The organism is Streptomyces sp. NPDC102451, from assembly GCF_044765485.1.
Taxonomy (GTDB): domain Bacteria; phylum Actinomycetota; class Actinomycetes; order Streptomycetales; family Streptomycetaceae; genus Streptomyces.
The window spans coordinates 288358-341728 of record NZ_JBIWKD010000002.1 but is presented as its reverse complement, the minus strand read 5'-3'; the positions used below and the strand labels follow the sequence as shown (position 1 = coordinate 341728).

Sequence of the window (53371 nt, the reverse complement as noted above, 5' to 3'; positions counted from 1 at the left end):
GTTCTATTTTTAATCGTTGTTGGTGGTTTTTATGTCCTCCCCCCCCCCCCCCCCCCCCCCCCCCCCCCCCCCCCCCCCCCCTCAAGGACGTGACATGTCGGAAAGCGAACCCGAGACGGCACTGGGGCCGTTCTCCTCCCCGGACGCGCGGGCGACCCCGTGGGCGTCCGCACGTGAGGTCATCGGCGAGGCAGAGGTGTTCTGGATCTCCACGGTGCGGCCTGACGGGAGACCCCACGTGACGCCGTTGCTGGCGGCCTGGAGCCTGGGCGGAATGTGCTTCACCACGGGCGATCAGGAGCGCAAGGCGCTGAATCTCGACCGGAATCCCCGCTGCGCCCTGACGACCGGCACGCATTCCCTGACCGGTATGGACGTCGTCATCGAGGGCGTCGCGTCCTCGGTGGACGGGCGCGCCGAGCGTGCAGAGGCCGTCGCGGATTTCGAGCGGAAGTACGGCGCGCATCTGACCAGCCCGGAAGGGACGTGGTTCGGGCTGGGCGAGGCAGTCGTCGCCGGTGACGTCCGCCTGTATCGCGTCGCGCCGACCGTCGGCTTCGCTTTCGGCAAGTTGCCGAGATCCAGCCAGACCCGCTACACGTGGCCGAGCCGGTGACCGGGATGCCCACGCTCCAGCTGAGGGTCCAAGGCGTCCTCGACGAACTGGTCGGCACCGGAGCCGAGACGGGCTTGCAGGTCGCCGTCCACCACCAGGGTGTTCGGGTCGTCGACGCCGTCGCCGGTGTCGCCGACGGTGCGACGGGGCGGAAGGTGGGCCCGGACACCCTCTTCTTCAGTTTCTCCGCCGGCAAGGTCATGACCTCTCTGATCGCTCACCTGCTCGTCAGGAACGGGGTTGTCGGGTACGACAGGCCGGTGACCGACATCTGGCCGGAGTTCGGTGCCCACGGCAAGGCGACGGCAACGCTCCGGCACGTACTGACCCACTCGGTGGGCGTGCCGGCGATGCCGCGCCGCATCGGTCCTGCCGATCTGCCCGACTGGTCACGGGTCTGCACCGCGATCGCCGACGCGGAGCCGCTGTGGCCGCCCGGGACCAGGACGGGGTACCACGCGTACACCTTCGGTTTCCTCGTCGGCGAGATCGCGCGCCGGGCCACAGGCAGACCGATGCGGCAGCTCCTGCACGAGTGGATCGCCGTACCCCTGGGCATCCAGGGTGACCTCTTCTACGGTGTGCCCCGGGCCGACCTGCCCCGGCCGGCACGGCTGGAGGACGCCGCACCGCCCCCGGCATCGGGACCACCCGATGCCGATGCCGTACTCGCGCCCTGGGAGCGGCAACCATCCGCGGCGATGGGCAACAGCCCTGAGATCCTCCAGGCGGACATCCCGTCGGTCGGCACCTTCACCGCACGCGGCATCACCGCCATGAACGCCGCGGTCCTCGACGGCCGGCTCCTCGGCCCAGACGGGCTCGACGAGGTGACGGCGGTGGCCTTCGAGGGCACCGACCAGGTCTTCGGCAACCAGGCACGGCTGGCCCTGGGCTACCCGCTGGGCCGCCTCGGTGCGCCGCCGGACGAGGCACCCACCACGTTCGGCTGGGTCGGCGGTGGCGGCAGCTACGTCTACGCCGACACGGCCACCGGCACGGCCTTCGCCTTGACCAAGACCCGCCTCACCCCCCACTTCGACACGGCACAACGACTCGCCGCCCTGACCGCGGCCGAGTACGGCCCCCGCCCTTGAGTGCGAAGACGTCCTAGAGATGGAGGTCCAGCCGGCCGAGCAGGGTGTACGCCCGTTGTTCGGCCGCGGCGAGTTCGGAGGGGTCGATCTCGGCCGGCCATACCTCACCGGCCGCGTTGTCGTCCGCCTCGCGCAGTTCGACGACCGCCTCCGCCAGCCGCAGCCGGACGACCGCGCGCGGTGTCGCCTCCGGACGGACCAGGGACCGTTCGGCGTCCTCGGCGGCCGCGAGGCAGGCCTCCAGGGCTCGCTCCACCCGCATCGCGGCCTGGTCGTGGAGCACCAGGAGCGCGCAGAGCAGCCCGACCGCGATCCCCATGACGCTGCCCAGCGCGCGGTCGAGGATCAGCTCCCCGGCCGGCGCGGGGGCCGCCAGGTCGCTGAGCAGCAGCGCCATCGGCGTCAGGAACACCACGCCCAAGGCGTAGTTGCGGACGACGATGTACTCCAGCAGGAATTCCAGGGCCACGATCACCACGGCGAGCGCCACCGGGCCCGGCTCCGCGGCCAGCACCCCGAGTGCCAGCAGGAGGCCGACGACCGTGCCCAGGGTGCGCTGGACCGCCCGCTGGGCCGTGGTGCGGACGTTGACCGAGTGCAGCACGGCGGCGGCCGAGATCGCGGCCCAGTAGCTGTGCTCCAGGCCCAGGAGCACGGCCAGGCCGCCCGCGACCCCGGTGCCCAGGGCCATCCGCAGGGCGGGGACGGCGAGGACGGCCCTGTGGTGGGGGCCGTGCGGGCGCCCCAGCAGCAGCTCGGTGGCGCGCAGCACGGCGGACGGGGCGCGCGTCCGGCCCGGACCGGCCGGGAGCCGGGAACCGTCGAGGCCTGCCTCCCCGGAGGGCGGCGTACCGGGTGCCGGGGGGACGCCGTGCCGCCGTCCGGTGAGCAGCCGGGCCTGCCCGCGCAGGTACAGTGCCGCGCTCCTCTGTTCCCCGGGAGCCCACCGCTCCGCGCCGACCAGCAGGGCCCAGGAGAGGTCGGCCGGCGGCAGCAGCACCGTGTCGTGCCGGCGACCGGCCCGCCGGGCGGGCGGTGGCTGCCCGAGGCTCCGGTAGGCGTCCAGCACGGCGACCGTGGCCCGGTGCCGCGTCCGCCCGGGCACCTCGGCGCCGGCGGCGCGGGCCTCGAGGAGCGCGGCGACCTCGCGCAGGGCGGTGGCGACGGCGAGGCGTTGCGGCCGGTCCGGATGGATCAGCAGACCGAGCATCCCGAGGAGCCAGGCGGGCGCCGCCCCGGCTGCCGCCATCGCGGTGTACGGGAGGATGTCGGCGGGCGCAGGAGAGGCATGGGCCGCCACCGCGAACGAGAACAGCACCATGATCGCGCCCAGGCCGCTCAGCCGGGTGGCATCGCAGACGAACTTGGCCGCCCCCGCGACCAGCGCCGTCGCCGCGACCACGACGGCGGCGCCGGCCGCGCTCTCCTCCGGGCGCGCCCACGCCGCGAGCGCCGAGCCGCAGGCCACGCACGCCGTCATGGCCAGGGCCACCAGCGCGAGGACCCGGGCGCGGCGGGCGTAGGGCAGGTTCCTGCCGAACGTGGTCGTGAAGGAGCCCAGCATGGCGTACACCGCGAGGTCCGGCCGCCCCGCCAGCACGACGGGCACGGCGACCAGTCCCATCGCCAGGGCGGCCCGCAGCGCGAACACTAGGGCTCCGTCCACGTCATGCAGGACCAGCGCACCGCGGGGATGGAGCACTCGCCGCACGTCCGCGGCCGAACGCCGCCGGCCGCGACGGACGGCGGCGGGGGCGAGGCGACGCAGGAAGGGCATAACAAGGTATATACCTTGCCATTCCGCCGGACCGACGGCCGGCCCCGCCCGCCCCGTTCCCGAGAGCAGGGCGGGGGGGCCGTACGACGATCCGTGCGCGTCGGAGCCACCAGGACGCGGCCCGTCCCCCGGGCTAGGGTCGTGACGCATGAGCACCTGGTTGCCTCTGGACGCCGTTCCCCGGCTGTGCGCTGCCGTGGTCCTCGGAGCCGTGATCGGCCTGGCCGTGGGGCTGGGCACCGTCCCGGCGCTGGGCGGCCTGACCGGGATCACCGCGACCGAGCTGCTCTTCGTCCTGGGCGGATGGGCCGTGCTGTGGCCGATGGACGCCACCGCCACCCGCCGGAACGCGGGGCGTGAGGACTTCCGGCCCGTCACGGAGGAACTCGTCGTCGTGGCGGTCGCGTCGTGCGGCCTGCTGGCCATCGTGCTGCTGCTCCTGCTCGGCCCGGCCGACACCGGGCACGCCGGCGCGGCCATCGCGCTCTGCGGGGTGTTCACGGCGTGGGCCGCGCTGCACCTGATGTACGCCACCCGCTACGCCTACGTCTACTACGCGGCATCGGGCGGGATCGACTTCAACTCGGACCGGCCGCCCGCGTACCGCGACTTCTTCTACTTCAGTTACAACCTCGGCATGACCTACCAGGTGTCCGACACCGACGTCTCCAGTTCGACGATCCGCGCGATCGTGCTGAGGCACTCCCTGCTGTCGTACGTCTTCGGCACCGGCATCCTCGCCACGGCCATCAACCTCGTCATGGGGATCGTCACCGGCTGACGCCGGAGCGCGGGCCGGTACCTCCAGGTCCGCGAGTTGCGCGCTGCTCCGCACCGCGTTTCGGTTGAGGGGAGCCCTCACCGGTGACCCGTCCGAGGGACCGCCGCCGCCCCAGGAGCTGCCATGTCGATGTCGTCGTTCGATTTCGGCTCGTCCGACCCCTTCAGCGAGTTGTTGAACCGGTTCTTCGGCATGTCGCCGGCATCGTCGCCTCCGGCGGTGCAGCGCGTGCCGATCGGGCGGCTGCTGACCGAGTCCTCGCAGGAACTGCTCAACCTGGCGGGACGGCGGGCGATGGAGGACGGGACGTCCGACCTCGACACGGACCACCTCCTGTGGGCGGCGACGAAGGTCGAGCCGGCACGGGGGCTGCTGGAGCGGGCGAGGATGGATCCGGACGCCCTGGCCTCCCGGATCGCCGAGGTCCTCCCCCGCGAGTCGGGCGAGCCGTCCTCGGAACCGGGGCTCACGCCGGCCGCCAAGCGCACCCTCGCCACCGCCTACGAGCGCTCCAGGACGGCCGGCGCGTCGTACATCGGGCCCGAGCACATCCTCGGCGCGCTCCTGGAAGGCGTCGACACGGGTGCCGCCCGGTTGCTGCGTGCCGAGGGTGAGGACGGGAAGAAGCTGGCCGGCCTCACGGAGCAGGCGGGCCGCGCGGACGGGCCCGCTCCCGGGGAGAAGAAGCCCGAGACGACGCTGGACGAGTTCGGACGGGACCTCACCGAGGAGGCGAAGGCCGGGAAGCTCGATCCGGTGGTCGGGCGTGCGGAGGAGATCGAGGAGACGGTCGAGATCCTCTCCCGGCGGTCCAAGAACAACCCCGTGCTCATCGGCGAACCGGGAGTCGGCAAGACCGCGATCGTCGAGGGGCTGGCGCAGCGGATCGTGGCCGGTGAGGTCCCGGGCACCCTGAAGGACAAGCGGGTGGTGGCCCTCGACCTGTCCGGCATGGTGGCGGGGGCGCAGTACCGGGGTCAGTTCGAGGAGCGGCTGAAGAAGGTCATCGAAGACGTCCAGGAGGCCCGCGGGGACATCATCCTGTTCATCGACGAGCTGCACACGGTCGTCGGCGCGGGTGCCACGGGTGAGGGCTCGATGGACGCGGGCAACATGCTCAAGCCGGCCCTGGCCCGTGGGGAACTGCACGTCGTGGGCGCGACCACGATCGACGAGTACCGCAAGTACGTCGAGAAGGACGCCGCGCTCGAACGCCGCTTCCAGCCGGTGATGGTCCCTGAGCCCTCGGTGGAGGAGACGGTGCTGATCCTGGAGGGGCTGCGCGACGCGTACGAGGCCCACCACCAGGTCCGCTTCGCCGACGGCGCGCTGGCGGCCGCCGCGGAACTGTCCGACCGCTATGTCAGTGACCGCTTCCTGCCCGACAAGGCCATCGACGTGATGGACCAGGCCGGGGCGCGGGTGCGGCTGCGCAGTACGGCGCGTTCGACCCTGGCGGTCGCGGCGGAGGACCGTATCGCCAAGCTGGGGCGCGAACGGGACCAGGCGGTGGACGCGGAGGACTTCGAGAAGGCCGCGGAGCTGAAGCGGGAGATCGCGGCGGCGGAGGGTGAACTCGCGGGCATCGAGGAACGGCGCGAGGGCGTCGTCTCGGTCACCGCCACCGACATCGCGGACGTGATCTCCCGCCGTACGGGCATCCCGGTGTCCCAGCTGACGGCCAGCGAGAAGGAGAAGCTGCTCAGGCTCGAGGAGGAGATGCACTCCCGGATCGTGGGCCAGGACGAGGCGGTCACCGCCGTCTCCCAGGCGGTGCGGCGCAACCGGGCCGGGATGGGGGACCCGAACCGCCCCGTGGGTTCCTTCCTCTTCCTCGGTCCCACCGGCGTGGGCAAGACGGAGCTGGCCAAGACCCTCGCCGAGCTGCTGTTCGGCGAGGAGGACCGCATGATCCGCTTCGACATGAGCGAGTTCCAGGAGAAGCACACGGTCGCCCGCCTGGTCGGGGCGCCTCCGGGATACGTCGGATACGACGAGGCCGGCCAGCTCACCGAGAAGGTCCGGCGGCAGCCCTACAGCGTGGTCCTGTTCGACGAGGTGGAGAAGGCCCACCCGGACGTCTTCAACACGCTGCTCCAGATCCTCGACGACGGGCGCCTCACCGACGGCCAGGGCCGCACCGTCGACTTCAGGCACTGCGTCGTCATCATGACGTCCAACATCGGGGCCCGTCGCATCCTCGACCACCACGGCGACGCGTCCGATCTCAAGGACGAGTTGATGGACGAGCTGCGGAGCCGGTTCCTGCCGGAGTTCCTCAACCGCATCGACGAGATCATCATCTTCCACAGCCTCACCGAGGACGACCTGTCGGAGATCGTGGGGCACCTGCTGGCCCGCAGCGAGCGGCGTGTCCACGCCCAGGGCATGAGGCTGGAGGTCACCGAGGCCGCCAAGAAGCTGCTGATCGCCCACGGGCACCAGCCGGAGTTCGGCGCCCGCCCCCTGCGGCGGACCATCCAGACGGAACTCGACAACCGCATCGCCGACCTCCTGCTCGGCGGTGAGGCCGAATCCGGCGACACCATCGTCGCCGAGGTGCAGGGCGATTCCCTCCACTGCACCGTCCGAAAGGGTGAAGCGGACCAGGGAGCGCCCGCCGGGGAGCAGGAAGCGGACCGGGCCCCGGCCACGGACGACGGCGGACAGCCTTGACCCGAGGCGGACGCCGCAAGCGCAGGTGAGCCGATCCGAGGAGGAGACGGGCATGACGCACCACAAGTCCAACGAAGCGGTCGGGGGCGAAACGGAAGCCGGACGGGGCCGGGGGATGCCCCGGCGGCCCGACCAGGATGCACTGGACCGACGGACCACACACGACCGGGAGGAAGCGGGGCTGCCCACGGCGACGCCCGAGGATCCGGACGCCGTCTACCGGGCGGTGCGCGACCAGGTCGACCACGAGGTGAACACCGGCTCCATGCCCACGGGCACCACCCCCCGCAGGGACCGCGGATTCCCGCCCACCCGCTACTGAGCCGGAAGCGCCGCCGGCAGGCCGTCGTGTGGCGGCCTGCCGGACCCGCGGTGAGACTGAGGGCACCGGCCCCCTGAAGGCGAGTGGTGCATGAACACCGTTGAGGAAACGATCGAGGTCGCGGTGCCGGTGCGTACCGCGTACAACCAGTGGACCCAGTTCGAGGGTTTCCCCCGGTTCAGCCGTGTGGTGAAACGCATCGTGCAGGTCACGCCCACCGTGATGGCGTGGGTCGTGGGTACCGGGCCGGTACGCAAGGAGTTCGAGACCGAGATCGTGGAACAGGTCCCCGATTCCCATGTGGCCTGGCGCAGCCTTGACCGCAGCCCGTTGCACGAGGGCGAGGTCGAGTTCCGGGCCCTCGCCCAGGACCGTACGGCGATCACCGTGCGCATGCGGATCCGACGTCGCGGTGCGGCCGGCGCGCTCACGGCGGTCCCCGGGGTGGCCGGCCGTGTCGTACGGCTGGAACTGGCGTGCTTCAAGGAGTTCATCGAGGGGCTCGGGGAAGCCGGCGGGGGCTGGCGGGGGACCATCCGCAAGGGACACGTACGGCCCGGGGAGCCGGAACTGTCGAAGAGCCAGGTGCCCACGTGGCCCGTGGGCTGAGCCTCGGGCGGGATCCAGGAGACGAGAGGCAACTCGATGAAGCCGCCCAGTGACGATCCGCAGGACGACCTGACGGTCACCCCGCCCAAGAAGTGGGCCGCCGGCGTTCCCGCGGTGGTGCACGCGCTGGAGTACTCCTTGCAGCAGACGTCCCCGCGGAAGACCGCGGTGGACCTGCTGACCATGAACCAGGTCGACGGGACGGACTGCCCGGGCTGCGCCTGGGCCGACCCCGCTCCCGGCCACCGGAACCGCAACGAGTACTGCGAGAACGGCGCCAAGCACATCAACGACGAGGCCACGGGACGGCGGATCACCGCCGACTTCTTCCGTGAACACCCGGTCTCCGACCTGGCCGGGCGCTCCGACATGTGGCTGAACCAGCAGGGCCGGCTCACCCGGCCGATGGTCAAGCGCCCGGACTCCGACCACTACGAGCCGATCAGCTGGCACGACGCCCTGAACCTGCTCGCCGAGGAGCTGAGAGCCCTCGGCACACCGGACGAGGCGGTCTTCTACACCTCGGGCAGGGTCAGCAATGAGGCCGCGTTCGTGCTGCAGCTCTTCGCGAGGGCTTTCGGGACCAACAATCTGCCCGACTGCAGCAACATGTGCCACGAGTCGAGCGGATACGCCCTGCACGAGACGCTCGGCACGGGCAAGGGAACGGTCAGTCTCAACGACCTCCACCACGCCGACCTGATCTTCGTCGTCGGACAGAACCCCGGGACCAACCACCCACGGCAGTTGTCCGCGCTGGAGGAGGCGAAGTCGAACGGCGCCCGCATCATCGCGGTGAACACCCTGCCGGAAGCGGGGCTGCTGAGGTTCAAGAACCCCCAGAAGGCGCGCGGGCTGATCGGCCGGGGCGTGGAGATCGCCGACCGGTTCCTGCACATCCGCGCCGGCGGTGACCTGGCCCTCTTCCAGGGCCTGAACCGGCTGCTGCTGGAGGCCGAGGACGACCGTCCGGGGCAGGTGCTGGACCACGACTTCATCGGCACCAACACGAGCGGCTTCGAGGAGTTCGCCGAACACGCGCGGGAGATCTCCTGGGCCGACGTGATCACCGCCACCGGTCTGACCCGCGAGGAGATCGAGGCGGTCGGTGCCGACGTACTGCGCAGTGAACGCGTCATCGTCTGCTGGGCCATGGGCGTGACACAGCACAAGCACGGCGTCCCCACCATCCGGGAGATCGTCAACTTCCTCATGCTGCGCGGCAACCTGGGGCGCGCCGGAGCCGGTGCCTGCCCGGTGCGCGGTCACAGCAACGTCCAGGGCGACCGCACGATGGGTGTCTGGGAACAGATGCCGGACGCCTTCCTGGACGCCCTGCAGCAGGAGTTCGGCTTCGACCCGCCACGTGCCCACGGGCTGGACTCGGTGAACGCGATCCGGGCGATGGGAGAGGGCCGGATCAAGGTCTTCCTGGGGGTCGCGGGCAACTTCGTACGGGCCGCCCCGGACAGCACGGTCACCGAGGAGGCCATGCGCACCTGCCGGCTGACCGCCCACATCTCCACCAAGCTCAACCGGTCCCACACCGTCTGCGGGAGGACCGCGCTGATCCTGCCGACCCTGGGCAGGACCGAACGGGACGTCCAGGCCGGTGGGGAGCAGTTCGTCACGGTGGAGAACTCGATGAGCGAGGTGCACACCTCCCGGGGGCGGCTGAAGCCCGCGTCCAGGCTTCTGCTCAGCGAAGTGGCCATCCTGTGCCGGCTCGCCCGACGCACCCTCGACGGCCGGGTCGACCTCCCGTGGCAGGAGTTCGAGACGGACTACGGGGCGATCCGCGACCGGATCTCCCGGATCGTGCCCGGACTGCACGACCTGAACCGGCGGGTGGCACGGCCCGGAGGGATCCGGCTGCCGAACCCGGTCAACGAGGGCGTCTTCCCCAACGCCGTCGGCAAGGCCCTGTTCACCCGTAACACCTGGCAGATGCCGCATGTGCCGGAAGGTCACCTGCTGCTGCAGACCCTGCGCTCCCACGACCAGTGGAACACCGTCCCCTACACGGCCAACGACCGCTACCGGGGGATCCACGGAAGCCGGCGTGTGGTCCTCGTCAACCCGGCGGACCTCGCCGAACTCGGCCTGAGCGCGGGTCAGCACGTCGACCTGGTCGGTGTCTGGCACGACGAGGCGGAGCGCCGCGCCGAGGGCTTCGAGGTGGTGGAGTACCCGACCGCGCGCGGTTCCGCCGCCGCGTACTACCCGGAGACCCAGGTCCTTGTTCCGCTGGACAGCGTGGCCGACATCAGCAACCAGCCCACCTCGAAGGCGGTCCTCGTCCGGCTCGAGCGGACGACGTAGGTCTCGCGGGTCCCGGTCCGGCGGAGAGAGAACAGCCACACAGCGGAGGGCAGGGCATTCATGCCGGGACCGACACGACAGCCGCGCCTTCCCCGGCGCCAGGGCGACCGGGGGGCGACGGACCGGATGGTGCGGACGCTGCTCCGGCGTCGCAAGAAGGCCCTGGCCGCCGAGGACGTGACGGTCACCGATCCGCCGAAGGTGCGCCGCGCCGTGACGGCGGCGGCGCTCGGAAACACCATGGAGTGGTTCGACTTCGGCGTCTACGCCTATCTCGCGGGCACCCTCGGCAAGGTCTTCTTCCCGTCGAGTTCACCGGGCGCACAGGTGGTGTCGACCTTCGCGACCTTCGCCGCCGCCTTCCTCGTACGGCCGCTGGGCGGGCTGGTGTTCGGCCCGCTCGGCGACCGTGTGGGGCGCCAGAAGGTGCTGGCGGTCACCATGATCATGATGGCGGCGAGCACCTTCGCGGTCGGTTTCCTGCCCTCGTACGCCACGCTCGGTTTCGCCGCTCCGTTGCTGCTGCTGGTGTGCCGTCTGGTCCAGGGCTTCTCCACCGGCGGCGAGTACGCGGGCGCCACGACGTACATCGCGGAGTACGCGCCGGACAAGCGGCGCGGCTTCCTGGGCAGTTGGCTGGACTTCGGCACCTTCGTGGGCTACTCGCTCGGCTCCGGCCTGGTGACCGTGCTGACCATGGTGCTCGGTACGGACGGCCTGACGGACTGGGGATGGCGCATCCCGTTCTTCGTCGCGGGACCGCTCGGCCTGATCGGTCTGTACATGCGCCTGAAGCTGGAGGAGACACCCGCCTTCCAGCGCGAGGAGGAGGCACAGGCCGAAGCCGCGTCCGAGGGGGACCCGGTCGAACAGGCCCGGCAGTCCGGCAAGGGCCGTCTCAAGGAGATCTTCACCAGGCACTGGGAGGCGGTGCTGATCTGCATGGGCCTGGTGCTGCTCTACAACGTCACCAACTACATGGTGACTTCCTACCTGCCGACCTACATGTCCAGCACACTCGGCGAGCCGGAGGCGACGTCCCAGCTCCTGGTCCTCGGCACGATGCTGCTCGTGGTGCTGACCATCACGACCGTCGGGAGATCCTCCGACCGCTGGGGCCGCCGCCCGGTGTTCATGGCCGGGAGCGTGGCACTCGTCGTGTTCGCGATCCCCGCCTTCCTGCTCATCCGGGAGGGCGGCATCCTGCTGCCGGCGATCGGCTGCGGAGTGCTCGGGCTGCTGCTGGTCTGCTTCGCGGGCACCTCCGCCTCGACACTGCCGGCACTGTTCCCCACACGTCTGCGCTACGGCGCCCTGTCGATCGCCTTCAACATCTCCGTGTCGCTGTTCGGCGGGACCACCCCCCTGTTCACCTCGGCGCTCGTGGAGGCGACCGGCAACGACATGGTCCCGGCGTACTACCTGATGGTCGCGGGCGTCATCGGACTCGTCGCGACCTTCTTCCTGCACGAGACCGCGGGCAAACCACTGCGCGGCTCCGGGCCCATGGTGGAGACCCCGGAACAGGCGCGCGTCCTCGTCGCGCGCAGCAGGACGCGGGCGGGCCGGCAGGCGCGTGACGTGTGGATCCGGATGCGGCACCCATGGGGCCGGAACGGCGACAACGGCGACAAGCACTGAGGACCACCGGGTCCCGCGCCTCCCCGGCCGTCCGCGGAGGGGGTGCCACCCCGTGCGGCGCGACCGCGTCTTGGCAGGTCAGACCGACAAAAGCAGCGCAAAACGGATAACCCCAAGATTGGGGCTCCCCAACCAGCACATCGTGGGCTTAACTTATGTGTCATGACCTCCCCCCGCTCCACCTACGGCAGCGGCTACTACGCCGCGCCGTCGTTCCCCGACACCCCGATCTACGACTCCCTGGTCGCCGAGCGGGGGACCCCTCAGATCGCGCCGATCCGGGTCCCCGCCGCCTACGACACCGGGAACAGCTATCTGCCGGCGCTGCCGTCGGCGCTCCCGGCGCTGCCCGCGGCCCCGTCGCAGCACACCGGGTCCTACGGCTACCCGCAGCAGACCCCGCAGCCGCAGTACCAGAACGCCGGGATGCAGCAGGCGCCGATGATGCAGCCCGCACAGCTGCAGCACGCGCCGGCTCCGTACATCCCGCAGCAGCCGTCCGCGCCGCGTGGTTACCAGCAGCCGCAACAGCAGCAGCGGCCCGGCACGGGTTACGAGGCGATGCGTCCGGCGTCGCCCCGGCCCGCGCCGGCTCCCGCCCAGTCGCCGTACGAGGATCCGTACAACCGTCCGTACCAGGGCCGGGGGTACTGAACCAGCGCCGGGGGGTTCTGACGAATCCTGCCGCCCACTGTCAGTGACGGCTGGCAGGATGACGGCATGGTTTCTCCTGTGCTAGGTGCCGCGTACATCCACCCGGTCAAGTCGCTGGCCGCCAGTGCGGCCGACACGGTGGCCGTCGAGCCATGGGGACTCGACGGCGACCGCCGATGGATGCTGATCGACAGCGAGAGCAGAGTCGTCACCCAACGTCAGCAGCCTCGCATGGCCCTGCTGTCCGCCGAGCTGCTGCCCGGTGGCGGATTGGCCCTGTCGGCACCCGGGAGCCCGACGCTGGTGGTGGAGGTGCCCGATCCCGCCGACACGGTCGTCGCCGAGCTCCACAGGAGCAAGGTGACGGTGGTGGTGGCCGCGGAGGCGGCACACGACTGGTTCGGCGCGCGCCTCGGTGCGGAGGTCCGGCTCGTCCATCTCGACGAGCCGTCGCACCGCAGGCCCGTCGATCCGGCGTACGGCCGGCCGGGCGAGACCGTGTCGCTCGCCGACGCCCTCCCGCTGCTCCTCACCACGCGTGCCTCTCTGGACGCGCTCAACTCGCTGGTGGCCCAGGGGGACCATCCGGAAGAGGGGCCGCTGCCGATGAACCGGTTCCGGCCGAATGTGGTCGTGGAGGGTACGGAGCCCTGGGCCGAGGACGACTGGAAGCGGATCGCGATCGGGGAGGTCGCGTTCCGTGTCGTCAAGCCGTGCGGACGGTGTGTCATCACGACCACCGACCAGCTGACCGGGGAGCGGGGCAAGGAGCCGTTGCGCACGCTCGCGCTCCACCGCCGCGACGGGAAACTCCTGCTCTTCGGGCAGCACATGATCCCGGAGGGCACCGGTGTGATCCGGGCCGGGGACCCGGTGCGCATCCTCGGCTGACGGGCGGACCTCGCGGCGGCCCCGTCGCCGAGGAGCGGAACTCGGGCAGCCCCGGGGGGCGTTGGCGGCGTGAAATTGCTCTCTCTTCGCCGCCGGAGGACGTATTCGGCGCCCTTCCGGGTTATCACGGAAAGGGAAGGGGGTGCATGACTGTGCGAGCGGTTCTGGGAATCCGGCGGTGGCGGCACAATCCCGTGTGCCGGGCCACCGACCGTCATGAGGCATGGCTGGCGCTGGTCGCCCTGCTGCTGGTGCTGGTGGCGGCACCGGTGATCGGCTGGAGAGCCGGCTCGCTCACGGACGACGCGCTCCGGCGGACGGTGCGGGCCCAGCACGAGCAACGCCACGCCACCGAGGCCGTCGTGGTCCGCGCGTCGGGCACCACCCGCTTCGCCCAGGACCCCGAGGCGGCCGTCACCGAGGGCTCCATGCGGACGTCGGTGGTGGCCGACTGGCTCGCCCCGGACGGTACGGCACGCACGGGCACCGTGTCGACGGTGTCCTCCACGACCACTCCCGGCGCCCGGATCCAGATCTGGACGGACGGCCGGGGCCACCCCACGATGCGCCCCATGGACATGTCCACGGCTCGTACCCACGCGGCGCTCGCAGGTGTCGGTGCGGCGCTGGTCGCGGGCGGTCTGACGGAAATCGCCCGCAGGATCGTCGTATGGCGCATGATGCAACGGCGGTACGCCCGGCTCGACCGTGCCTGGGCCGAAGTCGGTCCCGACTGGGGCAGAACGGGTACGGGCAGCTGATCCCGCGGACGCAGGTTCGCCCCGTATCCGGCTGACCAGTGGCCTTCGGCGGCCGACCCGTCAACTCGCGCCCGCCACGCGCGCTACGGTGGACCGGCCCGCCCGACTCCTCGGCAGGCGGGCCGTAGGGCTGCCGGCGGACCGGCGGCGCCCGCGGACAGGCACGAGGCAGCGCACACGGCACGAGGTGGGGGCACAGCAGCACCATGGCACAGGGCACGGTCCAGGTGACGCACACCGGCACATCGCGATGGCGGCGCCGTACGGGCGAATACGCATCCCTCACCGCCGCCCTGGAGGCCGCAGCGGACGGTGACGTCCTGACCGTCGCCCCCGGCACCTACCGGGAGAATCTCGTCGTCGACCGCGCGGTGACGCTGCGCGGCCCCGAGGGGTCCGCCGGTTCCGTGCGGATCGCTCCGGCCGACGGGGTCCCCCTGACCGTCCGCGCCTCCGCCGTCGTCCAGGACCTCCATGTGGAGGGCCAGGACTCGGCCGCCCCGGCGCTGCTCGTCGAGGAGGGCTCCCCCGAGCTGTCGGACCTGCGCATCGTGACCAGGTCGGCCGCCGGCATGGAGGTGCGGGGCGCGGCCAGGCCCACGGTGCGCCGCTGCACGGTCGACAACCCGGCCGGCGTGGGCATCGCCGTACTCGACGGCGCCGGCGGCGTGTTCGAGGAGTGCGAGGTCGTCTCGGCGGGCCAGTCCGGTGTCTCGGTGCGTGACGGCGCGCACCCGCGGCTCGAGCGCTGCCGTGTGCACCACTCCTCGGGAGCGGGCCTGAGCGTGACCGGCGAGGGCAGCGGCCTGGAGGCCGTGGGCTGCGAGGTGTACGAGATCAAGGGCAGCGGGGTGCAGATCACCTCCCGCGGCAGCGCGCACCTCACGGACTGCACCGTGCACCGCACGTCCGCCGACGGGGTCACCCTGGACACCGACGCGGTCCTCACGCTGGCGGACTGCGACATCCACGACATCCCGGAGAACGCGGTCGACCTGCGGTCCCGTTCGGTGCTGACGCTGACCCGTTCCACCGTCCGCAGGTTCGGCCGCAACGGCCTCTCGGTGTGGGACCCGGGCACGCGGGTCGACGCCAACCAGTGCGAGATCCACGACAGTACGGGCGACTACCCGGCGGTCTGGGTCAGCGACGGGGCCACGGTGATACTCGACTCGTGCCGCCTCCACGACGTGCCCGACGCCCTGTTCGTCCTCGACCGGGGCTCACGCGCCGACGTCGTGGACAGCGATCTGACCCAGATCCGCAACACGGCGGTCTCGGTGAGCGACGGGGCCACCGCGCAGCTCGACGACTGCCGGATCCGCGAGGCGTCCACGGGCGCGTGGTTCCGTGACCACGGCAGCGGCGGCACGCTGAACAACTGCACCATCGACGCGGCGCAGACCGGTGTCATCGTGACCAAGGGCGCCGATCCGACCATCGAGCGGTGCACGGTCACCTCGCCCGCGGAGGCCGGTTTCTACGTCTCCGCGGAGGGCCGGGGCACCTTCGACAGCTGCCGGGTCACCGGGAGCGACGGGTACGGCTTCCATGTGATGGACGGCTGCCGCTCCACGCTGACCCGGTGCCGGACCGAGCGGTGCGCGCGCGGCGGCTACGAGTTCGCCGACGGCTCCGGCGGCGACGGGCAGGCGGGCGGCCCGGTGGCGCGGGACTGCACCAGCGACGAGAGCGGTCTGCGCGGCGGGGCCACTCCCCCGGCCCCCGCGGTCCTGACGGCGACACAGGCCACGCCCGGGCTGCTCGGCGCGATGCCCGGGCAGCGGACCGCCGAGCCCACTCCCGTCCCCACGGCTCCCGCCGAGCCCGCGCGGGACTCCGGCGCCGTGCTGGGCGAGCTCGACGCGCTGGTGGGCCTCGACAGCGTCAAGCGCGAGGTGCGGGCGCTGACCGACATGATCGAGGTGGGCAGGCGCCGCCGGCTGGCCGGTCTGAAGGCGGCGTCGGTACGCCGGCACCTGGTCTTCACGGGCTCCCCCGGCACGGGCAAGACGACGGTGGCCCGGCTGTACGGGGAGATCCTGGCCTCGCTCGGGGTCCTGGAGCACGGCCATCTCGTGGAGGTGTCCCGTGTCGATCTGGTCGGCGAGCACATCGGGTCCACGGCCATCCGTACCCAGGAGGCGTTCGACCGGGCGCGCGGCGGTGTCCTGTTCGTGGACGAGGCGTACGCCCTCTCGCCCGAGGACTCCGGCCGTGACTTCGGCCGGGAGGCCATCGACACGCTGGTGAAACTGATGGAGGACCACCGCGACGCCGTGGTGGTGATCGTGGCCGGGTACACGCACGAGATGGAGCGATTCCTCACCGTCAACCCCGGTGTGGCGTCCCGTTTCTCCCGGACCATCACCTTCAGCGACTACGAACCCGAGGAGCTGCTGCGGATCGTCGGGCAGCAGACCGAGGAGCACGAGTACAGCCTGGCGGAGGGGACGGGTGAAGCGCTGCTCAAGTACTTCACCGCGCTTCCCAAGGGTCCCGCCTTCGGCAACGGCCGGACGGCCCGCCAGACCTTCGAGTCGATGGTGGAGCGGCACGCGGGCCGGGTCGCCCAGCTCCCCGAGCCGAGCACGGACGACCTGACCATGCTCTATCCCGAGGACCTTCCGGCGCTGCCCTGAGCGGCGCTGCCCCGGTCCTGCGCACCCGAGCCCGTCTGCTGGGGGACGACGGGTCCGAGCCGTTCCAGGAGCGCGGCGCGCTCGACGGCGAAGACCGGGTCGGCCTGGTAGTCGGAGTGCCCCAGGATCGGTTCCGGCAGCGGGTGTGCGGTGGTGCGTCCGTAGACCAGCGGGTCCTTCAGCGGGCCCCGGTCCACTTCCGGGCCCTGCCCCTCGTCGATCCGGACCGGGCCGCCGATGGGGTCCGTCGCACGCCAGAGGTTGCGCCAGCAGTGCACCGAGCGCTGCAGCCCTTCGAGGGGGACCCGGCCGAAGTAGGCCGGGAACCAGCGCCCGTACAGCCGCTCGATCGGGGAACCGTACGTGAGCAGCGCGACCCTGCGGCGGGCCGTGTCGGGGAGCTGCCACACCGCCGCCGCGGCGAGCACACTGCCCTGGGAGTGGCCGGAGATGACGAGCCTGCCGCGGGTGCTCCCGGTCCAGGCGCACATCCGGGACGAGAGGTCCGGGACGGCCCGCTCCGCGTAGCAGGGCGGTGCGAAGGGGTGGGCGGCGCGCGGCCAGAACGTGCCCACGTCCCAGAGGATGCCGATGGTGCGCCGGGCGGAGACGTCGCGGTAGGCCCGGCGGCCCAGGGTGACGAGGAGTATCACGCCGAAACCGGTCATCCAGGAGCCGGTCGACTGGGCGGTCTCGGCGGCCGATTCGACGAACGGGCCCGTGCCGTCCATCGCGAGGCCCGGCACCTCGCCGGTGAGCCAGGAACCGGTCACCGCTGCGGCGCCGAGGAGCAGGGTGGCGGCGGAGAGCAGTCCGAGGATGCCGGGCGCGGAGTCGGTGAGCGCGGCGGTGGCCCGGGTGCGTGCGATGCGCCGGGTGCGTCCAGGCTCGGGGTGCTTCTCCTCGTACTCCGCCTCGGTCGCGGGGCCGAGCCGGCGGGCATGACGCGCGGTGCGCACCGCCAGCCAGACGAGCGGCGGGAGCAGGAGGAGCAGCAGGACCGGGATGACGGAGGCCTGCCAGCTGAGGAGGACGGGCGGTCCCTCTATGTCGGCGCCCGCACCCATGCCGGGGGTGCCGGGGCCGTCGAGCCAGTCGGCCACGCGCTGGGCGACCCCGCCGGTCATCACCCCGCCGAGGGCGCAGGCGAGCATGGCCACCGCCGGGCCGCCGAGGCCGTGGAGGGTGGTGCGCGGCTCGGGGGCGCGCCGGTAGAGGCTCAGGGCCACCACGGCGAGTACGACGACGAGCAGGCCCTGGCCCAGGGCGAGGGCGCGGAAGACGGCCTCGCCGGGGAGGGCACCCGAGGACACCCAGTCGGGGCGCGACCAGCCGGCGTACACCACCGCGCCGAGCAGGAGGACGAGTGCGGCGCCGGGCAGGAAGGTGATGAGGGCCCGGTCGAGCCGGCTGTCGAGGCGACGCTCGCTGCGTCCGCGGTGGCAGACCACCCGGACGACGACGAGGCCGCAGAGAACGAGGAGGGTCTCGAACAGGACGCCGGTCACCGCGGGTACGGGGCTGTCGGCGGCCCGGTCGTGCCGGGCCGCAGCCCCGCCGACCGCAGCGGCGACGGTGAGGAATCCGGCCGCGGTGTGCGCCGCGCGCAGCCGTGCCACCAGCCTGCGTCCGTACCAGAAGCCGGGCCTGCCGAGAGCGGGGCGGACCAGGGGCGCTCCGGAATTCGCGTCGGAACCGGGGTCCGCGCCCGCGTCCTCGTCATCCTCCTCGTCCGTCTCTGTGCTGTCCGGCTGGTCCCAGGTCAGCGGGCGCTGTGACTCGTAGGCGCTCCAAGTGCGGTTGGAGAGGTACCAGAGCAGGCCCACCAGGGCGGCGGGCACGAGCGCCGCGACGGCGAGGCGGCGTCCGGGCTGGGCGAACCACCCGTCCTGCTGGGTGGAGAGGAAGCCGAGCCAGGAGCGCTGCCCGGAGCACTCGGGCGTCCCCGCGCACTGCCAGGCCACCAGGTCGAGGGCGACCTCGCAGGCCGCGGCGGTCAGGAGCACGGTCAGGCTGAGCGCGGCGAGCCGCACCAGCACCCCGTAGAGCCGGACCGTCCGGGGACGCCCCTGCGCGGAGGGCCGCATCCAGTGGGCGAGGTTGACCACCATGAAGGGGAGCAGCAGCAGCCACAGGGCACGGGAGCCGTTGCCCGAGGTGAGGTTGGACCAGCAGTAGGCCTCGGCGATGGGTCCGTCCCGGTGGCGCTCGGGGTGCTGTTCGGCTCCCACGTCCTCGGTGCGCCGGTGGACGGCGGCCGTGACGTCACCGGTGATCCTGGTCGTACGGGGGTCGCCGAGCATCTCCTGCGGGGTGGTTCCGCCGACACCGTGGACGAGCAGTTCCAGTGCGGCACCACTGTTGTGCGCGGCGGCCTCGGCCTGGGGTGCAGGGGGCAATGTCGGTGACTCGCTCTCTGGTCCGTCCGGCTCGCGGCCGGTGGGGAGGGGCGGCGGGATCTGAGCTGATGCGCAGTCACCACCATCGCCGACGGGAGGTGTCCGGCGCACCGGCTCTCACCGAATCTCCCCAGTGGGACGGCCTGTGGGGGTGCGTGGGAGGATGAGGGCGTCCCGCAGGACCGCTGCCGGACCGTGCGGACAGAGGGAAGGGCCGGGGCCCGGCGTTGAGCGAGAACCAGAACCTGCTCGCGGAGCAGCGGCGTGCGCTCATTCTCGACGATGTGCGCAAGCGCGGCGGGGTCAGGGTCAACGAGCTGACCCGCAAGCTGAGCGTCTCCGACATGACCATCCGCCGGGACCTGGACGCCCTGGCGCGCCAGGGCGTGATCGAGAAGGTCCACGGCGGAGCCGTCCCGGTCGTCGAGGCGAGCACGCACGAGCCCGGCTTCGAGGCCAAGTCGACGCTGGAGCTCAGCGCCAAGGAGGACATCGCCCGCACGGCGGCCACGATGGCGGTGCCCGGCAGCGCGATCGCGCTCTCCGGCGGCACCACCACGTTCGCACTGGCGCGGCACCTCCTGGACGTACCGGGGCTGACGGTGGTGACGAACTCGGTGCGGGTCGCCGATGTGTTCCACGGGGCGCAGCGCCCGACCGCGACGGGCGGTGCTCGGGCCGGTGCGGCCACGGTGGTGCTGACCGGTGGGGTCCGTACGCCGTCGGACTCGCTCGTCGGGCCGGTCGCGGACCGTGCGATCGGGTCGCTCCACTTCGACGTGCTGTTCCTCGGGGTGCACGGGATCTCGGTCGAGGCCGGTCTCTCCACGCCCAATCTCGCGGAGGCCGAGACGAACCGCCGCTTCGTACGGGCGGCCAGGCGCGTCGTGGTCGTCGCGGACCACACCAAGTGGGGCACGGTGGGTCTGAGTTCGTTCGCGGCGCTCGACGAGGTCGATGCCTTCGTCACGGACGCCGGTCTGCCGGACGCGGCGAGGCAGCAGATCGAGGAGCACCTGCCGGGCCTGGTGGTGGCGGGCGGGTCGTCGGACGAGTAGTCCGCCTCCAGTGGGGCGCGCGCCTTCCGGCTCCGGGGCTTCCGGGCGACGGACGTCCTAGGATCGGACCGTGGCCGTATTCCGCATCGAGCGTTTCACTCCCCTCCCAGCCGCCGAGGCGTGGCGGCGGGTGACCGACTGGGAGCGGCACGGCGGGACCGTTCCGTTCACCTCGGTCACCGTCCCCGCGGGCCTGCCCACCCGGACCGGCACGGTCTTCGTGGCCCGTACCGGTGTGGGGCCGCTGGGCTTCGACGATCCGATGGAAGTGGTGCGGTGGATCCCGCCCGCCGCCGGCCGGGCCGGGCTGTGCCGGCTGGAGAAGCGGGGTGCCGTGGTGCGCGGCCGGGCCTCGATCGACGTCTGCCCGACCGGCTCCGGTTCGCATGTGGTCTGGGTCGAGGAACTGCGTGTGAGGCTGCTGCCACGCTGGGCCGATCCGCTGCTGGCGACCGCCGGGCGTAAGGTCTTCGCCCGCGAGCTGGGCACCCTGCTCGACGACTGAGTGCCGCGCGGAACGCGCCCCGCGGTCGCCCAGGAGGGGCGGCGAGGGGGCTGGTGAGGTATCCCGGAATCATGGACTTCCGGCAGTGGGCAGATGGAATCCAGGACGGCTCCCGGTGGAGCCGGGCACTCCTCGTGGCGCCTTTGGTCCTGATCGCCGTCGTGACGGTCGTCGACATCAATGTTCCGCCCGGCGTCCACCTCGGTCCGTTCCTCGTGGCGGCACCGGCGCTCACCGCGTCGTTCGCAGGTCCGCGGCCTACCGCGTTCGTCGGCGCCGTCGCGGTGCTGGCCCAGGCGGTCGTGGCGGTGACACGCTCCAGCATCACCGACCTCAATCACATGTTCCAGATCGCCGCGCTCTTCCTGATCTCGGCCATCGTCACGTTCTTCGCCCATCTGCGGGTGCGCAGAGCGGCTGAGATGGTGCGGCTGCGGACCGTGGCCGAAGCGGCCCAGCGCAGCGTTCTCCGGCCCCTGCCCGGGCGCAGCGGACCACTGCGCCTCGCCTCGGTCTACATGGCGGCCGAGGCGGGGGCCCAGCTCGGCGGTGACCTGTACGCGACCGCCCGCACGGCCTGGGGAACCCGCGTGATCATCGGTGATGTCCGGGGCAAGGGTCTCGATGCCATCAGCGGTGCGGCGGGTGTGCTGGGTGCCTTCCGCGCGCTGGCCCGCCAGGAGGAGCATCTGCCCGATCTGGTGACCCGCCTCGAGAGCAGTGTGGCCGCCCACCGGATCGACTCCCTGAACGAGACGGCGGACCGGGCCGAGGGCCAGTACATCGCGGAGGTCTTCGTCACCGCTTCCGTACTCGACATCCCGGATACGGAACCGGAGCTCCGGCTGGTCAGCTGCGGGCATCCACCGCCCCTGCTGCTGCGGGCGGGACGTGTGCACGCCCTCGACGCGACGGAACCGGCTCCGCCCCTCGGGGTCGGCCCGCTGACGGACGCCGGACCCGCCGAGGACGTGTTCAGCTTCCGTGCCGGTGACGTGCTGCTGCTGTACACCGACGGCGTCACCGAGGCGCGGGACGGCTCCGGCCGCTTCTACCCGCTGGCCGAGCGGGTGGGCTCGTGGACCGGAGCGGGGCCAGGACCGCTCCTCGACCGCCTGGGCGCCGATCTGCTGCGCCACGCGGGCGGCCACCTGGGCGACGACGCGGCCATGGTCGCGGTCGAACGCCTTCCCGATCCCGGATGAGAGAGGGCGGACGACCGCCCGGCTCAGGAGGACCAGGTGCCGGTGGCCAGGAAGTGGTCGATCGTCTCCGTGTACGGGCGGATGTCCAGGCCCTGCCCGCTCAGCCAGTCGTCGGAGTAGTACTTGTCGAGGTAGCGGTCGCCGGGGTCGCAGAACAGCGTGACGACGCTTCCGGTGCTTCCCCTCTCCACCATCTCGGCCACGAGCTTGAGGGCGCTCCACAGCCCGGTACCGGTCGATCCGCCCGCCTTGCGGCCGATGGCGCGCTCCAGCACCCGGACCGCCGCGACGCTGGCCGCGTCGGGCACCTTCATCATCCGGTCGATGGCGCCGGGCACGAAGCTCGGCTCCATCCGGGGTCTGCCGATGCCTTCGATGCGTGAGCCGCAGTCGCTGGTCGCCAGTTGGTCGTGCCTGGTCCATCCGTCGAAGAAACAGGAGTTCTCCGGGTCCGGTACGCAGATCCGTGTGTCGTGCTGCATGTACCGGACGTAGCGCCCGATGGTCGCGGAGGTGCCGCCGGTGCCGGCCGTGGCGACGATCCAGGCGGGTTCGGGATACCGCTCCAGCCTCAGCTGCTGGTAGATGGACTCGGCGATGTTGTTGTTGCCCCGCCAGTCGGTGGCCCGTTCCGCGTAGGTGAACTGGTCCATGTAGTGACCGCCGGTCTCGGCCGCGAGGGCCGCCGACTCCTCGTAGATGCGGCGGGCGTCGTCGACGAAGTGGCACTGTCCGCCGTGGAATTCGATCAGGCGGCACTTCTCGGGGCTGGTGGTCCGGGGCATCACCGCGACGAACGGCACACCGATCAGCTTCGCGAAGTACGCCTCCGAGACGGCCGTCGAGCCGCTGGAGGCCTCGATGACCGGCTTGCCGCGGCGGATCCAGCCGTTGCAGAGTCCGTACAGGAAGAGCGAACGGGCCAGCCGGTGCTTGAGGCTGCCGGTGGGGTGCGTCGACTCGTCCTTGAGGTAGAGGTCGATGCCCCAGTGTTCCGGCAGCGGGAAGCGCAGGAGATGGGTGTCGGCCGAACGGTTCGCGTCCGCCTGGACCTTGCGCACCGCTTCCTTGAGCCAGGCGCGGTAGTCCGGGTCGCTCCGGTCGACGTCGACGGTCTCCACCACGCCACCGCCCGGTGTGTGCTCACTGGTGTCCATCAGCGGTCTCCTTCGGGTGACGGCGGTTCTCCGTGGGACCTACGATATTCCCCCCACCTGCACAAACGTTTACTTTGGCAACCCATAGGCCTCCCTTGGCCCAGCAGGTCCCACCGCCGCCTCGGGCCACGCCCCCGGTCCGGGCGAGCGGCCGGAATCGGTGGTGATGAGGCCTGGTGTCAGGGCCCCCTTCACGGGCAGACTTGCAGAAGCCGGTACAAGGGGGGCGAAGTCGCCATGGCCGAGACAGAGTTCAGTGCTGCGGATTTCGGCGCGCCGGGGTTCGGCGCGGCCGAGTTCAGGGCCAGCGACGTCAGGATCCGGCGGTGGGCACGGTCGCTGACGAGGGCCGGCCAGGTCATCGTCCAGGACGGCCGCATCGCGCTGCTGACGAGCACCGGGCGGGAGATCGCCAGCGCCCCGGTGACGGCGGTGAGCGCCGGGAAGCCGTGGTTCCTGGCCGCCGACTCGGCCGTCGCCCGTATCAACGGGGTGCGGTACCGGCTGACCATGGGCCAGCGCAACCGCAGACCCGGCGGGGCCGCGCCCGTCCGCAGGTTCCTGGAGGCGCTACGGAGTGCCGCGGGGCGGCGGGTCTGACGCTACGGCCCGGTACGGACACCGCGAGTTGCGGAGCCCAACCCCCTGAGTCACGCTGGTCACACGTCACTGATGGTGTACCGGCGGTGACAGCGAAAGCCGCCCCCGCCGGGAGCCACGCAGGGGCGGACCATGCATGACCAGAAACAGCAGTCAGCCATCTGCTGGATCCGTTCCTTCGTCTTCTTCCGGACCTATTTCGGGGAGTCGCAGCCGTGATCAGCGAGCCAAGCAGGCACTGCGCGGTGGAGCTCCAGGCCCTGCCGTCGCGGATCGGTCAGGTCCGCAGAATAATTTCGGCGCAACTGCGCTACTGGCATCTCGATCCTCTGATCGACCAGGCAGCGCTCGGTGTCACCGAACTGCTGACCAACGTCCACCGGCACGCACAGCCGGACAAATCATGCACCGTCGAGATCGAGCTGCTGCTCGACCGGCTGACGGTCTCCGTCCACGACCACGACCCCCGGCTGCCGACCGTGTGCGACGCCGACCAGTCCGCCACCTCCGGGCGCGGACTGGCGATGATCGCCGCGGTCAGCGAGAGCTGGGGCGTACGACCGAGCGACGACGCGGGGAAGGTCATCTGGTTCACCCTGCCCGCACCGTCGTTCACCACGGCTCTGCCCCCTCTTCCGGTGTACGGGTCGACGACCGACGGCCCGTTCGGCTCGGACGTCGTGGGGTTCGTGGAGCCGACGGCAGCACGGACGCACGCCCGGTCGACCGTCGTCGGCTGACCGTCGTCGGCTGACCGGAGAGCGACCGCGCACCGTACACAGCGCACCGCACACACAGGAGCGCGTCGATCCACTCGTGATCGACGCGCTCCGCTCCGTTCACGCCCGGCCCCGGCCGCCTTCCGCGGTCATTCCGGGCCGTCCTTGTCGTAGCGGCCGTAGGGCTCGTCCAGGACGGAGAGCCTGCGCCAGTACTCGTCCTCGTCGATCTCACCCGCCGCGAACCGCCGGCCCAGGAGGCCGATCGGCGACTGCCCGTCCACGGGGCCGCCCCGCCGGACGCCGTGCGGCTGCCACGGGCCGCGGCGGCCGCGCCCGACGGTGCGGCGCAGCAGCGTGATGACGCCGACGGCGACAGCCGCCCAGATGATCGGGAAGAAGAGGATCCAGGGCCCGGGTCCTCCGGAGTTCGCCAGCGTGTTCATCTCGGTCAGCTCCTCGGTGAAGGGGGATCGTCCGTGCGTTCCTGTCACCTACGAGCCTGTCTCCGGGAGCAGCCGGAAGCGTCGTACGGCCGGCGGCAGTTCGTGTACGGCGGCGGGAGTACGCCGAGCCCGCGGGCCTGCTCCCGCGCGGGGCCGCAGGCACCATGGATTCTGTACCTACTGGTATGTACAGTGGCCTCATGAGCACTCCGGAACGGCTGATCGAAGCCACCCAGGAGCTCCTGTGGGAGCGCGGCTACGTGGGCACCAGCCCCAAGGCGATCCAGCAGCGGGCGGGGGCGGGCCAGGGCAGCATGTATCACCACTTCGCGGGCAAGCCCGGTCTGGCACTCGCCGCGGTCTCCCGCACCTCCGCGGAGATGCGGGAGACGGCCGGACGCCTGCTGGACGGTCCCGGATCGGCGTACGAGCGGATCTCGGCCTATCTGCTGCGCGAGCGCGAGGTGCTGCGGGGCTGCCCGGTGGGGCGGCTGACGATGGATCCCGAGGTGGTGGCCAGCGACGCGCTGCGCGCCCCGGTGGACGAGACGATCGGCTGGCTGCGGGAGCGGCTCGCCGGGATTCTCCAGGAGGGCCTGGACGCGGGCGAGTTCTCCCCCGGCGTCGCACCCCGGGAGGTCGCGGCGGCGGTCGTGGCGACGGTCCAGGGCGGCTACGTCCTGGCCCGCGCGTCCGGTTCGACGGACGCCTTCGACTCGGCCGTCCAGGGACTGCTCTCCCTGCTCGCCGCGCACGTCACATCGAACCGAACGGCCTGAGGAGCACACGCGTGCACGCCATGCAGTACGAGATCACGCTTCCCGCCGACTACGGCATGGGGATCATCCGCGAGCGGGTCGCGACCAGGGGCCATCTCCTCGACGACTTCCCGGGCCTGGGCCTCAAGGCGTACCTGATCCGCGAACGCGGGGACACCTCGCCGGTCAATCAGTACGCCCCGCTGTACCTGTGGTCGGCCCCGGAGGGCATGAACAGCTTCCTGTGGGGCTCCGGATTCCAGGGCATCGTCGACGACTTCGGACGCCCGGAGGTGCAGCACTGGAGCGGACTCCACTACGAGGAGGGCGCGGCCTCGGCGGCACTCCCCCGCACCGCGGTCCGCCGCCGTGAGCGGATCGCGGACACCGTCCGGCCGGCCGCGGCGGTGGAGGCCGCACTGGAGGAGAGCCGCCGGCTGGCCTGCACTCCGGGGAATGTCACCGCCGCGCTGGCCGTCGACCCGCGCCACTGGGAACTGCTCCACTTCACCCTCTGGGAGGACGAGCCGTCCGGTGCGCCGGGCGACCGTTACGAGGTACTGCACCTGTCGTCGCCGGAGCGGGACCGGCTGGGGCGGGGGAAGCAGTGGTGACCCGGGTACGTACGGTCCTCGGGGACGTCCCCGCCGGGGAGCTCGGGGTCTGCGACGCGCACGACCACCTCTTCATCCGTACGCCGGTGCTGCCCGGGCTGGAGCTGGACGACCCGGAAGAAGCCGGTGAGCGGCTGCGGGACTTCCACGCGCTGGGCGGGCGGACGGTCGTCCAGTGGACCCCGTACGGAATGGGCAGGCGGCCCGCCGACCTGGCGGCCCTGTCGCGGGCGGTCGGGGCCCGGATCGTCGCGGCGACGGGGCTGCACCGAGCGGCCCATTACGCGCCCGAGTCGCTCGGCCGGATCATGCCGGAGCTGGAGGAGCTGTTCGTCTCGGAGATCACGGACGGGATCGGGGCCACGGGCGTACGGGCGGGGCTGATCAAGGTGGCCGGGGCGTTCCACGGCCTCGACGCACACGCACGGCACACGATGAGGGCGGCCGCCGGCGCCCATCACCGTACGGGGGCGCCGGTCGCCGTCCATCTGGAACTGGGTACGGGTGCGCGGGACGTGCTGGATCTGCTGTGCGGGGAACTCGGCGTGGAGCCGCGGCGGGTGATCCTCGGCCACCTGGGCCGGTTCCCGGACGGCGTCGCGCAGCTCGATGCCGCCCGGGCAGGTGCGTTCCTGGCGTTCGACGGCCCTTCGCGGGCGCATCACGCCACGGACTGGCGGCTGCCCGAGCAGCTCGTCGCTCTCGCGGAGGCCGGGTTCGGCGGGCAGTTGCTGCTCGGCGGCGACACGACGGTGCCCGGGACGCCGGGTATGCCGTACCTGTTGCGGGGGCTGCGTCCGCGGCTGGTGCGGTCGCTCGGCGAGGAGCTCCTGGAGGCGGTGCTCGTGGACCATCCGGCGCGGGCGTTCGCCCTGGCCAGGGCCTGAGGTTCCGGGCTCCGGCCGGTCAGGCCAGTGCGGCCAGCGGGTCGTCGAGCACGGGCTGCCAGGCCAGTTCGGCCGCGCCGACCAGGCTGTTGTGGTCCAGCGTGCAGGACAGGATCGGCACGCTTCCGCTGCGCCCCCACAGGCTGCGGTCGGCGACCACGGCGCGCAGACGTTCGGGGTCGGCCTCCAGGAGATCGCGGTGCAGACCGCCCAGGATGATCCGGTCCGGGTTGAGGATGTTGACCAGCCCGGCGAGGCCGAGGCCCAGCCGGTCGATCAGCTCCTCGGCGGCGGCCCGCACATCGGGGTCGCCGTACTCCGTGCGCAGCAGGTCGCCGGACTGCTTGAGCAGGGACTCCTCGGGGCCGGGCTCCCGGCGGGCCGCCGTGAGGAAGGCCAGGGGGTCCGTCTCGACGTCCAGGCAGCCCCGTCCGCCGCAGTGGCAGGGTCTGCCCTCGGGGTTCACGGTGAGATGCCCCACTTCCAGGGCGAGTCCCGAACTCCCGCTGTGCAGACGGCCGTCCAGGACGAGGGCGCCGCCCACCCCGCGGTGGCCGGTGGCGACGCAGAGCAGGTGCTGGGCCCCGCGCCCGGCGCCGTGCCGGTGTTCGGCGAGGGCGGCGAGGTTGACGTCGTTGGCGGTGAACGCGGGGCCGGTGATGCCGGCCGCGCGCACGCAGGCGGAGAAGATCTCCCGGACCGGCGCTCCCGCCGGCCAGGCGATGTGCAGCGGGTTGAGTGCCGTTCCCTCGGGTTCGGCCACGGCGGAGGGCACGGCGAGCCCGGAGCCGACACAGCGCAGTCCGCTCTCGCGCAGGAGCCGGGCACCGGCCTCGACGACCTCGCCGAGGACCTGGGCGGGGTCGGCCATGACGGCGACGCAGCCGGGCGCGGTGGCCACGATCCGGCCTCCGAGCCCCACGAGCGCGGCGCGGAAGCCGTCGGAGTGCACCTGGGCGGCGAGAGCCACGGGACCGCTGTCCAGGACGGACAGCCGGTGCGAGGGGCGCCCCTGCGAACCCGCGGCCGAGCCCGGGCTGGAGTCGACCTTGATGAGCCCGAGCGCCTCGAGCTCAGCGGCCACCGCGCCCGCGGTGGCACGGGTGACGCCGAGCTCGGAGGTGAGCACGGCGCGGGTGGGAGCGCGCCCCGTGTGGACGAGCTCCAGGGCGGGCCCGAGCGCGCTGCGGCCCCTCTCCAACTTCGTCCGCGTGGTGGTCGACTTGCCGTTCATGGGGGCGAGTCTCCCATGATCCGGAGCCATTGCCGACGTCCCGGCACCCCGCACCGTTCACCGGCCGGTCACCGGCACAGCGGCCTTGCGCACACCCTCGGGGCAACTCTATGCTCACTTTGTGCCGCAAGTAAACAAACTGCGGACGGCCCTGTCGGGGGAACTTGGCGGAGACACCGCCCCACCTTCGTCGGCCCGCCTGCGTACCGCTCTGACCGTGTTCTTCGCCCTCGACGGGTTCCTCTTCGCCGGCTGGGTGGTCCGCATCCCGGCCATCAAGCACCAGACGGGGGCCAGCGCCTCCACCCTCGGACTCGCCCTGCTCGGCGTCTCCGCCGGTGCGGTGGTCACCATGATGCTCACCGGCAGGCTGTGCCGTCGCTACGGAAGCCATGCGGTCACCGTGGTCTGCGGTGTGCTGCTGTCCCTGAGCATCGCCCTTCCGGCGCAGATGGGTTCGGCCCTCACCCTCGGCCTCGTACTCCTGATCTTCGGCGCCGCGTACGGCGGGCTGAACGTGGCGATGAACAGCGCGGCGGTCGATCTGGTCTCCGCACTGCGCCGCCCCGTGATGCCGAGCTTCCACGCGGCGTTCAGCTTCGGCGGCATGGCCGGCGCGGGGCTCGGCGGGCTGGTCGCGGGCAGCCTGTCGCCCGCGACGCATCTCTTCGCGCTGACGGGTGTCGGGCTGCTGGTCACGGCGGTGACCGGCCCGGTACTTCTGCGCGGCCCCTCTGCCGCTCCCCCCGGCGGACCGCCCACCGCGGACACCGCGGAGCGGCCGAAGGGGATGAGTGTCCAGGCGCGCCGGATCGTCGTCCTGTTCGGCGTCATCGCCCTCTGCACGGCGTACGGCGAAGGCGCGCTCGCCGAGTGGGGCGCACTGCACCTCAGCCAGGATCTGGGGGCCGCCCCCGGTCTCGCCGCCGCGGGGTACTCCCTGTTCGCGCTGACCATGGCCATCGGCAGGCTCACCGGCACCGCCCTCCTCGAACGCTTCGGGCAGACCCGCACGCTGGTGGCGGGCGGGGTCACGGCTGCGGCGGGGATGCTGCTCGGCGCGCTTGCTCCGGCCGTCTGGCTCGTGCTGCTCGGCTTCGCCGTGGCCGGTCTGGGCCTGGCCAACATATTTCCCGTCGCCGTCGGCCGTGCGGGCGCACTGTCCGGACCCAGCGGGGTGGCCGCCGCCTCCACCCTCGGCTACGGCGGGATGCTCCTGGGGCCGCCGGTGATCGGCTTCCTCACCGACTGGTTCTCCCTCCCGGTGGCCCTCACCACGGTGACGCTGCTCGCCGCGACGGCCGCGGTACTGGGCTACGCGGCCCGCAACGCGGGCGAACACCTGAACGGTTGAGTAGTCGTACTCAGGCACCGCCGGCTCCCCCGGCGCAGGATGGAGGTATCGGCCATCCAGGGGAGCGGACATGAGTCATCAGGTGACGGGCAACCGGCGACTGCGCACGGCGGCACGGCTGACCTTCGGCAACACGGCATCACGGATCTACCTCGGCCTCGTGCTCGCGGTCGCGGTGTTCGTCGCGGTGGACACGCTGTTCGTGTCCCACGAGGACGCCTCGTTCGCGGGTGTCTGGCTGTTCTTCCTGGCCGCGCCGACCGTCTTCGTCTTCCTTCTCGGCAGCTCGATGGCCGGGCCGGACTCCGGGGGTCCCGCCTGGTTCACGTATCTCGCGCTGGTCGTGTCGGTGCTCGTGCAGGCCTGTGCGCTGGGCTGGTTCTCCCGGCTGATGCGCGGCCCCGGCCGGGGACGTTCCGCGCACCCCCGTAGCGCCTGACATGTCTCTGGCACAATCGCCGGCGTGGAGACCTCCGAGCACCTGACAGCCCTCGCCGCGGAAGGCCGGGCACTCGCCCGGGCTGCCCGTGAGGCGGGGACGGAAGCCCCGGTCCCGACCTGCCCCGGATGGCGGGTGCGCGATCTTCTCGAACACACCTGCATGGTGCACCGCTGGGCGACCGCGTTCGTCGTCGAGGGGCGCCGGACGCACCACCCGGCGGGCGAGGAGCCCGGTCTGGACGGCGAGGCGCTGCTCGACCGGTTCACCGAGGGCCACAGCCTGCTGGTCGAAGCGCTCCGGGCCGCACCGGCCGGCCTGGAGTGCTGGACGGTCTTCCCGGCACCGTCCTCGGTCGCCTTCTGGGCACGCCGGCAGGCGCACGAGACCCGGATCCACCGGGTGGACGCGGAGTCGGCGCGGAGCGGTCCGACGACCCCCGTGGCACCGCAGCACGCGGTGGACGGCATCGACGAACTGCTGGCCGGTTTCCACGCCCGCGCCAAGAGCCGGGTGCGCACGGACTCGCCGCGCACGCTCCGGGTGCGGGCCGTGGACACGGACACGGTGTGGACCGTACGGCTGTCGGACGCCCCGCCTCTCACGGTCCGCGGGCCGGACGCCCTGGACACGCCTGCCGACTGCACCGTGAGCGGCACCGCGGAAGAGCTCTACCTGGCGCTGTGGAATCGCCTTCCGCTCGCGTCGGTCGCCGTCTCGGGAGACCCCGGGGTCGCCGGGCTGTGGGTGAGGAACTCCGCGGTCGTCTGGTCGTGAGCCGGTCGGGGCCCGTGGTCCGCACGGGCCCGCTTCACTTCCCGGTCCTGTCCAGCATCCGCGAGAGCACCGCCCGCTGAAGCGGCCTGGCCTCCGCGTGGCGGGCCCGGCCGGTGTCCGTCAGCTCGACACGCACACCGCGGCGGTCATCGCTGCACATCACACGGCGTACGAGGCCGCCCCTCTCCAGCCGTGCCACGAGCCGCGACAGCGCGCTCTGGCTGAGATGGACCCGGGACGCGATCTCCTGAACGCGGAGGCAGGCCTCGCCACGCTCCGCGGCGGCCTCCGTGAGGACGTCCAGGACCTCGAAGTCGCTGGCTCCCAGGCCGTGCGGGTCCAGCGCCCGATCGAGCTCGCCCAGGGTCCTGGCGTGCAGCGCGAGCATCTCGCGCCACTCGCCGACGAGCGCCTGCTCGGACCTCTTCGCTGCCATGACCGCACGCTAGCAGAGGAGCGAACTATTCATGCACGCACAATAGATGCAGACGCATCCACCCTCGGAGGCGGTTCGGCAGGCGATGCGGAGAGGCGTCCTTGCCGTCGGCCACGGCGCCTGTGACACTCCGGACATGTCACGACGCACTCAGGCGGAACGGGACGCGATGACCGTGGAGATCGGTTACGCGCTGGTCAGCGGCGTCCTGGTGGCCGCGGTCACGTTCGCCGGGGTCTCGGTGCCCGCCCTGCTCCTCCGCCTTCCCGGCAGCGCCGAAAGCGTGCTGTTCAGGGCCGGGGCCGTGCTCGGCGCACTGGCGTTCGTCCTGCGGGCCGTCCATGTCCTGTGGCGTTTCCCGCGTGCGGCCGAGGAGCGGCGCCTGCCGCCCGTTCAGCCGAGCCAGCCGGGGCGCACGAGCCCCGACTCGTAGGCGAGTACGACGAGTTGTGCCCGGTCCCGGGCGCCCAGCTTGACCATGGTGCGGCTGACGTGGGTCTTGGCGGTGAGCGGGCTGACCACGAGTCTGCGGGCGATCTCCTCGTTGGAGAGCCCGATGCCGACCAGGGCCATGACCTCGCGCTCACGGTCGGTCAGTCCGTCCAGGAGCGTCGCCGCCGCGGGTTCCTTGGAGCGGGCCGCGAACTCGGCGATCAGCCGCCGGGTCACTCCCGGCGACAGCAGGGCGTCCCCGCCCACCACCGCGCGCAACGCCCGCAGCAGTTCGTCGGGTTCGGTGTCCTTGACCAGGAACCCCGAGGCTCCCGACCGGATCGCCTCGAAGACGTACTCGTCGAGTTCGAACGTGGTCAGCATGACCACCTTCACGTCACGGAGGGCCGGGTCGTCGGTGATCGCCCGGGTCGCTGCCAGACCGTCCAGTTCCGGCATGCGGATGTCCATGAGCACGGTGTCGGGGCGCAGTTCGCGCACCAGGCGTACGGCCTCCGCCCCGTCGGCGGCCTCACCGGCCACCTCGATGTCCGGCTGGGCGTCCAGGAGCGCCCGGAAACCGGCCCGGACCAGCGACTGGTCATCGGCGAGCAGTACGCGGATCACGACGCCCCCTCCGTTCCCGCCCCGTTCCGTGCGGCGGGACCGTCCTCGCCGCCGGGCCGCAGCGGGAGTTCCGCCGTGACCCTGAATCCGCCGTCGGACCGGGGGCCCGCGTCGATCGTGCCACCCAGCGCCGCTGCCCGTTCCCGCATCCCGACGAGCCCGTTGCCGCTGCCTCCGGCCTCGTCGCCCGTCGCCGGCCCCTCGTCGTCGACGAGGAGCCCGAGGTACGCGCCGCCGTACGCGATACCTACGCGGGCGGTACGCGATCCGGAGTGCCGGACCACGTTCGTCAGGGCCTCCTGGACGATGCGGAAGGCGGCGAGGTCGGCGCCGGGCGGGACCGGCACGCGCGTGCCGTCCGTCTCGACGGTCACGGTGAGCCCCGCCCCGGCGGCCTGGTCGACCAGTTCGGGCAGGCGGTCGAGACCGGGGGCCGGGGAGCGGGGGGCGTCGCCCGGGGTCCGGAGGTTCTCCAGCACCTGACGTACCTCTCCGAGCGCTTCCTTGCTGGCCGATTTGATCGTGGTGAGGGCCGTACGGGCCTGTTCGGGATCGGAGTCGAGCAGGGCCAGCCCCACCCCGGCCTGGACGTTGATGACGGAGATGCTGTGGGCCAGGACGTCATGGAGTTCACGGGCCATGCGCAGCCGCTCCTCGTCGGCCCGCCGCTTCTCCGCGGCGTCCCGCTCCGCCCTGGCCGCCGCCCACTGCTCACGGCGCACCCGGAGGAGCTCGGCCGCGGCGACGATCGCCACGACCCAGGCGGTGACGAACGCCTCCTGCGCCCACGGCGCCGGGCCGTCGCCCTTCGGCGGCAGCCATCGGTACAGCCAGTGCGCGGCCAGCAGATGCCCTGCCCACAGGGCTCCCAGCGACCACCATGCGGCCTTGCGGTGCCCCGACACGATGGCCCCGAAGCAGCCGACGGCGACGGCGAGGAAGACCGGGCCGTACGGATACCCCAGGCCGAGGTAGACGAGCGTCGCGGCGGACGTTCCGGCGACCGCGACGACAGGGTGACGGTGACGCACGAGCAGCACGGCGACCGCGGCGACGAGGAGCAGCCGGGCGACGAGGCCCAGCGGTTCGCGGCCCTGGCCGTGCGCGGTGGCACCGGTGCCCACCATCACGATGACGCCGACCACGAGGGTCGACGGCCACGGCAAACGGTCGCCGCGCCTCCCCCGCCCGTCGTACCCCTCCGCCCCGCCGTGCCTTCCGCCCCACGGGGGCCCGTGGCCGCGCCCTCGGCCTCCCGGCTCCGGGCGCGGGCCCGCACTCGGATGCGCTCGCTGATCCTGCATACCGGCCACGCTAGACGCGCGGACCCCCGGCGCACGTCAGCCGGGCGTGGTGACCCCACGTACTCCCCGGGGAGTACGCGTCCGGGCGGGTCACCTCCGTCCGGGCGGATCGCCTCCGCGCGGGCGGGTGGCCTCCGTCCGCGGCCCGATTCCCGCCCGAGCGCCCGTGCCGGTGCGCCGCGCGTCAGGCCCCGGCGGCCCCGGCGCCCCCGGTGGCCCGGCCGTCCAGGAGGCCCACCGAGCGCCCGAGTTCGTGGACGGCGTGCCGGAAGAGCTCCTCGCGTGCCTCGACGACCCGGTTGAACTGGCCGAACAGCTCGAAGGAGATCAGCCCGAAGAGCTGCGCCCACGCGGAGACCAGGGCCACCACGACAGCCGGCGGAAGATCGGCGGCCAGATCCGCCGCCATGCGTGCGCCCTCGGTGCGCAGCCGCGCGTCCTGCGGGGGAACGGCGAGGCCCTCGGCGCGGTGGGCGTCGCGTACGACGCCGATCAGGACCTGGCCCACGCGGGATGCGGGACCGACGGTGTCCTGCGGGGCGGTGTAGCCGGGGACGGGCGAGCCGTAGATCAGTGCGTACTCATGGGGGTGTGCCAGGGCCCATTCCCGTACGGCGCGGGCGACCGCCAGCCAGCGCTCGGGATGGCGGCCGGCCGGGCCGCCGCTCCTGTCGCGGGCTGTCTCCGCGGCTTCGCCCACCGCGTCGTAGGCGTCGACGATGAGTGCCGTCAGCAGGTCGTCGCGGCTGGGGAAGTAGCGGTACAGCGCGGAGGACACCATGCCCAGTTCGCGGGCGACGGCACGGAGGGAGAGCTTCGCGGCGCCCTCAGCGGCGAGCTGCCGCCTGGCCTCGTCCTTGATCGCCGCGGTGACTTCGATGCGGGCGCGTTCCCGGGCTCCTCGAATGGTGCTCATGGCATCAGTCTGCCACGCGATCGGAGCACCGAACACAAAAGAGAGCACTGCTCTTGCTTTGGATCGCCGCACTCGTGCACACTGATCTCAAGCGAGAGCACCGCTCTCTCAATGGCAGGAGCCACCATGTCGCAGCAGCCGTACTACCTCCAGGCAAGCGCCTTCGCGCAGCGGATGAACGGTGTCATCGGCTGGCTGGCACGACACGGCATCAGCCTCCTCGGCAGCGCCGAGATGTCGGTGCGGGGCCGTAAGAGCGGCCGGATGCAGCGCATCCCCGTCAACCCCCACCACCACGAGGGCGCCCAGTACCTGGTCTCGGCCCGCGGCCACTCCCAGTGGGTACGCAACATGCGTGCGGCCGGAGGCGGGGAGCTCAAGGTGGGCCGCAAGGTCCGTGCGTTCACCGCCGTGGAGATCGCGGACGACGAGCAGAAGGCGCGGATCGTCCGCGCCTATCTGAAGCGCTGGGGCTGGGAGGTCAACCAGTACTTCAAGGGCATCACGGCCGAGTCCACCGATGCCGAGCTCCTGGCGGCCTGCCCCGAACACCCCGTCTTCCGGATCACGGTCGGGAGCTGAGCCGACGGGAACGGGTGTGGCAAGGCACCGCCCCGGGCGTCCGCCCGGTGACGGTGCCTCCGACGGCTGTCTACCGGGGACCGGCCGACTGCCGGCGGTCCATCACGTGCAGCGCCCGCTGTGCCAGTGGATGCGTGCGGACCAGCTCGGCCAGTGACGTCGTCCCCCGGGTGATCCCCGCGAACGCGTTCCAGGCGGGGCGGAAGCCCGTCAGTACCGCGTGCAGGAGCCCGGGACGCCGCTCGAACAGGTTGAGCATGCGGCGTCCGACGCTCATCTCCACGCCCAGCCCCGCCTTGATCGCGAACGCGTAGTTGAGCGCCTGCCGACGGGCGTCGACCGCGTCGTGCGACTCCGCGATCCGGACCGCCCATTCGCCCGCGAGCCGCCCGGACCGCAGAGCGAAGGAGATTCCTTCGCGGGTCCAGGGTTCCAGCAGCCCGGCCGCGTCGCCGCAGACCACCACGCGTCCGCGCGAGAGCGGCGAGTCGTCGCTGCGGCACCGGGTCAGATGTCCGGAGGAGACCGTCGGTTCGAATCCGGCGAGGCCCAGCCGGCCGACGAAGTCGTCCAGATACCGCTTGGTCCCCGCGCCGTCGCCGCGCGCCGAGATGACGCCGACGGTCAGTGTGTCGCCCTTGGGGAAGACCCAGCCGTAACTCCCGGGCAGCGGACCCCAGTCGATGAGCACACGGCCCGCCCAGTCCTCGGCGACCGTCTCCGGAACGGGGATCTCCGCCTCCAGTCCGAGGTCCACCTGGTCGAGCTTCACACCGACATGAGCCCCTATGCGGCCGGCGCTGCCGTCCGCGCCGACGACGGCCCGGGCGAGCACCGTCTCACCACCGGCGAGCACCACGGCGACCGTGCGCCGGTCGGGCACGGCGGTGCCGTGCTGCTCCACCCGCGTCACCGCCACACCCGTGCGCAGCTCGGCGCCCGCCTTCTGGGCCTCCTCGACCAGCCCGGCGTCGAACTCGGGCCGGTTGATCAGCCCGAAGAGCATGCGCTTGGACCTGCGGGTGCGCGCCAGCTTCCCGTTGAGCGAGAAGGTGACCGCGTGGATCCGGTCCTTCAGGGGCAGTTCGAATCCGGGGGGCAGGGAATCCCGCGAGAACCCGATGATTCCGCCACCGCACGTCTTGTAGCGGGGGATCTCCGCCTTCTCCAGCAACAGCACCCGACGGCCGGTCACGGCCGCCGCGTACGCCGCGGAAGCTCCGGCCGGGCCCGCGCCGACCACGACGACGTCCCATACCGAGGACTCCGGCGGTACCGACGACGTCTCATCCGGCTCACGTCCGGCGTCTGCGTTCTCGCTGCTCACGATGTGCTTCTGCTCCCGATCCGACCTGTGGCCCCAGCTGCTCACGGCATCCTACGGCGCGCCGTGGCCGAACTCCGCTGTGGGAGGATCAGCCATGGATTCGTTGTACACGCGACGCCGCATCCAGGGCGTCGCCCCCGGCCGCGTACACATCGCGCCATAGTCCTAACGTCGCACCCACAAGGAGCGTGCCCATGACCGCCCGTCCGATTTCCGAGACCGTTGCCTCGCTGATGCCCCGCGCCAAGGCGGAGCTCGCCGAGCTGGTGGCCTTCCGGTCGGTGGCGGACCCGGCCCAGTTCCCCAGGAGCGAGTGCGAGGCGGCGGCCGGCTGGGTCGCGGACGCGCTGCGCGCCGAGGCGTTCCAGGACGTCGCCCTGCTCGACACCCCCGACGGCACGCAGTCGGTGTACGGCTACCTGCCCGGCCCGGCCGGCGCCCCCACGGTGCTGCTCTACGCGCACTACGACGTACAGCCGCCGCTGGACGAGTCCGCCTGGCTCTCCCCGCCGTTCGAACTGACCGAGCGCGACGGCCGCTGGTTCGGCCGGGGCGCCGCGGACTGCAAGGGCGGGTTCATCATGCACCTGCTCGCGCTGCGCGCCCTCAAGGCGAACGGCGGCGTCCCGGTGTCCGTCAAGGTGATCGCGGAGGGCTCGGAGGAGCAGGGCACGGGCGGCCTGGAGCGCTACGCCGAGGCACACCCGGAGCTGCTGGCCGCCGACACGATCGTCATCGGTGACACCGGCAACTTCCGCGTCGGGCTGCCCACCGTGACCGCGACGCTGCGCGGGATGACCATGCTGCGGGTCCAGCTGGACACCCTCGAAGGGAACCTGCACTCAGGGCAGTTCGGCGGCGCGGCTCCGGACGCGCTGGCGGCGATGATCCATCTGCTGGCGTCCCTGCGGGCCGAGGACGGCACGACGACGGTCGACGGGCTCACGTCCGACGCGGAGTGGGACGGACTGCAGTACCCGGAGGGCGAGTTCCGCTCGGACGCCAAGGTGCTGGACGGTGTGGGGCTCATCGGTACGGGCACGGTCGCCGACCGCATCTGGGCGCGGCCCGCGGTCACCGTCATCGGCATCGACTGCCCGCCGGTGGTCGGCGCCACTCCGTCGCTGCAGGCGAGCGCCCGGGCGCAGATCAGTCTGCGGGTGCCGCCGGGCCAGGACGCCACCGAGGCGACGAAGCTGCTGACCGCCCATCTGGAGTCGCACGCCCCCTGGGGGGCGCGGGTCTCCGTCGAACAGGTCGGCCAGGGGCAGCCGTTCCGCGCCGACATCACCAGCCCGGCCTACGCGTCGATGGCCGAGGCCATGCGGCTCGCCTACCCGGGCGAGGAGATGCAGTCCTCCGGCCTGGGCGGCTCCATCCCGCTCTGCAACACCCTGGCCGCACTGTACCCGGAGGCGGAGATCCTGCTCATCGGGCTGAGCGAGCCGGAGGCGCAGATCCACGCGGTGAACGAGAGCGTGTCCCCGGAGGAGCTGGAGCGGCTCTCGGTGGCCGAGGCGCTGTTCCTGCGGAACTACGCGGAGTCCAAGAAGGCCTGACGGCCCCGGAGGCGGCATCCGTACCGCCTCCGGGCCGCCACCCGGTGCACGGGCGGCCCGTACGGCGCTACGGGCCGCCCACGGGCACCCCGGCCTCCAGGTTGAGCACGGTGGACCGCTCGCGGGCGCGCAGGGCCCAGCGGAGCCGCTCGAAGCGGGTCGGCGGGAGCAGGCCGGCGGCCTCCTCCTCGGTGACGAACCGCCAGCCGCGCAGTTCCGAGCCCGGCAGCAGCAGCCGGGCGGCGTCCTCGGCGCGCAGCCGGCCGCCGTCGAACAGGAAGCGCAGTCCTCCGTACGCGGGCGGCTTCGGCGCCTCCCAGTCGACCACCAGGAGCCCCGGCACCCTGTCCAGACGGAGCCCGAGCTCCTCGGCGACCTCCCGTATCCCGGCCTGGGCCGGGGCTTCTCCGGGCTCCACCACACCGCCGGGGAACTCCCAGCCGGGCTTGTAGGTGGGGTCGACGAGCAGCACCCGGTCCTGTTCGTCGAAGAGCAGCACCCCGGACGCGACGGTCTCGGCGCGCGGTTCGGGGGTCTGGACTATGCCGCACTCCCTGGCCTCACCGGTGCGCAGCGCTTCGGCTATCCGCTCGGCCGTCTGGTACGGGGTGAGCGCGCTGGTGTCGATCGTGTGGGCGTCCGCGGTGATCCAGCCGAGCGCCGCGCGGTACGGCTCGATGTGCTCGTAGGCCCACTGCCGGACGCGCTCGCTGTGCTCGGGATCGTCGGCGAACTCCTCTCGTTCGGCGATCCGCTTCCGCAGGATCGTTTCCTCAGGTGAGAGCAGTACATGGCGCACCGGTATGCGCCGGGAGGCGAGCCCGCCGAAGATCTCGTCGCGGTACTCCTGTCTCAGCAGTGTCATCGGCACCACCAGCACCCCGGAGAGCTCGGCGAGCAGCGCGGCCGCCGTATCGACCACCAGACGCCGCCATATCGGCAGGTCCTGGTAGTCGGTCACCTCGGCGAGCTTCTTCTGGGGCAGCAGCCGGCGCAGTCCCCCTCCGGTCAGGCCGGGGTCGTAGAAGGTGCTGTTCGGGATCAGATCGATCAGTTCGCACGCGGCGCTGGTCTTGCCCGCACTGAACGCACCGTTGATCCAGACGATCACGGGTCCCCCTCTTCCGTAGCCCCCTGTGGCTTGCCCGCAACACCCCGCTCCGGAAACCCCGCGGGGGTGACGCGGTTGCGCCGGAGGCCTCCCGCCGTACGGGGCCGGGCCGCCCCCACCGCCGTAACCCGTGACGGCCGGACGTCGTTGGAGCGGGCAGCCACTGGAACGACGAGGGGGTACGCGGTGCGCCGCACGGTACTTGAGCAGTTTCCCGCGGGAGGGCCACGGGGCAGCCGGCCGGCGGAGGAGTTCGCCGCCGCCCGTCGCGGCGAGGGCATGGCCGCCGAGGTCGTGATGGACCTGGAGCGGGACGTGTTCCTGGTGGTGGTGCCCCGGCAGCCGGCGGACCTCGGCCGCTGACCCGGAGCCCTACGGGGTGGCCACGGCCCGTACGCCGTTCCGGGCACCGGCACGGCCCGTCGGGACCGTCGCGGCCGCGGCGGCCGCGCCGACCAGCCCCGCATCGGTGCCCATCACCGCGGAGGTCACGGTGAGGTCCTGGACGAAGGAGAGCGTGGCGTAGTCGCGCAGGGACCTGCGCAGCGGGGCGAAGAGCACCTCGCCCGCGCCGGCCACTCCCCCGCCGATCACGGCGATGTCGATGTCCGTCAGGGTGGCGGTGGCGGCGATCCCGGCGGCGAGCGCCTGGGCGGCCCGCTCGAAGGAGGCGACCGCGACCGGGTCTCCGGCGCGTGCGGCGGCGGCCACCGCGGCGGCCGTCGCGTCCCCGTCCGGGCCGGGACGCCAGCCGTTCTCCAGGGCCCGCCGGGCGATGTTCGGTCCACTGGCGATGCGTTCGACGCAGCCGCGCGCGCCGCAGGGGCAGGGGTCGCCGTCCAGATCGACGCTGATGTGGCCGATGTGGCCTGCGTTGCCCGAGGGGCCCGGGTGCAGCTTTCCGCCGAGCACGAGACCGCCGCCGACGCCGGTGGAGACGACCAGGCAGAGTGCGTTGTCGTAGCCCCGGGCGGCGCCCAGCCAGTGCTCCGCCGCCGTCATCGCGACCCCGTCGCCGACGAGGGTGACCGGCAGGCCGCCCGTTGCCGCCGCGACCCGGTCCACCAGCGGAAAGCCGCGCCATCCCGGGACGTTGACCGGGCTGACCGTGCCGGCCGAGGCGTCCACGGGCCCCGCGCTGCCGATGCCGACCGTGCGCGCCCGGTGCCACAGCGGGGAGGCCGCCAGCTCCGTCAGGACGTCGCCGACCGCATCCATCACGGCCTCGGCGCCCTCCCGGGCGGGCGTGGGGCGCTGCGCCCGTACGAGAAGGGATCCGCCGCCGTCCACCAACGCCCCGGCGATCTTGGTACCGCCGATGTCGAGCGCGGCGACGAGGTCGGTATGCATCGGTGTGGACTCTCCGGAGGGGTGGGGCGCAGGACCTGCGGCTTCAGTCGGATGGTCCACCCAGTCTCCATTCTCTTGACAACGTTGTCCAGGGCCTATGCTCGACGCCACAGCATCCGGCCCCCTCCCGGCACCTCCGGTGGAGGCCGGAATCAACCGTTCCCGACGACAGGACAGCGCACCGTGCCCGAGACCGCCCGCCGTTCCGAGTCCCGCTACGGCAACAGGCCGACCATGAAGGACGTGGCCGCCCGTGCCGGAGTTGGCCTCAAGACGGTCTCCCGCGTGGTGAACAGCGAGCCGGGGGTCACCCCCGACACCGAGCGCCGCGTCCAGGAGGCCATCGAGGCGCTCGGGTTCCGCCGCAACGACAGCGCGCGCGTCCTGCGCAAGGGCCGCACCGCGTCGATCGGCCTCGTCCTGGAGGACCTCGCGGACCCCTTCTACGGCCCGCTGAGCCGCGCCGTGGAGGAAGTGGCCCGCGCCCACGGCGCGCTGCTGATCAACGGCTCCAGCGCCGAGGACCCGGAGCGCGAGCAGGAGCTCGTCCTCGCGCTCTGCGCCCGCCGGGTGGACGGCCTCATCGTGATCCCGGCCGGCGACGACCACCGCTATCTGGAGCCCGAGATGAAGGCGGGCATCGCCACGGTGTTCGTCGACCGTCCGGCGGGCCGGGTGGACGCGGACATGGTCCTGTCGGACAGTTTCGGCGGGGCGCGCGCGGGCGTCGCCCACCTGGTGGCGCACGGCCACCGCAGGATCGGCTTCATCGGCGACCAGCCGCGCATCCACACGGCGACGGAGCGGCTGCGCGGGTACCACGCGGCCATGGCCGACGCCGGGATCGAGGTCCAGGACGCCTGGGTCTCCCTCGGCCCGACCGACCCGGCCCGGGTCAGGTCCGCCGCCGAGGCCATGCTGGCCGGGCCCGAGCCGGTGACCGCGCTTTTCGCGGGCAACAACCGGGTGACGGTCACCGCAGTCCGTGTCCTCGCCGAGTGCGAACGCCGGATCGCCCTGGTCGGCTTCGACGACATCGAGCTGGCCGACCTGCTCGGCATCACGGTGATCTCGCAGGACGCGGCGGCGGTCGGCCGCACGGCGGCGGAACACCTGTTCCGGCGCCTCGACGGTGCCGCTCACGCCCCGGCCAGGGTGGAGCTCCCGACCCGGCTCATCCCGCGCGGCTCGGGGGAGCTCCCGCCCGCGTGAAGGCCTGACGCCTACGGCGCCGTGACGGTCAGCCCGCCGCGGCGGGGCGAGGCGAAGCCGTCCAGGTCCGCGCGGGTCAGACCCGTCAGACGGGCGACCTCCGCGGTGTCCAGGGCCCCGCAGTCGATGCCGCGGAGCAGGTAGCCGCTGAGCGCCTTCGCGGTGGCGGGCTCGTCCATGACGTCACCGCCGGCCTTGGCCACATAGGCGGCGAGCCGGGACGCGGCCTGGCCGAGACCCTCGCGGTAGAAGGTGTAGACGGCGGCGTAACGGGTGGGCAGGTGCCCCGGGTGCATGTCCCAGCCCTGGTAGTAGGCGCGGGCCAGAGCGCGGCGGGTGAGGCCGTGGTGCAGGCGCCAGGCGTCGTGGACCTGCCGGGTGGGGCCGACCGGGAGCACGTTCGTGGAGCCGTCGCAGACCCGCACGCCGGTGCCCGCGGCGGCGACCTGCATGACGGCCTTGGCGTGGTCGGCCGCGGGATGGTCGCTGGCCTGGTAGGCGGGACTGACACCGACGCACGCGCTGTAGTCGAAGGTCCCGTAGTGCAGTCCGGTCGCCCGGCCCCGCGCGGCGTCGATCATGCGGGCCACGGCGGCGGTGCCGTCCGCCGCCAGGATGGACTGGCTGGTCTCGATCTGGATCTCGAACCCGAGGCGCCCGGAGGGCAGCCCGTGGGTCTCCTCGAAGGCCTCCAGCAGCCGTACGAAGGCGGTGACCTGCTCGGGGTACGTCACCTTGGGCAGCGTCAGGACGAGCCCCTCGGGGAGGCCTCCGGCCCGCATCAGGCCGGTCAGGAAGATGTCCGTGGTGCGGATGCCGCGGTCACGCACCGCGGCTTCCATGCACTTCATCCGGATGCCCATGTACGGGGCCGCGGTCCCGTCGGCGTACGCCTCGGCGACCAGACGCGCCGCGCGGGCGGCGGCCTCGTCCTCCTCGGCGTCGGGGCGGGGCCCGTAGCCGTCCTCGAAGTCGATGCGCAGGTCCTCGACCGGCTCACGCTCCAGCTTGGCGCGTACGCGGTCGTGGACGGGCTCCGCGAGCTCCTCCGGGATGCCGAGGACCGAGGCGAGCGCGGCGGCGTTGGGGGCGTGCTCGTCGAGCGCGGCCAGCGCCTGGTCGCCCCAGGTGCGGAGGGTCGTGGGGGTGAAGTCGTCGGCGGGCACGTAGACGGTGTGGACGGGCTGGCGGGTGCCGGGATCCCCCGGGTAGCGGCGGGCGAGTTCGGCGTCCACCGACGTGAGGGAGGCGCCGATCTCCTCACCGACCGTGCCGGCGAGGCTCGTTGCCACCTTCTCCTGCTGACCCATGACCGTACCCTCCACGTTCATTGTTTCCGCTTCCCGGAAGCTTTCATCCGCATAGTGAAGTTATAAGTCTCGCGGTCCTTGCGTCAATGGTGATCGGAAACAGCCCGGGGCCGCGCGGTGAGAACACCACGCGGCCCCGGGCCTTCGTACGGGCAGAGCTCCTGCCGGGTCAGCCCTTGCGGGTCTTGACCTCGTCGGTGAGCTGCGGGACGACGTCGAACAGGTCGCCGACGACGCCGTAGTCGACGAGGTCGAAGATCGGCGCCTCGGCGTCCTTGTTGACCGCGACGATGGTCTTCGAGGTCTGCATGCCGGCCCGGTGCTGGATCGCACCGGAGATGCCGGAGGCGATGTACAACTGCGGGGAGACCGACTTGCCGGTCTGGCCGACCTGGTTGGTGTGCGGGTACCAGCCGGCGTCGACCGCGGCACGCGAGGCGCCGACGGCAGCACCGAGCGAGTCGGCGAGCGCCTCGATGATCCCGAAGTTCTCCGCGCCGTTGACGCCACGGCCGCCGGAGACGACGATCGCGGCCTCGGTCAGCTCCGGGCGCCCGGTCGACTCACGCGGGGTGCGCGAGAGGACCTTGGTGCCGGTCGCCGTGGCCGAGAAGGAGACCGTCAGGGCCTCGACGGCGCCCGCGGCCGGGGCGGCCTCGACGGCGACCGAGTTCGGCTTGACCGTGATGACCGGAGTGCCCTTGGAGACACGGGACTTGGTGGTGTACGAGGCGGCGAAAGCGGACTGCGTGGCGACCGGGCCCTGGTCACCGGCCTCCAGGTCGACGGCGTCGGTGATGATGCCGGAACCGATGCGCAGCGCGAGGCGGGCCGCGATCTCCTTGGCCTCGGCCGAGGAGGGCAGCAGCACGGCGGCCGGGGACACCGCGTCGTACGCGGCCTGCAGGGCGTCCACCTTCGGTACGACGAGGTAGTCGGCGAACTCCGGGGCGTCGGCGGTGAGCACCTTGACCGCGCCGTGCTCGGCGAGCGCGGCGGCGGTGTCGGCGGCACCGTTGCCGAGGGCGACGGCGACCGGCTCGCCGATGCGGCGGGCGAGCGTCAGCAGCTCCAGGGTGGGCTTGCGGACGGCACCGTCCACGTGGTCGACATAGACGAGAACTTCAGCCATGGGACTTCAATCTCCTGCGTGCGAGGGAGTGCGGGGTGGAGGGAACGGCCGGGGCTCAGATGAACTTCTGGCCCGCAAGGCCGTATCTAGATGAACTTCTGCTCCGCAAGGAAGGCGGCCAGCTGCTTGCCGCCCTCGCCCTCGTCCTTGACGATCGTGCCCGCCGTACGGGCGGGACGCTCGGCCGCGGAGTCGACCGCGGTCCAGGAGCCGCCCAGGCCGACCTCGTCCGCCTCGATCTCCAGGTCCTCGAGGTCCAGGGACTCCACCGGCTTCTTCTTGGCCGCCATGATGCCCTTGAACGACGGGTAGCGGGCCTCGCCCGACTGGTCGGTCACCGAGACCACGGCGGGCAGGGACGCCTCGAGCTGCTCGCTCGCGGAGTCGCCGTCACGGCGGCCCTTGACGGTGCCGTCCTCGACCGAGACCTCGGAGAGCAGCGTGACCTGCGGGACGCCGAGGCGCTCCGCGAGCAGCGCCGGGAGCACGCCCATGGTGCCGTCCGTCGACGCCATACCGGCGATGACCAGGTCGTAGCCGGTCTTCTCGATCGCCTTGGCCAGGACCAGGGACGTACCGATGACGTCGGTGCCGTGCAGGTCGTCGTCCTCGACGTGGACGGCCTTGTCGGCGCCCATCGACAGCGCCTTGCGCAGCGCGTCCTTGGCGTCCTCGGGACCCACCGTGAGCACGGTGATCTCCGCGTCGTCCGCCTCGTCGGCGATCTGCAGCGCCTGCTCGACCGCGTACTCGTCGAGCTCCGACAGCAGACCGTCGACGTCGTCACGGTCCAGGGTCAGGTCATCGGCGAAGTGCCGGTCGCCGGTGGCGTCGGGCACGTACTTCACACAGACAACGATCCTCAAGCTCACGCCGGCTCTCCTACTGCATCGTCATTTCTGGGCTGCCTTGTTGCACGCAGCATAGGCGCCTTATGGGGCGGTTTCCGGTCGGGGCGACCCGGCTCCCGGTCGAATATTACTCGCCAGTACACCCAGTACGTTACCCATAAGCAAGCGCTTGGAACTGTGACGTAGCCAACGGACTCCGCTCCGGCACCGCCTTGCTCGCCCTCAGTCTCGCAGAGCCGTGAAACGCCCTTGGTGGTAGACCAGCGGACGGCCGCCCCGCTCCGGGTCCCCGGCGATGACCTCGGCGATCACGATGCGGTGGTCACCCGCCGGAATCCGGGCCACCACGCGGCAGACCAGCCAGGCCACCACTCCCCCGAGCAGCGGCACCCCCTCGGGTCCCGTGCGCCAGTCGGTGGACGGACCGAACCGGTCGGCGCCGCTCCGGGCGAAGGTCGCGGCGAGCTCGTGCTGGTCCTCGCCGAGTATGTGCACGCCCACATGCTCCGCCTCCGCGACCGTGGGCCAGCTGGAGGACGAGGTGCCCACCCCGAAGGAGATGAGCGGCGGCTCGGCGGCGACGGAGTTGAGCGAGGTGGCGGTGAAGCCGACCGGGCCGGCGCCGGCCGCGGTGATCACGGCGACCCCGGCGGCGTGCTGCCGGAAGACGGAACGGAGGAGTTCGGGGGAAGCCGTCCGGGAGGTTCCGAGATCGGGTGAGGCCGTCATGGGGAAGATCCTTCTGCGAGGGGGCGTACGGGGCCGTGGGTTCTTCAGGCACCCGGACAGCGCGCACTCGCGTGGCGCACGAGGTCGACGTGGACCCGGCAGACGAGAAGGGGTTCTGGCGGCATAGCGTCAGACTGACGATGCGTGGTGTGCGCAGTCAAGTGCGTCCCGTCATGTGGGAGATGCGTCACGGTCCGTCACATCGCCTTGCCCAGTGCGGCGACGACATCAGCCGTACGCGGCAGGCCGGCCGCCCTGCGGACGATGCGCCCCGTCGCGTCGAGCACCAGGACCGTGGGGGTCCGGCTGATTCCGAGACTGCGTACAAGCGTGAGATGCGCCTCGGCGTCGATCTCGACATGGGCCACGCCCTCGACCATGCCCGCCACCTCCGCGAGAGTGCGCCTGGTGGCCCGGCACGGCTGGCAGAACGCGGTCGAGAACTGCACCAGCGTGGCCCGATCCCCCAGTTCCGCGCCGAGTTGGGCCGCGTCCAGCGTGCCTGCCGTCGTCCGCCCGTCCATCCCGGCCTCCCTCTCAGAGCTCTGCGCAAAGGGTCAGCACCCCGCGGCCTCATTACATTCCCGGAGGATTCACGTGACGAGAATCTCTCGCGCCGGGCCCTTTGGGGCTGGCCACGGCGTCGCACATGGGGCACGATCGCCCCAATGCCGAAAACCTACGGCTGCGTAACTTCCGCCGGGAGAACCCTCCCCAGGCATTGAAGAAGGGTCTTCATCCAGATGGCAGAACTCGTCTATCGGCCGGTCATCGGCGCCGCTCGCACGCTGTTCAAGGCGCTCGACCTGAAGATCGACACCCAGGGTTCGGAGCACATCCCGAAGACCGGTGGCGCGGTTCTGGTCAGCAACCACATCAGCTATCTGGACTTCATCTTCACCGGACTCGGCGCCCTGCCCCAGAAGCGGCTCGTCCGCTTCATGGCGAAGGAGTCGGTGTTCCGCCACAAGGTGTCCGGACCGCTGATGCGCGGAATGAAGCACATCCCCGTCGACCGCAACCAGGGCGAGGACGCCTACGCGCACGCGCTGGCGTCCCTGCGCGCGGGCGAGATCGTCGGCGTGTTCCCCGAGGCGACGATCTCCCAGTCGTTCACGCTGAAGAGCTTCAAGTCGGGTGCGGCACGGCTCGCCCAGGAGGCCGGCGTCCCGCTGATCCCGATGGCGCTGTGGGGCACCCAGCGGCTGTGGACCAAGGGGCGGCCGCGCAACTTCCGCCGCAGCCACACCCCGATCACCATCCGCGTGGGCGAGGCCGTGGAGGCCCCCACCGACCAGTACGCGGGCGCGATCACCCGCCGGCTGCGCGAGCGCGTCCAAGAGCTCCTGGAGGCCGCACAGCGCGCCTACCCGGTGCGCCCCAAGGACGCGGCCGACACCTGGTGGGTCCCGGCCCACCTCGGCGGTACGGCTCCGACGCCCGCGGAGGCGCGCGAGCTCGGCTGATCCGCCGCGCGCCCCACGGGCCCGGGAGGAAACGTCACGCCGGGTCGCGGAGGGTGATCCGTGCCCCGGGACTGATCTTCTCCAGCGACTCGGCGAGCTCGGTGGCCGCAGCCCCGAGCTCCGCCGCGGTCACGGGGGTCAGGCCCTCCAGGAGGAAGACGGCGTCGACCGATTCCTCGGTGAGGCGGGTGCGCGTGCCCTGGCGCCAGTTCCAGCGCCTGCACGTGACGGACTCGTCGTCACGCCAGACGACCTCCCCGGGCTCGGGGTGCTCCACGACCTCCTCGCCGCCCGCGACCGTGAGGAAGGGGTCCTGGCCGGTGGAGCGCACGAGCCGCATGGCACCCCTGATGCGGCCGGTGTCCTCGCCGCCGACCGGGATCAGGTGCGCGACGCTGATCGCGTTGTAGAGGTCGACCAGGCGGTTGATGCGCGGCAGCCCGGCACCGGTGAGCGCGCGCCTGGCGAGGGCCTCGGCGGAGTTGCGCGTGCGGGAGGGCTTGGCCCCGAAGGCCGCGTACATCTCGCGCCAGGCGGCGACATGCGGGTCCTCGTGCGGGGCCCGGCCGCCGAGCCGCTCGGTGAGCCGCCGGACCGCGTCGTCCAGCAGTGCCGAACTGTCCTCGTCACTCGGGCCGTTGACGAGGCCGTGCGCCTCGACGGCGAGATGGGTGAAACCGGGGGCGAGGGCGCGGACCTCGTCGGAGACCGTGATCGTCAGGGTCATGGGGTGCATTGCTCCGGAGGGTTTTCGGGGGCGGGGTGCTCAGAGCGAGGCCGGAAGGTTCCGGCCCAGTTCCACACCGTCACGGGAGCTCCGCAGCGCGTGCAGAGCGGCCGGATGCGGTACGTCATAGACTACTGGATAGTCCATTTCGTTGAACTCAGGTCGCGGCACCCAGGCCAGCCACTCCTCACCCGCGGAGAACCGGGCGTCGATGCCGCCCACATTGCCGCGCGGATCCTGCCGCACCCACCGCTCCCACCCGGGGAGCCGCACGGCGACCAGCCCGTGGACGACGAGGTCCGTGCCGCCGCCCCCGACGAGCCGCTGATAGCAGAGGCCGGCATGGATGCCCGCGGCCCGCAGCAGGGCGGTCAGCGCGTGCGACTTGGCGTAACAGATGCCGGTGCGGGCGGCGAGGACGTCGGACGCGCGCCAGGTGACCCGCGGATCGCCCGTGTCCATCGAGTGCGGGACGGTGTCGCGTACGTACGCGAATGCTGCCGAGGCGTATGTGTATGCATCGACCGCCCCGGCCCCCAGGCGCCCGGCCGTCTCCCGCACGAGCGGGTGACCGTGATCGATGGCCTCATTCTCGGCCAGATAGGCGGAGAGCGCGGGGGCGTTCTGGATCAGCTTCATGGCGCTGGAGCGTAACGATGCGGTCGACCGGAAGCAATACATTTCCGGTCGACCGCATAAACATGCCACAAGGCTACTGCCGGGCCATCTCCTCCTTGAGCGCCAGCACGAAGGCGTCGACATCGTCCTCACGGGTGTCGAACGCGCACATCCAGCGCACATCCCCGGCCTTCTCGTCCCAGAAGTAGAACCGGAACCGCTTCTGCAGCCGCTCGGTCACCTCGTGCGGCAGCCGCGCGAAGACGGCGTTGGCCTGGACGGGGTGGAGGATCTCCACCCCGTCCACCGTCCGGACCCCGTCGGCGAGCCGCTGGGCCATGGCGTTGGCGTGGCGCGCGTTGCGCAGCCAGAGGTCCTTCGCGAGCAGCGCCTCCAGCTGGACCGAGACGAAGCGCATCTTGGAGGCGAGCTGCATCGACAGCTTGCGCAGATGCTTCATGGCCCGGACCGCGTCCGGGTTCAGGACGACGACGGCCTCGCCGAAGAGCGCGCCGTTCTTGGTGCCGCCGAAGGACAGGACGTCCACACCGACCGTGTTGGTGAACGTGCGCATGGGCACGTCCAGCGACGCGGCGGCGTTGGCTATCCGGGCACCGTCCAGATGGACCTTCATGCCCCGCTCGTGGGCGTGCTCGCAGATGGCACGGATCTCGGCGGGGGTGTAGACGGTGCCGAGCTCGGTGTTCTGGGTGATCGAGACGACCTGCGGCATGGCCCGGTGCTCGTCGTCCCAGCCGTACGCCTCCCGGTCGATGAGCTCCGGGGTGAGCTTGCCGTCCGGGGTCGGGACGGTGAGCAGCTTCAGCCCGCCCATCCGCTCCGGCGCTCCGCCCTCGTCCACGTTGATGTGGGCGGACTCGGCGCAGATCACGGCGCCCCAGCGGTCGGTCAGCGCCTGGAGGGCGACGACGTTGGCTCCGGTGCCGTTGAAGACCGGGAAGGCTTCGGCGGTGGGCCCGAAGTGGCTGTGCATGACCCGCTGGAGGTGTCCGGTGTAGTCGTCCTCGCCGTAGGCGACCTGATGGCCGCCGTTGGCGAGGGCGAGGGCCGCGAGGATCTCCGGGTGCGCACCCGCGTAGTTGTCACTGGCGAAACCGCGTACCTGCGGATCGTGGTGACGTCGCGCATCGGTCCTTACGGTTGCGGGGTCAGCCACAGACGCTTTCCGTTCACTTCTCCGGCGGGCATGTCCCAGACCCCGGCGATGGCCTCGGCCAGCTCCGTGACGTCCGTGAAGCCCGCGAACTTCGCATTCGGGCGCTCGGCGCGCATCGCGTCGTGCACCAGTGCCTTGACGACCAGGATCGCAGCAGCCGATGTCGGGCCCGCGTCGCCCCCCGCCTTGCGGAAGGAGTCGGCCAGGGCGAGCGTCCACGCCTCGGCCGCGGCCTTGGACGCGGCGTAGGCCGCGTTGCCGGCGGTGGGGCTCCCCGCGCCGGCCGCGCTGATCAGCACGTACCGGCCCCGGTCGCTGCGCTGGAGGACCTCGTGGAAGGCGAGCGAGGTGGACTGGACCGTACGGATCAGCAGCTTCTCCAGGAAGTCCCAGTCGGCCAGGCTGGTGTCCGCGAAGCCGGAGCCGCCGCGCCAGCCCCCGACGAGGTGGACCAGCCCGTCGACGCGGCCGAACTCCTTCTCCGTCTTGACCGCCCATTCCCGCGCGGCGCCCGGATCGAGGAGGTCGACCGTGTCGCCGGTGACGGTCGCTCCGCCGTGCGCGTAACGCGCGGCGTCGACCGCCTCCACGAGCCGCTCGGGGTTCGCGTCGGAGGCGACCACGGTCGCCCCCGCCTCCGCGAGCCTGAGCAGCGTGGCGCGGCCCGCCGGCCCCGCCGCTCCGGCCACCGCGATCACCGCGCCCTCGAGCACACCGCTGTCGGCCCTGCCTGTTCCGTTCATCGCCACCGCCTCCTCAGAACCCGCGCTCACGCAGCTGCCCGCCCGGCGTCCGCCGCGGTGATCCCCTTGGTGGAGGCGATCACATGCTTCAGCTTCTTCGAGAGCGCCTCATAGAACATGCTCAGGGGAAACTCGTCCGGAAGCACGTCGTCGACGAGCTTCCGAGGAGGCTGATCGAGGTCCAGGGCGTCGGGGCCCTTGGCCCAGCGGGATCCCGGGTGGGGCGCGAGATAGGACGAGACCAGGTCGTACGCCGCGAACCAGTGCACGAGCTTGGGGCGGTCGATCCCGTCGCGGTAGAGCTTCTCGATCTCGCCGCAGAGCTGGTTGGTGACCTCCGGGGCGCGGGCCCAGTCGATCTTGAGGGTGTTGTCGGTCCAGCGGACCACGTCGTGCTTGTGGAGGTAGGCGAAGAGCAGCTGACCGCCCAGGCCGTCGTAGTTGCGCACCCGCTCGCCGGTGACGGGGAAACGGAACATCCGGTCGAAGAGCACGGCGAACTGGACGTCGCGGCCCTGGCCGAAGCCGTCGGCCTCCAGCTTCACGGCCTCCCTGAAGGCGGTGAGGTCGCAGCGCAGCTCCTCGAGGCCGTACATCCAGAACGGCTGGCGCTGCTTGATCATGAAGGGGTCGAACGGGAGGTCGCCGTGGCTGTGGGTGCGGTCGTGGACCATGTCCCAGAGCACGAAGGCCTGCTCGCAGCGCTTCTGGTCGCCGAGCATCTCGCGGATGTCGTCGGGCAGCACGACGCTCAGCAGCTCGACGGACGCCTCCGTCACGCGGCGGAAGCGGGCCGCCTCACGGTCGCAGAAGATGCCGCCCCAGCTGAAGCGCTCCGGCGCCTCGCGTACGGCGATGGTCTCGGGGAAGAGCACGGCGGAGTTGGTGTCGTAGCCCGAGGTGAAGTCCTCGAAGGTGATGCCGCAGAACAGCGGGTTGTCGTACCGCGTGGCCTCCAGGTCGGCGAGCCACTCGGGCCAGACCATCCGCAGCACGACGGCTTCGAGATTGCGGTCCGGGTTGCCGTTCTGCGTGTACATCGCGAAGACGACCAGGTGCTGGAGGCCGTCGGCGCGGTTCCTGGCGGGCTGGAAGGCGAGCAGGGAGTCGAGGAAGTCCGGGACGTCGAAGCCGTCCGCGGCCCAGCGGCGCAGATCGGTGACGAGCGCGCGGTGGTAGGCGTCGTCGTGCGGGAGCAGCGGGGAGAGCTGCTCGACCGCGGTGATCACGCGTGCGACGACGGCTCCGGCCGCGTCGGCGGAGGGTGCGCCGTCGGCCTCGAAATCGATGGAGCCGTCCTTGGACTGCCAGGGGCGGAGCTCCTCCACGGCACTCTTGAGCGCCGGCCAGGCCGGGTGCTCCACGACCCGCTGGGCAGAAGCTATCGCGCCGGTGGCGGCGGCGTGCTCAAGAATTTCCGTCATAACACTTCCTTCACGGGAGAACCTCGCGTCAAGCAACCGTATCCATGCGCGGCTCCTTCGGACAAGTGGAGGGCAGAAAATTATCCTGCCGACTCACATGTTCACCGTTATTTTTCCTGCCACACCTCCATGCGGCAACTTCTTCCGCCGTACTGCTGGGGCAGCGGCCGTCCTGCACCCAAGAACTGGTTCCCTGGGGGCAGGAGCCGCACGCGAGGCGAACACGACGGACGGAAGCGGGAGTGCCTTGACTTTTCTCACCATCGGTCATCGCGGTGTCATGGGCGTCGAGCCGGAGAACACGCTGCGCTCGTTCGCGCACGCGGAGCAGGCCGGCATGGACGCCGTCGAGCTGGATCTCCATCTGAGCAAGGACGGCGCGCTCGCCGTGATGCACGACCCCGCCGTGGACCGCACGACGGACGGACGGGGGCTGATCGCCGAGAAGACGCTGGCGGAGCTCCGCCGGCTCGACGCCGGGCAGGGCGAGCGGGTGCCCGTCTTCGAGGAGGTGCTCGACGCGGTCGGCTCGCCCCTCCAGGCCGAGATCAAGGACGTGGCGGCGGCGAGAGCCCTGGCCGAGGTGATGCTGCGACGCGATCTGGCCGCCCGCGTCGAGGTGTCCTCGTTCCACGACGAGGCGGTCGCCGAGATCGCGCAGCTGGTCCCCGGCGTGCGGACGGTGCTCATCGCCAGCAGATGGGAGGGCGACGTGGTGGACCGGGCGAAGGCGGTGGGCGCGGCGACGCTCGCCCTGAACATCCGCCGCCTCACCCTCGAAGTGGTCGAACACGCGCACGCGGAGGGGCTGAAGGTGATCGGCTGGGTCGTCAACACCCCCGATCACCTGCGGCTCGTCCGGGCGCTGGGCCTGGACGGCGCGACGACCGACTATCCGGAGATACGGCGCGCGGGCCGCTTCACCGCCTGAGACGCCCCGCGCGCGTCCCGCGCCCTACAGCTCCTTGACCAGGAGTTCGAACACGAGGTCGTCGCGCTGCGGGATGCCGAAGCGCTCGTCGCCGTACGGGAAGGGCGTGAGCTCTCCCGTACGGCGGTAGCCCCGGCGCTCGTACCAGGCGATGAGCTCCTCGCGGACCGAGATCACCGTCATGTGCATCTCGCCGACGCCCCAGTCCTCGCGGGCCGTGCGCTCGGCCTCGGCGATGATGACCTTGCCGAGGCCCGCGCCCTGGAGTTCCGGCCTGACCGCGAACATGCCGAAGTACGCGGCCGTCCCCCGGTGTTCGAGCTGGCAGCAGGCGACCGGCCCGCCGTCGAGCTCGGCGACGAGGACCCGGCCCGAGGGGGCCGCGAGGACCTCGCGCACCCCGTCGGCGTCGGTGCGCTGCCCCTGGAGGATGTCCGCCTCGGTGGTCCATCCGGCCCGGCTCGCG

General features: G+C 71.9%; 53 protein-coding genes (1 of these 53 cut by a window edge). 30 read left to right on the top strand and 23 right to left on the bottom strand.

Annotated features, from left to right (window positions below):
• The first annotated feature begins 31 nt into the window (after positions 1-31).
• Together ACIRD8_RS05090 and ACIRD8_RS05085 are read left to right on the top strand one after the other, a co-directional pair.
• Positions 32-616 (top strand): pyridoxamine 5'-phosphate oxidase family protein, encoded by a 585-nt coding sequence (locus tag ACIRD8_RS05090; RefSeq protein ID WP_403986221.1) that lies wholly within the window; start codon positions 32-34, stop codon positions 614-616.
• On the top strand, positions 601-1713 hold the full coding sequence (locus tag ACIRD8_RS05085; protein ID WP_403986218.1) for a serine hydrolase domain-containing protein: 1113 nt from the start codon (positions 601-603) through the stop codon (positions 1711-1713). The genes ACIRD8_RS05090 and ACIRD8_RS05085 overlap by 16 nt, the downstream gene beginning before the upstream one ends.
• A 13-nt stretch (positions 1714-1726) precedes the next feature.
• Here the strand turns inward: ACIRD8_RS05085 and ACIRD8_RS05080 are convergent, their stop codons facing one another.
• On the bottom strand, positions 1727-3490 hold the full coding sequence (locus ACIRD8_RS05080) for an FUSC family protein (RefSeq protein WP_403986215.1): 1764 nt from the start codon (positions 3488-3490) through the stop codon (positions 1727-1729).
• A gap of 148 nt (positions 3491-3638) precedes the next feature.
• On the opposite strand from ACIRD8_RS05080, the gene ACIRD8_RS05075 reads away from it, so the two are divergent.
• The 10 genes from ACIRD8_RS05075 to ACIRD8_RS05030 all read left to right on the top strand — a co-directional run bounded on the left by ACIRD8_RS05075 (position 3639) and on the right by ACIRD8_RS05030 (position 16789).
• On the top strand, positions 3639-4271 hold the full coding sequence (locus ACIRD8_RS05075; RefSeq protein WP_403986212.1) for a DUF1345 domain-containing protein: 633 nt from the start codon (positions 3639-3641) through the stop codon (positions 4269-4271).
• Positions 4272-4394: 123 nt separating this feature from the next.
• The gene (locus ACIRD8_RS05070) at positions 4395-6947 is read left to right on the top strand and encodes an ATP-dependent Clp protease ATP-binding subunit (protein WP_403986209.1); all 2553 of its coding nucleotides are present in this window, start codon (positions 4395-4397) and stop codon (positions 6945-6947) included.
• 52 nt (positions 6948-6999) lie between these two features.
• Positions 7000-7269, top strand: coding sequence for a hypothetical protein (locus tag ACIRD8_RS05065; protein WP_403986206.1), 270 nt, complete (start codon positions 7000-7002; stop codon positions 7267-7269).
• Positions 7270-7359: 90 nt separating this feature from the next.
• Positions 7360-7878, top strand: a complete 519-nt coding sequence (locus tag ACIRD8_RS05060) for an SRPBCC family protein (RefSeq protein WP_403986203.1) — start codon at positions 7360-7362, stop codon at positions 7876-7878.
• Positions 7879-7914: 36 nt separating this feature from the next.
• The gene (locus tag ACIRD8_RS05055) at positions 7915-10200 is read left to right on the top strand and encodes an FdhF/YdeP family oxidoreductase (RefSeq protein WP_403986200.1); all 2286 of its coding nucleotides are present in this window, start codon (positions 7915-7917) and stop codon (positions 10198-10200) included.
• Positions 10201-10326: 126 nt separating this feature from the next.
• Positions 10327-11841, top strand: a complete 1515-nt coding sequence (gene proP, locus ACIRD8_RS05050) for a glycine betaine/L-proline transporter ProP (protein ID WP_403987267.1) — start codon at positions 10327-10329, stop codon at positions 11839-11841.
• Between the two features lie 162 nt (positions 11842-12003).
• Entirely contained in the window at positions 12004-12495 is a 492-nt protein-coding gene (locus tag ACIRD8_RS05045) for a DUF6643 family protein (protein WP_403986197.1), read from the top strand.
• A gap of 66 nt (positions 12496-12561) precedes the next feature.
• Positions 12562-13386 carry an MOSC domain-containing protein gene (locus tag ACIRD8_RS05040; RefSeq protein ID WP_403986194.1) on the top strand — a complete coding sequence of 275 codons (825 nt, stop codon included), beginning with the start codon at positions 12562-12564 and terminating at the stop codon, positions 13384-13386.
• A gap of 146 nt (positions 13387-13532) precedes the next feature.
• A complete protein-coding gene (locus tag ACIRD8_RS05035; RefSeq protein WP_403986191.1) occupies positions 13533-14147 on the top strand; it encodes a hypothetical protein in 615 nt (204 codons plus the stop codon).
• Between the two features lie 206 nt (positions 14148-14353).
• Positions 14354-16789: a right-handed parallel beta-helix repeat-containing protein gene (locus ACIRD8_RS05030; protein WP_403986188.1), complete on the top strand. Its 2436-nt coding sequence runs from the start codon at positions 14354-14356 to the stop codon at positions 16787-16789.
• Here the strand turns inward: ACIRD8_RS05030 and ACIRD8_RS05025 are convergent.
• Positions 16759-19188 (bottom strand): hypothetical protein, encoded by a 2430-nt coding sequence (locus ACIRD8_RS05025; protein WP_403986185.1) that lies wholly within the window; start codon positions 19186-19188, stop codon positions 16759-16761. The two genes, ACIRD8_RS05030 and ACIRD8_RS05025, sit on opposite strands and share 31 nt — an antisense overlap.
• A gap of 227 nt (positions 19189-19415) precedes the next feature.
• Here ACIRD8_RS05025 and ACIRD8_RS05020 point away from each other — a divergent pair, with 227 nt between their 5' ends.
• The 3 genes from ACIRD8_RS05020 (at position 19416) to ACIRD8_RS05010 (ending at position 21956) form a co-directional block, all read left to right on the top strand.
• Positions 19416-20246: a DeoR/GlpR family DNA-binding transcription regulator gene (locus ACIRD8_RS05020; protein WP_403986182.1), complete on the top strand. Its 831-nt coding sequence runs from the start codon at positions 19416-19418 to the stop codon at positions 20244-20246.
• 70 nt (positions 20247-20316) lie between these two features.
• On the top strand, positions 20317-20751 hold the full coding sequence (locus ACIRD8_RS05015; RefSeq protein WP_403986180.1) for an SRPBCC family protein: 435 nt from the start codon (positions 20317-20319) through the stop codon (positions 20749-20751).
• A 71-nt stretch (positions 20752-20822) separates the two neighbouring features.
• Complete coding sequence (locus ACIRD8_RS05010; RefSeq protein WP_403986177.1) at positions 20823-21956, top strand: PP2C family protein-serine/threonine phosphatase; 1134 nt, start codon at positions 20823-20825, stop codon at positions 21954-21956.
• A gap of 23 nt (positions 21957-21979) precedes the next feature.
• Here ACIRD8_RS05010 and ACIRD8_RS05005 read toward each other — a convergent pair whose 3' ends face one another.
• Positions 21980-23113, bottom strand: coding sequence for a PLP-dependent cysteine synthase family protein (locus ACIRD8_RS05005; RefSeq protein ID WP_403986174.1), 1134 nt, complete (start codon positions 23111-23113; stop codon positions 21980-21982).
• 237 nt (positions 23114-23350) lie between these two features.
• On the opposite strand from ACIRD8_RS05005, the gene ACIRD8_RS05000 reads away from it, so the two are divergent.
• Both ACIRD8_RS05000 and ACIRD8_RS04995 read left to right on the top strand, forming a co-directional pair.
• Positions 23351-23713: a hypothetical protein gene (locus ACIRD8_RS05000; protein ID WP_403986171.1), complete on the top strand. Its 363-nt coding sequence runs from the start codon at positions 23351-23353 to the stop codon at positions 23711-23713.
• A 215-nt stretch (positions 23714-23928) separates the two neighbouring features.
• A complete protein-coding gene (locus tag ACIRD8_RS04995; RefSeq protein WP_403986168.1) occupies positions 23929-24453 on the top strand; it encodes an ATP-binding protein in 525 nt (174 codons plus the stop codon).
• 128 nt (positions 24454-24581) lie between these two features.
• Here the strand turns inward: ACIRD8_RS04995 and ACIRD8_RS04990 are convergent, their stop codons facing one another.
• Positions 24582-24878 carry an SHOCT domain-containing protein gene (locus tag ACIRD8_RS04990; RefSeq protein ID WP_403986165.1) on the bottom strand — a complete coding sequence of 99 codons (297 nt, stop codon included), beginning with the start codon at positions 24876-24878 and terminating at the stop codon, positions 24582-24584.
• A 200-nt stretch (positions 24879-25078) separates the two neighbouring features.
• Between ACIRD8_RS04990 and ACIRD8_RS04985 the strand changes: the two genes are divergently transcribed.
• The 3 genes from ACIRD8_RS04985 to ACIRD8_RS04975 are packed head-to-tail and all read left to right on the top strand — an operon-like array spanning position 25079 to position 27137.
• On the top strand, positions 25079-25657 hold the full coding sequence (locus tag ACIRD8_RS04985; RefSeq protein WP_403986162.1) for a TetR/AcrR family transcriptional regulator: 579 nt from the start codon (positions 25079-25081) through the stop codon (positions 25655-25657).
• A gap of 11 nt (positions 25658-25668) precedes the next feature.
• Positions 25669-26250, top strand: coding sequence for a DUF4865 family protein (locus ACIRD8_RS04980; protein WP_403986159.1), 582 nt, complete (start codon positions 25669-25671; stop codon positions 26248-26250).
• Positions 26247-27137, top strand: coding sequence for a phosphotriesterase (locus tag ACIRD8_RS04975; RefSeq protein WP_403986156.1), 891 nt, complete (start codon positions 26247-26249; stop codon positions 27135-27137). The genes ACIRD8_RS04980 and ACIRD8_RS04975 overlap by 4 nt, the downstream gene beginning before the upstream one ends.
• A gap of 19 nt (positions 27138-27156) precedes the next feature.
• Here ACIRD8_RS04975 and ACIRD8_RS04970 read toward each other — a convergent pair whose 3' ends face one another.
• Entirely contained in the window at positions 27157-28371 is a 1215-nt protein-coding gene (locus ACIRD8_RS04970; RefSeq protein ID WP_403986153.1) for an ROK family protein, read from the bottom strand.
• Between the two features lie 121 nt (positions 28372-28492).
• On the opposite strand from ACIRD8_RS04970, the gene ACIRD8_RS04965 reads away from it, so the two are divergent.
• The 3 genes from ACIRD8_RS04965 to ACIRD8_RS04955 all read left to right on the top strand — a co-directional run bounded on the left by ACIRD8_RS04965 (position 28493) and on the right by ACIRD8_RS04955 (position 30941).
• On the top strand, positions 28493-29725 hold the full coding sequence (locus ACIRD8_RS04965; RefSeq protein ID WP_403986150.1) for an MFS transporter: 1233 nt from the start codon (positions 28493-28495) through the stop codon (positions 29723-29725).
• A 70-nt stretch (positions 29726-29795) separates the two neighbouring features.
• On the top strand, positions 29796-30164 hold the full coding sequence (locus ACIRD8_RS04960) for an SCO4225 family membrane protein (RefSeq protein ID WP_403986147.1): 369 nt from the start codon (positions 29796-29798) through the stop codon (positions 30162-30164).
• A gap of 24 nt (positions 30165-30188) precedes the next feature.
• Complete coding sequence (locus ACIRD8_RS04955) at positions 30189-30941, top strand: maleylpyruvate isomerase family mycothiol-dependent enzyme (protein ID WP_403986144.1); 753 nt, start codon at positions 30189-30191, stop codon at positions 30939-30941.
• 34 nt (positions 30942-30975) lie between these two features.
• Here ACIRD8_RS04955 and ACIRD8_RS04950 read toward each other — a convergent pair whose 3' ends face one another.
• On the bottom strand, positions 30976-31377 hold the full coding sequence (locus ACIRD8_RS04950) for a MarR family transcriptional regulator (RefSeq protein ID WP_403986141.1): 402 nt from the start codon (positions 31375-31377) through the stop codon (positions 30976-30978).
• 136 nt (positions 31378-31513) lie between these two features.
• Between ACIRD8_RS04950 and ACIRD8_RS04945 the strand changes: the two genes are divergently transcribed.
• On the top strand, positions 31514-31810 hold the full coding sequence (locus ACIRD8_RS04945; RefSeq protein WP_403986138.1) for a DUF6332 family protein: 297 nt from the start codon (positions 31514-31516) through the stop codon (positions 31808-31810).
• On the opposite strand, the gene ACIRD8_RS04940 is transcribed toward ACIRD8_RS04945, so the two are convergent.
• From ACIRD8_RS04940 to ACIRD8_RS04930, 3 genes are all read right to left on the bottom strand, one after another.
• Entirely contained in the window at positions 31771-32436 is a 666-nt protein-coding gene (locus ACIRD8_RS04940) for a response regulator (protein WP_403986135.1), read from the bottom strand. The genes ACIRD8_RS04945 and ACIRD8_RS04940 overlap by 40 nt on opposite strands.
• On the bottom strand, positions 32433-33740 hold the full coding sequence (locus tag ACIRD8_RS04935) for a sensor histidine kinase (RefSeq protein ID WP_403986132.1): 1308 nt from the start codon (positions 33738-33740) through the stop codon (positions 32433-32435). Before ACIRD8_RS04935 ends, ACIRD8_RS04940 begins: the two co-directional genes overlap by 4 nt.
• A 184-nt stretch (positions 33741-33924) precedes the next feature.
• Complete coding sequence (locus ACIRD8_RS04930; RefSeq protein WP_403986129.1) at positions 33925-34656, bottom strand: TetR/AcrR family transcriptional regulator; 732 nt, start codon at positions 34654-34656, stop codon at positions 33925-33927.
• 126 nt (positions 34657-34782) lie between these two features.
• On the opposite strand from ACIRD8_RS04930, the gene ACIRD8_RS04925 reads away from it, so the two are divergent.
• Complete coding sequence (locus tag ACIRD8_RS04925; protein WP_403986127.1) at positions 34783-35238, top strand: nitroreductase family deazaflavin-dependent oxidoreductase; 456 nt, start codon at positions 34783-34785, stop codon at positions 35236-35238.
• A gap of 70 nt (positions 35239-35308) precedes the next feature.
• On the opposite strand, the gene ACIRD8_RS04920 is transcribed toward ACIRD8_RS04925, so the two are convergent.
• Positions 35309-36565, bottom strand: coding sequence for a geranylgeranyl reductase family protein (locus ACIRD8_RS04920; protein WP_403986124.1), 1257 nt, complete (start codon positions 36563-36565; stop codon positions 35309-35311).
• 194 nt (positions 36566-36759) lie between these two features.
• On the opposite strand from ACIRD8_RS04920, the gene ACIRD8_RS04915 reads away from it, so the two are divergent.
• Positions 36760-38124, top strand: coding sequence for a dipeptidase (locus ACIRD8_RS04915; protein WP_403986121.1), 1365 nt, complete (start codon positions 36760-36762; stop codon positions 38122-38124).
• A 67-nt stretch (positions 38125-38191) separates the two neighbouring features.
• Here the strand turns inward: ACIRD8_RS04915 and ACIRD8_RS04910 are convergent, their stop codons facing one another.
• A complete protein-coding gene (locus tag ACIRD8_RS04910; RefSeq protein ID WP_403986118.1) occupies positions 38192-39235 on the bottom strand; it encodes an NUDIX domain-containing protein in 1044 nt (347 codons plus the stop codon).
• A gap of 186 nt (positions 39236-39421) precedes the next feature.
• Between ACIRD8_RS04910 and ACIRD8_RS04905 the strand changes: the two genes are divergently transcribed.
• Complete coding sequence (locus ACIRD8_RS04905) at positions 39422-39598, top strand: hypothetical protein (protein ID WP_403986115.1); 177 nt, start codon at positions 39422-39424, stop codon at positions 39596-39598.
• A 9-nt stretch (positions 39599-39607) separates the two neighbouring features.
• Here ACIRD8_RS04905 and ACIRD8_RS04900 read toward each other — a convergent pair whose 3' ends face one another.
• Entirely contained in the window at positions 39608-40585 is a 978-nt protein-coding gene (locus tag ACIRD8_RS04900; protein WP_403986112.1) for an ROK family protein, read from the bottom strand.
• A gap of 183 nt (positions 40586-40768) precedes the next feature.
• Here ACIRD8_RS04900 and ACIRD8_RS04895 point away from each other — a divergent pair, with 183 nt between their 5' ends.
• Complete coding sequence (locus ACIRD8_RS04895) at positions 40769-41797, top strand: LacI family DNA-binding transcriptional regulator (protein ID WP_403986109.1); 1029 nt, start codon at positions 40769-40771, stop codon at positions 41795-41797.
• Between the two features lie 11 nt (positions 41798-41808).
• On the opposite strand, the gene ACIRD8_RS04890 is transcribed toward ACIRD8_RS04895, so the two are convergent.
• The 5 genes from ACIRD8_RS04890 to ACIRD8_RS04870 form a co-directional block, all read right to left on the bottom strand.
• Positions 41809-43107: a DUF6986 family protein gene (locus ACIRD8_RS04890; protein ID WP_403986106.1), complete on the bottom strand. Its 1299-nt coding sequence runs from the start codon at positions 43105-43107 to the stop codon at positions 41809-41811.
• Between the two features lie 169 nt (positions 43108-43276).
• Positions 43277-44239, bottom strand: a complete 963-nt coding sequence (locus ACIRD8_RS04885; RefSeq protein ID WP_403986103.1) for an electron transfer flavoprotein subunit alpha/FixB family protein — start codon at positions 44237-44239, stop codon at positions 43277-43279.
• An 86-nt stretch (positions 44240-44325) separates the two neighbouring features.
• Positions 44326-45111 carry an electron transfer flavoprotein subunit beta/FixA family protein gene (locus tag ACIRD8_RS04880; RefSeq protein WP_403986100.1) on the bottom strand — a complete coding sequence of 262 codons (786 nt, stop codon included), beginning with the start codon at positions 45109-45111 and terminating at the stop codon, positions 44326-44328.
• Between the two features lie 201 nt (positions 45112-45312).
• On the bottom strand, positions 45313-45819 hold the full coding sequence (locus ACIRD8_RS04875) for a flavin reductase family protein (protein WP_403986097.1): 507 nt from the start codon (positions 45817-45819) through the stop codon (positions 45313-45315).
• Between the two features lie 197 nt (positions 45820-46016).
• The gene (locus ACIRD8_RS04870) at positions 46017-46343 is read right to left on the bottom strand and encodes a TlpA family protein disulfide reductase (RefSeq protein WP_403986094.1); all 327 of its coding nucleotides are present in this window, start codon (positions 46341-46343) and stop codon (positions 46017-46019) included.
• Positions 46344-46562: 219 nt separating this feature from the next.
• On the opposite strand from ACIRD8_RS04870, the gene ACIRD8_RS04865 reads away from it, so the two are divergent.
• Positions 46563-47285: a 1-acyl-sn-glycerol-3-phosphate acyltransferase gene (locus ACIRD8_RS04865; protein WP_099171892.1), complete on the top strand. Its 723-nt coding sequence runs from the start codon at positions 46563-46565 to the stop codon at positions 47283-47285.
• A 34-nt stretch (positions 47286-47319) separates the two neighbouring features.
• On the opposite strand, the gene ACIRD8_RS04860 is transcribed toward ACIRD8_RS04865, so the two are convergent.
• The 5 genes from ACIRD8_RS04860 to ACIRD8_RS04840 all read right to left on the bottom strand — a co-directional run bounded on the left by ACIRD8_RS04860 (position 47320) and on the right by ACIRD8_RS04840 (position 51974).
• Positions 47320-48012, bottom strand: a complete 693-nt coding sequence (locus tag ACIRD8_RS04860; protein WP_403986091.1) for a B3/4 domain-containing protein — start codon at positions 48010-48012, stop codon at positions 47320-47322.
• 39 nt (positions 48013-48051) lie between these two features.
• Positions 48052-48651 carry a transglutaminase family protein gene (locus tag ACIRD8_RS04855; RefSeq protein WP_403986088.1) on the bottom strand — a complete coding sequence of 200 codons (600 nt, stop codon included), beginning with the start codon at positions 48649-48651 and terminating at the stop codon, positions 48052-48054.
• Between the two features lie 73 nt (positions 48652-48724).
• Positions 48725-49807 (bottom strand): threonine aldolase family protein, encoded by a 1083-nt coding sequence (locus ACIRD8_RS04850; protein ID WP_403986085.1) that lies wholly within the window; start codon positions 49805-49807, stop codon positions 48725-48727.
• Positions 49786-50550, bottom strand: a complete 765-nt coding sequence (locus ACIRD8_RS04845; RefSeq protein WP_403986082.1) for an SDR family NAD(P)-dependent oxidoreductase — start codon at positions 50548-50550, stop codon at positions 49786-49788. Before ACIRD8_RS04845 ends, ACIRD8_RS04850 begins: the two co-directional genes overlap by 22 nt.
• 26 nt (positions 50551-50576) lie before the next feature.
• Positions 50577-51974 carry a DUF6421 family protein gene (locus tag ACIRD8_RS04840; RefSeq protein ID WP_403986079.1) on the bottom strand — a complete coding sequence of 466 codons (1398 nt, stop codon included), beginning with the start codon at positions 51972-51974 and terminating at the stop codon, positions 50577-50579.
• 247 nt (positions 51975-52221) lie between these two features.
• On the opposite strand from ACIRD8_RS04840, the gene ACIRD8_RS04835 reads away from it, so the two are divergent.
• On the top strand, positions 52222-52905 hold the full coding sequence (locus ACIRD8_RS04835; protein ID WP_403986076.1) for a glycerophosphodiester phosphodiesterase: 684 nt from the start codon (positions 52222-52224) through the stop codon (positions 52903-52905).
• Positions 52906-52929: 24 nt separating this feature from the next.
• Here the strand turns inward: ACIRD8_RS04835 and ACIRD8_RS04830 are convergent, their stop codons facing one another.
• On the bottom strand, positions 52930-53371 hold the 3' portion of the coding sequence (locus tag ACIRD8_RS04830; RefSeq protein WP_403986073.1) for a GNAT family N-acetyltransferase. The gene runs 107 nt beyond the window's last position; 442 of the gene's 549 nt are visible here — the last part of the coding sequence; its start codon lies beyond the right edge, outside the window; its stop codon occupies positions 52930-52932.

Coding starts and splice junctions, on each gene's coding strand:
- ACIRD8_RS05070 (WP_403986209.1), top strand. CDS start 4,395: ATGTCGATGTCGTCGTTCGATTTCGGCTCGTCCGACCCCTTCAGCGAG.
- ACIRD8_RS05080 (WP_403986215.1), bottom strand. CDS start 3,490: ATGCCCTTCCTGCGTCGCCTCGCCCCCGCCGCCGTCCGTCGCGGCCGG.
- ACIRD8_RS05005 (WP_403986174.1), bottom strand. CDS start 23,113: ATGGACACCAGTGAGCACACACCGGGCGGTGGCGTGGTGGAGACCGTC.
- ACIRD8_RS04925 (WP_403986127.1), top strand. CDS start 34,783: ATGTCGCAGCAGCCGTACTACCTCCAGGCAAGCGCCTTCGCGCAGCGG.
- ACIRD8_RS05075 (WP_403986212.1), top strand. CDS start 3,639: ATGAGCACCTGGTTGCCTCTGGACGCCGTTCCCCGGCTGTGCGCTGCC.
- ACIRD8_RS05045 (WP_403986197.1), top strand. CDS start 12,004: ATGACCTCCCCCCGCTCCACCTACGGCAGCGGCTACTACGCCGCGCCG.
- ACIRD8_RS04875 (WP_403986097.1), bottom strand. CDS start 45,819: ATGACGGCCTCACCCGATCTCGGAACCTCCCGGACGGCTTCCCCCGAA.
- ACIRD8_RS04840 (WP_403986079.1), bottom strand. CDS start 51,974: ATGACGGAAATTCTTGAGCACGCCGCCGCCACCGGCGCGATAGCTTCT.
- ACIRD8_RS04960 (WP_403986147.1), top strand. CDS start 29,796: ATGAGTCATCAGGTGACGGGCAACCGGCGACTGCGCACGGCGGCACGG.
- ACIRD8_RS04845 (WP_403986082.1), bottom strand. CDS start 50,550: ATGAACGGAACAGGCAGGGCCGACAGCGGTGTGCTCGAGGGCGCGGTG.
- ACIRD8_RS05090 (WP_403986221.1), top strand. CDS start 32: ATGTCCTCCCCCCCCCCCCCCCCCCCCCCCCCCCCCCCCCCCCCCCCC.
- ACIRD8_RS04870 (WP_403986094.1), bottom strand. CDS start 46,343: ATGGACGGGCGGACGACGGCAGGCACGCTGGACGCGGCCCAACTCGGC.
- ACIRD8_RS05035 (WP_403986191.1), top strand. CDS start 13,533: ATGACTGTGCGAGCGGTTCTGGGAATCCGGCGGTGGCGGCACAATCCC.
- ACIRD8_RS04900 (WP_403986112.1), bottom strand. CDS start 40,585: ATGCATACCGACCTCGTCGCCGCGCTCGACATCGGCGGTACCAAGATC.
- proP (WP_403987267.1), top strand. CDS start 10,327: ATGGTGCGGACGCTGCTCCGGCGTCGCAAGAAGGCCCTGGCCGCCGAG.
- ACIRD8_RS04930 (WP_403986129.1), bottom strand. CDS start 34,656: ATGAGCACCATTCGAGGAGCCCGGGAACGCGCCCGCATCGAAGTCACC.
- ACIRD8_RS04885 (WP_403986103.1), bottom strand. CDS start 44,239: ATGGCTGAAGTTCTCGTCTATGTCGACCACGTGGACGGTGCCGTCCGC.
- ACIRD8_RS04855 (WP_403986088.1), bottom strand. CDS start 48,651: ATGAAGCTGATCCAGAACGCCCCCGCGCTCTCCGCCTATCTGGCCGAG.
- ACIRD8_RS04915 (WP_403986121.1), top strand. CDS start 36,760: ATGACCGCCCGTCCGATTTCCGAGACCGTTGCCTCGCTGATGCCCCGC.
- ACIRD8_RS05060 (WP_403986203.1), top strand. CDS start 7,360: ATGAACACCGTTGAGGAAACGATCGAGGTCGCGGTGCCGGTGCGTACC.
- ACIRD8_RS04865 (WP_099171892.1), top strand. CDS start 46,563: ATGGCAGAACTCGTCTATCGGCCGGTCATCGGCGCCGCTCGCACGCTG.
- ACIRD8_RS05055 (WP_403986200.1), top strand. CDS start 7,915: ATGAAGCCGCCCAGTGACGATCCGCAGGACGACCTGACGGTCACCCCG.
- ACIRD8_RS05000 (WP_403986171.1), top strand. CDS start 23,351: ATGGCCGAGACAGAGTTCAGTGCTGCGGATTTCGGCGCGCCGGGGTTC.
- ACIRD8_RS05010 (WP_403986177.1), top strand. CDS start 20,823: ATGGACTTCCGGCAGTGGGCAGATGGAATCCAGGACGGCTCCCGGTGG.
- ACIRD8_RS04970 (WP_403986153.1), bottom strand. CDS start 28,371: ATGAACGGCAAGTCGACCACCACGCGGACGAAGTTGGAGAGGGGCCGC.
- ACIRD8_RS04990 (WP_403986165.1), bottom strand. CDS start 24,878: ATGAACACGCTGGCGAACTCCGGAGGACCCGGGCCCTGGATCCTCTTC.
- ACIRD8_RS04945 (WP_403986138.1), top strand. CDS start 31,514: ATGTCACGACGCACTCAGGCGGAACGGGACGCGATGACCGTGGAGATC.
- ACIRD8_RS05065 (WP_403986206.1), top strand. CDS start 7,000: ATGACGCACCACAAGTCCAACGAAGCGGTCGGGGGCGAAACGGAAGCC.
- ACIRD8_RS04985 (WP_403986162.1), top strand. CDS start 25,079: ATGAGCACTCCGGAACGGCTGATCGAAGCCACCCAGGAGCTCCTGTGG.
- ACIRD8_RS05040 (WP_403986194.1), top strand. CDS start 12,562: ATGGTTTCTCCTGTGCTAGGTGCCGCGTACATCCACCCGGTCAAGTCG.
- ACIRD8_RS04890 (WP_403986106.1), bottom strand. CDS start 43,107: ATGGGTCAGCAGGAGAAGGTGGCAACGAGCCTCGCCGGCACGGTCGGT.
- ACIRD8_RS04860 (WP_403986091.1), bottom strand. CDS start 48,012: ATGACCCTGACGATCACGGTCTCCGACGAGGTCCGCGCCCTCGCCCCC.
- ACIRD8_RS05030 (WP_403986188.1), top strand. CDS start 14,354: ATGGCACAGGGCACGGTCCAGGTGACGCACACCGGCACATCGCGATGG.
- ACIRD8_RS04950 (WP_403986141.1), bottom strand. CDS start 31,377: ATGGCAGCGAAGAGGTCCGAGCAGGCGCTCGTCGGCGAGTGGCGCGAG.
- ACIRD8_RS04935 (WP_403986132.1), bottom strand. CDS start 33,740: ATGCAGGATCAGCGAGCGCATCCGAGTGCGGGCCCGCGCCCGGAGCCG.